The sequence below is a fragment of the Klebsiella sp. D5A genome (genome assembly GCF_001620885.1).
GTDB classification, from domain to species: domain Bacteria; phylum Pseudomonadota; class Gammaproteobacteria; order Enterobacterales; family Enterobacteriaceae; genus Klebsiella; species Klebsiella variicola.
Genome location: NZ_LOAR01000017.1, coordinates 56,463 through 109,472 on the forward strand (window position 1 = coordinate 56,463; position 53,010 = coordinate 109,472).

At 52.9% G+C, this 53,010-nt stretch carries 57 protein-coding genes and 2 pseudogenes (1 of these 59 cut by a window edge); 35 read left to right on the top strand and 24 right to left on the bottom strand.

Features of this window, described 5'->3' with window-relative positions; translation table 11 throughout:
- On the bottom strand, positions 1 to 2,957 hold the 5' portion of the coding sequence (gene mfd, locus AS136_RS21670; protein ID WP_012542229.1) for a transcription-repair coupling factor. 490 nt of this gene lie to the left of the window's left edge; only the first 2,957 of its 3,447 coding nucleotides appear in the window; its start codon is at positions 2,955 to 2,957; the stop codon falls past the left edge of the window.
- Between the two features lie 39 nt (positions 2,958 to 2,996).
- Here mfd and AS136_RS28850 point away from each other — a divergent pair.
- From AS136_RS28850 to AS136_RS21710, 9 genes and pseudogenes are all read left to right on the top strand, one after another.
- A pseudogene (locus AS136_RS28850) lies at positions 2,997 to 3,119 on the top strand (hypothetical protein); the annotation flags it as partial.
- Positions 3,120 to 3,261: 142 nt separating this feature from the next.
- Positions 3,262 to 4,461 (top strand): lipoprotein-releasing ABC transporter permease subunit LolC, encoded by a 1,200-nt coding sequence (lolC, locus tag AS136_RS21675; protein WP_074158372.1) that lies wholly within the window; start codon positions 3,262 to 3,264, stop codon positions 4,459 to 4,461.
- On the top strand, positions 4,454 to 5,155 hold the full coding sequence (gene lolD, locus AS136_RS21680) for a lipoprotein-releasing ABC transporter ATP-binding protein LolD (protein ID WP_002900798.1): 702 nt from the start codon (positions 4,454 to 4,456) through the stop codon (positions 5,153 to 5,155). Before lolC ends, lolD begins: the two co-directional genes overlap by 8 nt.
- On the top strand, positions 5,155 to 6,399 hold the full coding sequence (gene lolE, locus AS136_RS21685) for a lipoprotein-releasing ABC transporter permease subunit LolE (RefSeq protein ID WP_012542227.1): 1,245 nt from the start codon (positions 5,155 to 5,157) through the stop codon (positions 6,397 to 6,399). The genes lolD and lolE overlap by 1 nt, the downstream gene beginning before the upstream one ends.
- Before the next feature lie 48 nt (positions 6,400 to 6,447).
- Entirely contained in the window at positions 6,448 to 7,359 is a 912-nt protein-coding gene (gene nagK, locus AS136_RS21690) for an N-acetylglucosamine kinase (protein WP_008806006.1), read from the top strand.
- A gap of 14 nt (positions 7,360 to 7,373) precedes the next feature.
- A complete protein-coding gene (cobB, locus tag AS136_RS21695) occupies positions 7,374 to 8,204 on the top strand; it encodes a Sir2 family NAD+-dependent deacetylase (RefSeq protein ID WP_008806007.1) in 831 nt (276 codons plus the stop codon).
- A gap of 90 nt (positions 8,205 to 8,294) precedes the next feature.
- On the top strand, positions 8,295 to 8,639 hold the full coding sequence (locus AS136_RS21700) for a hypothetical protein (protein WP_008806008.1): 345 nt from the start codon (positions 8,295 to 8,297) through the stop codon (positions 8,637 to 8,639).
- A gap of 251 nt (positions 8,640 to 8,890) precedes the next feature.
- A complete protein-coding gene (locus AS136_RS21705; protein WP_023322319.1) occupies positions 8,891 to 10,519 on the top strand; it encodes a long-chain fatty acid--CoA ligase in 1,629 nt (542 codons plus the stop codon).
- Positions 10,516 to 12,230, top strand: a pseudogene (locus AS136_RS21710) (aldehyde dehydrogenase family protein). The gene AS136_RS21705 and the pseudogene AS136_RS21710 overlap by 4 nt, the downstream one beginning before the upstream one ends.
- Before the next feature lie 11 nt (positions 12,231 to 12,241).
- Here the strand turns inward: AS136_RS21710 and AS136_RS21715 are convergent.
- From AS136_RS21715 to potA, 6 genes are all read right to left on the bottom strand, one after another.
- Positions 12,242 to 13,024, bottom strand: coding sequence for a TPM domain-containing protein (locus AS136_RS21715; RefSeq protein WP_023322321.1), 783 nt, complete (start codon positions 13,022 to 13,024; stop codon positions 12,242 to 12,244).
- Positions 13,021 to 13,482 carry a DUF3592 domain-containing protein gene (locus tag AS136_RS21720; RefSeq protein WP_023322322.1) on the bottom strand — a complete coding sequence of 154 codons (462 nt, stop codon included), beginning with the start codon at positions 13,480 to 13,482 and terminating at the stop codon, positions 13,021 to 13,023. The genes AS136_RS21715 and AS136_RS21720 overlap by 4 nt, the downstream gene beginning before the upstream one ends.
- Positions 13,483 to 13,631: 149 nt before the next feature.
- Complete coding sequence (gene potD, locus AS136_RS21725; protein WP_023297371.1) at positions 13,632 to 14,678, bottom strand: spermidine/putrescine ABC transporter substrate-binding protein PotD; 1,047 nt, start codon at positions 14,676 to 14,678, stop codon at positions 13,632 to 13,634.
- Positions 14,675 to 15,460: a spermidine/putrescine ABC transporter permease PotC gene (gene potC / locus AS136_RS21730; RefSeq protein ID WP_012542218.1), complete on the bottom strand. Its 786-nt coding sequence runs from the start codon at positions 15,458 to 15,460 to the stop codon at positions 14,675 to 14,677. Before potC ends, potD begins: the two co-directional genes overlap by 4 nt.
- Complete coding sequence (gene potB / locus AS136_RS21735) at positions 15,457 to 16,314, bottom strand: spermidine/putrescine ABC transporter permease PotB (protein ID WP_063266972.1); 858 nt, start codon at positions 16,312 to 16,314, stop codon at positions 15,457 to 15,459. The genes potC and potB overlap by 4 nt, the downstream gene beginning before the upstream one ends.
- Positions 16,298 to 17,434 carry a spermidine/putrescine ABC transporter ATP-binding protein PotA gene (gene potA, locus AS136_RS21740; RefSeq protein ID WP_063266973.1) on the bottom strand — a complete coding sequence of 379 codons (1,137 nt, stop codon included), beginning with the start codon at positions 17,432 to 17,434 and terminating at the stop codon, positions 16,298 to 16,300. Before potA ends, potB begins: the two co-directional genes overlap by 17 nt.
- Before the next feature lie 257 nt (positions 17,435 to 17,691).
- Between potA and pepT the strand changes: the two genes are divergently transcribed.
- Positions 17,692 to 18,924, top strand: a complete 1,233-nt coding sequence (gene pepT / locus AS136_RS21745; protein ID WP_016160629.1) for a peptidase T — start codon at positions 17,692 to 17,694, stop codon at positions 18,922 to 18,924.
- Positions 18,925 to 19,432: 508 nt separating this feature from the next.
- Here the strand turns inward: pepT and AS136_RS21750 are convergent.
- The 3 genes from AS136_RS21750 to phoP all read right to left on the bottom strand — a co-directional run bounded on the left by AS136_RS21750 (position 19,433) and on the right by phoP (position 22,777).
- Positions 19,433 to 20,554, bottom strand: a complete 1,122-nt coding sequence (locus tag AS136_RS21750) for a ribosomal protein uL16 3-hydroxylase (protein ID WP_012542214.1) — start codon at positions 20,552 to 20,554, stop codon at positions 19,433 to 19,435.
- An 85-nt stretch (positions 20,555 to 20,639) separates the two neighbouring features.
- Positions 20,640 to 22,106, bottom strand: coding sequence for a two-component system sensor histidine kinase PhoQ (phoQ, locus tag AS136_RS21755; RefSeq protein WP_022065903.1), 1,467 nt, complete (start codon positions 22,104 to 22,106; stop codon positions 20,640 to 20,642).
- Positions 22,106 to 22,777, bottom strand: coding sequence for a two-component system response regulator PhoP (phoP, locus tag AS136_RS21760; protein ID WP_004150807.1), 672 nt, complete (start codon positions 22,775 to 22,777; stop codon positions 22,106 to 22,108). Before phoP ends, phoQ begins: the two co-directional genes overlap by 1 nt.
- Before the next feature lie 283 nt (positions 22,778 to 23,060).
- Here phoP and AS136_RS21765 point away from each other — a divergent pair, with 283 nt between their 5' ends.
- On the top strand, positions 23,061 to 23,867 hold the full coding sequence (locus AS136_RS21765) for an AraC family transcriptional regulator (RefSeq protein WP_008806026.1): 807 nt from the start codon (positions 23,061 to 23,063) through the stop codon (positions 23,865 to 23,867).
- A gap of 83 nt (positions 23,868 to 23,950) precedes the next feature.
- A complete protein-coding gene (locus AS136_RS21770; protein ID WP_012542212.1) occupies positions 23,951 to 24,313 on the top strand; it encodes a cupin domain-containing protein in 363 nt (120 codons plus the stop codon).
- Positions 24,314 to 24,367: 54 nt separating this feature from the next.
- Here the strand turns inward: AS136_RS21770 and purB are convergent, their stop codons facing one another.
- Genes purB through rluE form a run of 5 tightly spaced genes read right to left on the bottom strand, consistent with a single transcriptional unit; the run spans position 24,368 to position 28,726 of the window.
- A complete protein-coding gene (gene purB, locus AS136_RS21775) occupies positions 24,368 to 25,738 on the bottom strand; it encodes an adenylosuccinate lyase (protein WP_012968556.1) in 1,371 nt (456 codons plus the stop codon).
- A gap of 3 nt (positions 25,739 to 25,741) precedes the next feature.
- Positions 25,742 to 26,383, bottom strand: a complete 642-nt coding sequence (gene hflD, locus AS136_RS21780; protein WP_004140557.1) for a high frequency lysogenization protein HflD — start codon at positions 26,381 to 26,383, stop codon at positions 25,742 to 25,744.
- A 54-nt stretch (positions 26,384 to 26,437) separates the two neighbouring features.
- A complete protein-coding gene (gene mnmA, locus AS136_RS21785; RefSeq protein WP_012542211.1) occupies positions 26,438 to 27,544 on the bottom strand; it encodes a tRNA 2-thiouridine(34) synthase MnmA in 1,107 nt (368 codons plus the stop codon).
- 56 nt (positions 27,545 to 27,600) lie between these two features.
- On the bottom strand, positions 27,601 to 28,059 hold the full coding sequence (locus tag AS136_RS21790) for an NUDIX hydrolase (protein WP_063266974.1): 459 nt from the start codon (positions 28,057 to 28,059) through the stop codon (positions 27,601 to 27,603).
- Positions 28,060 to 28,075: 16 nt separating this feature from the next.
- Positions 28,076 to 28,726 (bottom strand): 23S rRNA pseudouridine(2457) synthase RluE, encoded by a 651-nt coding sequence (rluE, locus tag AS136_RS21795; protein WP_023297373.1) that lies wholly within the window; start codon positions 28,724 to 28,726, stop codon positions 28,076 to 28,078.
- A 240-nt stretch (positions 28,727 to 28,966) separates the two neighbouring features.
- Between rluE and icd the strand changes: the two genes are divergently transcribed.
- Positions 28,967 to 30,217, top strand: a complete 1,251-nt coding sequence (gene icd / locus AS136_RS21800; protein ID WP_008806032.1) for an NADP-dependent isocitrate dehydrogenase — start codon at positions 28,967 to 28,969, stop codon at positions 30,215 to 30,217.
- Between the two features lie 117 nt (positions 30,218 to 30,334).
- Here the strand turns inward: icd and AS136_RS21805 are convergent, their stop codons facing one another.
- From AS136_RS21805 to AS136_RS21825, 5 genes are all read right to left on the bottom strand, one after another.
- Positions 30,335 to 31,462, bottom strand: coding sequence for a site-specific integrase (locus AS136_RS21805; RefSeq protein ID WP_032418030.1), 1,128 nt, complete (start codon positions 31,460 to 31,462; stop codon positions 30,335 to 30,337).
- Entirely contained in the window at positions 31,443 to 31,688 is a 246-nt protein-coding gene (locus AS136_RS21810) for an excisionase (protein ID WP_012542206.1), read from the bottom strand. Before AS136_RS21810 ends, AS136_RS21805 begins: the two co-directional genes overlap by 20 nt.
- A gap of 52 nt (positions 31,689 to 31,740) precedes the next feature.
- The gene (locus AS136_RS21815; protein WP_063266975.1) at positions 31,741 to 33,879 is read right to left on the bottom strand and encodes a 3'-5' exonuclease; all 2,139 of its coding nucleotides are present in this window, start codon (positions 33,877 to 33,879) and stop codon (positions 31,741 to 31,743) included.
- A 141-nt stretch (positions 33,880 to 34,020) separates the two neighbouring features.
- Complete coding sequence (locus tag AS136_RS21820; RefSeq protein WP_063266976.1) at positions 34,021 to 34,359, bottom strand: hypothetical protein; 339 nt, start codon at positions 34,357 to 34,359, stop codon at positions 34,021 to 34,023.
- 147 nt (positions 34,360 to 34,506) lie between these two features.
- Entirely contained in the window at positions 34,507 to 34,713 is a 207-nt protein-coding gene (locus AS136_RS21825) for a DUF1482 family protein (RefSeq protein WP_063266977.1), read from the bottom strand.
- A 246-nt stretch (positions 34,714 to 34,959) separates the two neighbouring features.
- On the opposite strand from AS136_RS21825, the gene AS136_RS21830 reads away from it, so the two are divergent.
- Positions 34,960 to 35,418, top strand: a complete 459-nt coding sequence (locus tag AS136_RS21830; RefSeq protein WP_227537797.1) for a hypothetical protein — start codon at positions 34,960 to 34,962, stop codon at positions 35,416 to 35,418.
- Positions 35,419 to 35,747: 329 nt separating this feature from the next.
- On the opposite strand, the gene AS136_RS21835 is transcribed toward AS136_RS21830, so the two are convergent.
- On the bottom strand, positions 35,748 to 36,131 hold the full coding sequence (locus AS136_RS21835; protein WP_014228883.1) for a helix-turn-helix domain-containing protein: 384 nt from the start codon (positions 36,129 to 36,131) through the stop codon (positions 35,748 to 35,750).
- A 101-nt stretch (positions 36,132 to 36,232) separates the two neighbouring features.
- On the opposite strand from AS136_RS21835, the gene AS136_RS27305 reads away from it, so the two are divergent.
- The 7 genes from AS136_RS27305 (at position 36,233) to AS136_RS21860 (ending at position 39,988) form a co-directional block, all read left to right on the top strand.
- Positions 36,233 to 36,457 carry a helix-turn-helix transcriptional regulator gene (locus AS136_RS27305; protein ID WP_023328112.1) on the top strand — a complete coding sequence of 75 codons (225 nt, stop codon included), beginning with the start codon at positions 36,233 to 36,235 and terminating at the stop codon, positions 36,455 to 36,457.
- Between the two features lie 2 nt (positions 36,458 to 36,459).
- Positions 36,460 to 37,014, top strand: a complete 555-nt coding sequence (locus AS136_RS21840) for a toxin YdaT family protein (protein WP_063266978.1) — start codon at positions 36,460 to 36,462, stop codon at positions 37,012 to 37,014.
- 44 nt (positions 37,015 to 37,058) lie between these two features.
- The gene (locus AS136_RS27310) at positions 37,059 to 38,078 is read left to right on the top strand and encodes a DnaT-like ssDNA-binding domain-containing protein (protein ID WP_074158370.1); all 1,020 of its coding nucleotides are present in this window, start codon (positions 37,059 to 37,061) and stop codon (positions 38,076 to 38,078) included.
- Positions 37,990 to 38,535 (top strand): replication protein P, encoded by a 546-nt coding sequence (locus AS136_RS21845; RefSeq protein ID WP_228140425.1) that lies wholly within the window; start codon positions 37,990 to 37,992, stop codon positions 38,533 to 38,535. The genes AS136_RS27310 and AS136_RS21845 overlap by 89 nt, the downstream gene beginning before the upstream one ends.
- A gap of 13 nt (positions 38,536 to 38,548) precedes the next feature.
- A complete protein-coding gene (locus AS136_RS21850) occupies positions 38,549 to 38,989 on the top strand; it encodes a PerC family transcriptional regulator (RefSeq protein WP_063266979.1) in 441 nt (146 codons plus the stop codon).
- 2 nt (positions 38,990 to 38,991) lie between these two features.
- Positions 38,992 to 39,204, top strand: a complete 213-nt coding sequence (locus AS136_RS21855; protein ID WP_063266980.1) for a hypothetical protein — start codon at positions 38,992 to 38,994, stop codon at positions 39,202 to 39,204.
- Positions 39,205 to 39,493: 289 nt separating this feature from the next.
- The gene (locus tag AS136_RS21860) at positions 39,494 to 39,988 is read left to right on the top strand and encodes a hypothetical protein (RefSeq protein ID WP_063266981.1); all 495 of its coding nucleotides are present in this window, start codon (positions 39,494 to 39,496) and stop codon (positions 39,986 to 39,988) included.
- Between the two features lie 143 nt (positions 39,989 to 40,131).
- Here AS136_RS21860 and AS136_RS21865 read toward each other — a convergent pair whose 3' ends face one another.
- Complete coding sequence (locus AS136_RS21865) at positions 40,132 to 41,127, bottom strand: DUF6896 domain-containing protein (RefSeq protein WP_063266982.1); 996 nt, start codon at positions 41,125 to 41,127, stop codon at positions 40,132 to 40,134.
- Positions 41,128 to 41,884: 757 nt separating this feature from the next.
- Between AS136_RS21865 and AS136_RS21870 the strand changes: the two genes are divergently transcribed.
- The 6 genes from AS136_RS21870 to AS136_RS21900 all read left to right on the top strand — a co-directional run bounded on the left by AS136_RS21870 (position 41,885) and on the right by AS136_RS21900 (position 47,593).
- Positions 41,885 to 43,627, top strand: coding sequence for an AAA family ATPase (locus AS136_RS21870; protein WP_063266983.1), 1,743 nt, complete (start codon positions 41,885 to 41,887; stop codon positions 43,625 to 43,627).
- An 80-nt stretch (positions 43,628 to 43,707) separates the two neighbouring features.
- Positions 43,708 to 44,568: a DNA adenine methylase gene (locus AS136_RS21875; protein ID WP_063266984.1), complete on the top strand. Its 861-nt coding sequence runs from the start codon at positions 43,708 to 43,710 to the stop codon at positions 44,566 to 44,568.
- Positions 44,569 to 44,790: 222 nt separating this feature from the next.
- On the top strand, positions 44,791 to 45,024 hold the full coding sequence (locus tag AS136_RS21880; RefSeq protein WP_063266985.1) for a DinI-like family protein: 234 nt from the start codon (positions 44,791 to 44,793) through the stop codon (positions 45,022 to 45,024).
- A 326-nt stretch (positions 45,025 to 45,350) separates the two neighbouring features.
- Complete coding sequence (locus AS136_RS21885; RefSeq protein WP_063266986.1) at positions 45,351 to 45,743, top strand: LexA family protein; 393 nt, start codon at positions 45,351 to 45,353, stop codon at positions 45,741 to 45,743.
- 199 nt (positions 45,744 to 45,942) lie between these two features.
- Positions 45,943 to 46,974, top strand: a complete 1,032-nt coding sequence (locus AS136_RS21895) for a DUF968 domain-containing protein (RefSeq protein WP_063266987.1) — start codon at positions 45,943 to 45,945, stop codon at positions 46,972 to 46,974.
- A gap of 16 nt (positions 46,975 to 46,990) precedes the next feature.
- On the top strand, positions 46,991 to 47,593 hold the full coding sequence (locus AS136_RS21900; RefSeq protein ID WP_023342896.1) for a hypothetical protein: 603 nt from the start codon (positions 46,991 to 46,993) through the stop codon (positions 47,591 to 47,593).
- Between the two features lie 243 nt (positions 47,594 to 47,836).
- Here the strand turns inward: AS136_RS21900 and AS136_RS28290 are convergent, their stop codons facing one another.
- Positions 47,837 to 48,040, bottom strand: coding sequence for a hypothetical protein (locus tag AS136_RS28290; protein ID WP_128316005.1), 204 nt, complete (start codon positions 48,038 to 48,040; stop codon positions 47,837 to 47,839).
- Between the two features lie 655 nt (positions 48,041 to 48,695).
- On the opposite strand from AS136_RS28290, the gene AS136_RS21905 reads away from it, so the two are divergent.
- From AS136_RS21905 to AS136_RS21920, 4 genes are all read left to right on the top strand, one after another.
- Positions 48,696 to 48,911, top strand: coding sequence for a class II holin family protein (locus AS136_RS21905; RefSeq protein ID WP_016160648.1), 216 nt, complete (start codon positions 48,696 to 48,698; stop codon positions 48,909 to 48,911).
- Positions 48,911 to 49,408 carry a lysozyme gene (locus tag AS136_RS21910; protein WP_023317653.1) on the top strand — a complete coding sequence of 166 codons (498 nt, stop codon included), beginning with the start codon at positions 48,911 to 48,913 and terminating at the stop codon, positions 49,406 to 49,408. Before AS136_RS21905 ends, AS136_RS21910 begins: the two co-directional genes overlap by 1 nt.
- Positions 49,405 to 49,755: a hypothetical protein gene (locus tag AS136_RS21915; protein WP_016160650.1), complete on the top strand. Its 351-nt coding sequence runs from the start codon at positions 49,405 to 49,407 to the stop codon at positions 49,753 to 49,755. Before AS136_RS21910 ends, AS136_RS21915 begins: the two co-directional genes overlap by 4 nt.
- 949 nt (positions 49,756 to 50,704) lie before the next feature.
- Positions 50,705 to 51,142, top strand: a complete 438-nt coding sequence (locus AS136_RS21920) for a hypothetical protein (RefSeq protein WP_049115059.1) — start codon at positions 50,705 to 50,707, stop codon at positions 51,140 to 51,142.
- 38 nt (positions 51,143 to 51,180) lie between these two features.
- Here the strand turns inward: AS136_RS21920 and AS136_RS21925 are convergent, their stop codons facing one another.
- Positions 51,181 to 51,405 carry a hypothetical protein gene (locus AS136_RS21925; protein WP_023289182.1) on the bottom strand — a complete coding sequence of 75 codons (225 nt, stop codon included), beginning with the start codon at positions 51,403 to 51,405 and terminating at the stop codon, positions 51,181 to 51,183.
- Positions 51,406 to 51,583: 178 nt separating this feature from the next.
- Here AS136_RS21925 and AS136_RS28855 point away from each other — a divergent pair, with 178 nt between their 5' ends.
- Genes AS136_RS28855 through AS136_RS21935 form a run of 4 tightly spaced genes read left to right on the top strand, consistent with a single transcriptional unit; the run spans position 51,584 to position 52,797 of the window.
- Positions 51,584 to 51,748, top strand: a complete 165-nt coding sequence (locus tag AS136_RS28855) for a hypothetical protein (protein WP_162924227.1) — start codon at positions 51,584 to 51,586, stop codon at positions 51,746 to 51,748.
- On the top strand, positions 51,732 to 52,094 hold the full coding sequence (locus tag AS136_RS27320) for an HNH endonuclease (RefSeq protein WP_032428746.1): 363 nt from the start codon (positions 51,732 to 51,734) through the stop codon (positions 52,092 to 52,094). Before AS136_RS28855 ends, AS136_RS27320 begins: the two co-directional genes overlap by 17 nt.
- Positions 52,046 to 52,369, top strand: coding sequence for a hypothetical protein (locus AS136_RS21930; RefSeq protein WP_063266988.1), 324 nt, complete (start codon positions 52,046 to 52,048; stop codon positions 52,367 to 52,369). Before AS136_RS27320 ends, AS136_RS21930 begins: the two co-directional genes overlap by 49 nt.
- A complete protein-coding gene (locus AS136_RS21935; protein ID WP_023289184.1) occupies positions 52,366 to 52,797 on the top strand; it encodes a hypothetical protein in 432 nt (143 codons plus the stop codon). The genes AS136_RS21930 and AS136_RS21935 overlap by 4 nt, the downstream gene beginning before the upstream one ends.
- The last annotated feature ends 213 nt before the right edge of the window (positions 52,798 to 53,010 follow it).

Below are 53,010 nucleotides of genomic sequence, written 5' to 3' on the forward strand. Positions count from 1 at the left end.
AGCGCATCGACTGCGTTCTCCAGCAGCTCCATATACAGAGAGAAGCCGATGGTTTCCATCTGACCGCTCTGATCTTCGCCGAGCAGTTCCCCGGCCCCGCGAATCTCCAGATCGTGGGTCGCCAGCGCAAAGCCGGCGCCGAGATCTTCCAGCGACGCAATGGCTTCAAGGCGCTTTTGCGCATCGGTGGTCATCGCTTTCGGATGCGGCGTCAGCAGCCAGGCATAGGCCTGATGATGCGAACGGCCAACGCGGCCGCGCAGCTGGTGCAGCTGGGCGAGGCCAAAATGGTCGGCGCGTTCGATGATGATGGTGTTGGCGGTGGGAATGTCGATCCCGGTTTCGATGATGGTGGTGCACACCAGCACATTGAAGCGCTGGTGATGGAAGTCATTCATCACCCGCTCCAGTTCGCGCTCCCGCATCTGGCCGTGGCCGATGGCTATCCGCGCCTCCGGCACCAGCTCCGCCAGCTTGTCGGCGGCTTTCTGGATGTTTTCGACGTCATTAAATAGATAGTAGACCTGGCCTCCGCGCAGCGTTTCGCGCAGGATCGCCTCGCGCACCACCAGGGCGTCGTATTCGCGAACGAAGGTCTTCACCGCCAGACGGCGCGCCGGCGGCGTGGCGATGATCGACAGGTCCCGCATCCCGCTCATCGCCATGTTCAGCGTCCGCGGGATCGGCGTGGCGGTGAGGGTCAGGATATCGACATCGGCGCGCATCGCTTTGATGCGCTCTTTATGCCGCACGCCAAACCGGTGCTCTTCGTCGACGATCAGCAGCCCGAGATCGCGCAGCTTCACCTCGCTCTGCAGCAGCTTGTGGGTGCCGATTAAGATATCGATTTTGCCTTCCGCGGCCTGCTCGAGGATCTGCGCCTGCTCTTTAGCGCTGCGGAAGCGGGAGAGCATTTCGATGCGTACCGGCCAGTTGGCGAAACGATCGCGGAAATTGTCATAGTGTTGCTGAGCCAGCAGGGTGGTCGGCACCAGCACCGCCACCTGCTTGTGGTTCTCCACGGCGAGGAAGGCGGCGCGCATAGCCACTTCGGTCTTACCGAAGCCCACATCGCCGCACACCAGGCGGTCCATGGCCAGCGGCTGGCACATATCGCTGAGGACGGCGTTAATCGCCTGCGCCTGATCCGGCGTGGTTTCAAACGGGAAGCCGTCGCAGAACAGCTGATACTGTTCGCGGTCGTGTTTAAAGGCAAAGCCCGCCTTCGCCGCGCGCTGGGCGTAGATATCCAGCAGCTCTGCCGCCACGTCGCGTACTTTCTCAGCCGCTTTTTGTCGCGCCCGGGTCCAGGCATCGCCGCCCAGCTTGTGCAGGGGCGCGTTCTCTTCCGCCCCGCCGGCGTAACGGCTGATAAGATGCAGGGAGGATACCGGAACGTATAGCTTGGCATCGTTGGCGTAGGTCAGCATCAGGTATTCGCCGGTGATGCCGCCGGCTTCCAGGGTGGTCATTCCCGCATAGCGGCCCACGCCGTGCTCCAGGTGGACAACCGGCTGGCCGATATGCAGTTCGGCAAGGTTGCGGATGAGGATGTCAGGGTTGATTGTGCGACGTGAATCCTGCCGACGGCGCGCCACGCGCTCGCCGAGCAGGTCGCTTTCGCAAATCAGCGCCAGGCCGCGCTGACTGTCAATAAACCCGTGTTCGGCGGCGCCAATCATCAGATAGCGGCCATTGCCGGTGGCTTCTTCCAGACGCAGCACGTGTTTTGGCGCAATTTTAATCCGCGCCAGCATTTCGCTCAGCGCTTCACGGCGACCCTCGCTTTCCACGGAGAAGATCACCGGGCCGGTAAAGGACTCGAGGAAGCGGCGCAGATTATCCAGCGGCGCTTTGTTTTGCGCCTGCACCGCGAGATCAGGCAGCGTCTGGTAGCCCAGATTGGTATTCGCCGCTTTGTCCGCCAGGCGCTCGGTTTTCAGCTGTACGCGCGGCCATTTTTTCAGTTCGCCGAACAGCTCATCGCTGCGCAGCCACAGCAGTTCCGGCGGCAGGAGCGGGCGCATCGGATCGACGCCGCGGTTTTCGAAGCGGGCGCGGGCTTCATTCTGGAAACGTTCCGCGCTGGCCTCGAGATCGCCGGTGTTGACGATCAGGGTGCTGGCCGGGAAATAGCTAAATAACGGCGGCAGCGGCTCGCTGAAGAACAGCGGCTGCCAGTATTCGATACCGGCAGGCAGTGTCCCTTTACTGACCTGCTGATAGATATGCTCGGCATCGCGCTTCACCTCAAAACGGTCGCGCCACTGACTGCGGAACAGCTCGATGGCGGTCTGGTCGGTGGGAAACTCGTGCGCCGGCAGCAGGTTAATGGCCGCCACTTCCTCCAGCGTGCGCTGGCTGTCGACGTCGAACAGACGCAGGCTGTCGATTTCATCGTCAAAGAAATCGAGGCGGTAGGGCTGGTCGCTGCCCATCGGGAACAGGTCGAGCAGCGCGCCGCGGGTGGCATATTCGCCGTGCTCCATCACCTGATCGACATGGCGATAGCCGGCGCCCTCCAGCTGATCGCGCAGCGCATCGCGCGACAGGCGCTGGCCCTTTTTCATCACCAGCGCGTGCCCGTGAAGGAAGCTGTGCGGACAGACGCGCTGCATCAGGGTGCTGACCGGGACGATCAGTACGCCGCGCTGCATGGTGGGTAACTGGTAAAGGGTGGCAAGACGGGAGGAGATGATATCCTGGTGCGGCGAGAAGCTGTCGTAGGGGAGCGTTTCCCAGTCAGCCAGCCCCATCACCATGCTGTCGGTGAACTGCCTGATCTCGTCATTCAGACGCAGCGCGTTTTGCATGTCAGGTGCCACCAGCACCACCGGGCCTTTGTGGCGTTCGGCCATCTCTGCCACCAGGGTAGCGCAGGCCGCGCCGGTCAACTCGCCAAGCTGGCGCAGATCACCGGCTTTGGCCGGCAATGAGTATCGATATTGTTCAGGCATAGACGGTTTCATGGTCTCTTGGGGATTCGCTCTGCCGATATGGAGGGCAACTCGCTGATATTCAATAGTGAGATTATCCGCGATTGGTCTGGATTCGCCAACCCGAATTGCCATCAGGTGTTGGTTCAACAAACATCCGGGTTGCGGATAAGCGTAAAGATATATCAGCAAGGTCTTATCTATCCGATTGTATTTGCTTGGTTTTTAGGATTATTGCTAATAAAGTCGTCAGGTATCAGTCATTTACGCTGCTCGTATTCGCTTATATACTCGGGCATCGGCTATCAGCAACCAGATGGATGACATGTACCAACCTGCCGCACTCTTTATCGGCCTGCGCTATATGCGCGGGCGCGCAGCCGACCGCTTCGGTCGATTCGTCTCCTGGCTCTCAACCATCGGCATTACGCTTGGCGTAATGGCGCTGGTGACGGTCCTGTCGGTGATGAACGGCTTTGAACGCGAGCTGCAAAACAATATCCTGGGGCTGATGCCGCAGGCCATTCTTAGCGCCAAACAGGGCTCGGTGAACCCTCAGCAACTGCCGGAGCGCGAGGCGAAACTCCAGGGGGTGACCCGCGTGGCGCCGATCACCACCGGTGACGTCGTCCTGCAGAGCGCGCGCAGCGTGGCGGTCGGGGTTATGCTGGGCATTGATCCGGCGCAGAACGATCCCCTGACTCCGTACCTGGTGAACGTCAAACAGAGCGATCTGCAGGCGGGCAAATATAACGTTATTCTCGGCGAACAGCTGGCGGGCCAACTGGGGGTTAATCGTGGCGATCAAATTCGTGTGATGGTTCCTTCCGCCAGTCAGTTTACGCCAATGGGCCGCGTGCCGAGCCAGCGTCTGTTCACGGTTATCGGCACCTTCGCCGCCAACAGCGAAGTCGATGGTTATCAGATGCTGACCAACATCGACGACGCCTCTCGTTTAATGCGTTATCCGCTGGGGAATACCACCGGCTGGCGCCTGTGGCTGGATAAACCGCTGCAAGTGGATACCCTGAGTCAGCAGACGCTGCCGCCAGGTACCCAGTGGCAGGACTGGCGCGAGCGCAAGGGCGAACTGTTCCAGGCGGTGCGCATGGAGAAAAACATGATGGGCCTGCTGCTGAGCCTGATCGTCGCCGTCGCGGCCTTCAACATTATTACCTCGCTGGGGATGATGGTGATGGAGAAGCAGGGCGAAGTGGCTATCCTGCAAACTCAAGGGCTGACGCCGCGGCAGATCATGGCCGTCTTTATGGTGCAGGGCGCCAGCGCCGGGATCGTCGGCGCGCTGTTGGGAGCCGTGCTTGGCGCGCTGCTCGCCAGCCAGTTGAATAATTTAATGCCAATCATCGGCGCCTTCCTTGACGGCGCGGCGTTGCCGGTGGCGATTGAGCCGCTGCAGGTTATTGTTATCGCCCTGGTGGCGATGGTGCTGGCCTTGTTGTCTACGTTGTACCCTTCCTGGCGCGCTGCCGCCACTCAACCCGCTGAGGCTTTACGTTATGAATAAGATCCTGCTGCAATGCGACAACCTGTGCAAACGCTATCAGGAAGGCAATGTGCAAACCGATGTCCTGCACAATGTCAGCTTCAGCATTGGTGAAGGCGAGATGATGGCCATTGTCGGCACCTCCGGCTCTGGCAAAAGTACGTTGCTGCATCTGCTCGGCGGCCTGGATACGCCCACCTCTGGCGACGTGATTTTCTCCGGCCAGCCGATGAGTAAACTCTCCACCGCCGCGCGCGCCGACCTGCGTAACCGCGAGCTGGGCTTTATCTATCAGTTCCACCATCTGCTGCCGGACTTTAGCGCGCTGGAAAACGTGGCGATGCCGCTGCTGATTGGCAAAAAGAAGCCAGCGGATATTGAACGCCAGGCGAAAGCGATGCTGCAGGCAGTCGGGCTTGAACACCGCAGCCATCACCGTCCGTCGGAGCTCTCCGGCGGTGAACGCCAGCGGGTGGCGATTGCCCGCGCGCTGGTGAATAAACCGCGGCTGGTGCTGGCGGATGAACCGACCGGTAACCTTGATGCTCGCAACGCCGACAGCATCTTCCAGCTGCTGGGCGAACTGAACGTCGCGCAGCGCACCGCGTTTCTGGTGGTGACCCACGACCTTCAGCTGGCGAAACGCATGAGCCGCCAGCTGGAGATGCGTGATGGCCGTCTGACCGCCGACCTGACCCTGATGGGGGCCGAGTAATGGCGTCTCCGTTATCGTTACTGATTGCATTACGTTTCAGCCGTGGACGGCGGCGCGGCGGCATGGTGTCGCTGATCTCGGTGATCTCCACCATCGGCATTGCGCTGGGGGTGGCGGTGCTGATCGTCGGCCTCAGCGCAATGAACGGTTTTGAACGCGAGCTGAACAACCGCGTGCTGGCGGTGGTGCCGCACGGCGAAATCGAACCCGTGAACCAGCCGTGGAATAACTGGCAGGAGGCGCTGGCGAAGGTGCAGAAGGTGAAGGGGATTGTCGCGGCAGCGCCCTATATTAACTTCACCGGCCTGGTGGAGAGCGGCAGCAATATGCGCGCCATCCAGGTGAAAGGGGTCGACCCGCAGCAGGAAACCCGGCTCAGCGCGCTGCCCACCTTTGTGCAGAATAACGCGTGGGCCGGATTCAAGGCCGGCGAACAGCAGGTGATTCTGGGGAAAGGGGTCGCCGATGCGCTGCACGTGAAGCAGGGGGACTGGGTGTCGATCATGATCCCTAACGCCGACGCCGACCATCAACTGCTGCAGCCAAAACGCGTCAGGCTGCATGTGACCGGAATTTTACAGCTGAGCGGCCAGCTCGATCATAGTTTTGCCATGATCCCGATGCAGGATGCGCAGCAGTACCTGGAGATGGGCAGCAGCGTGACCGGCATCGCCATCAAGGTCACCGACGTTTTCCACGCGAACAAGCTGGTGCGCGACGCCGGCGAGGTGACCAACAGCTACGTCTACATCAAGAGCTGGATCGGCACCTATGGCTATATGTATCGCGATATCCAGATGATCCGCGCCATCATGTACCTGGCGATGGTGCTGGTGATCGGCGTGGCCTGCTTTAACATCGTCTCGACGCTGGTGATGGCGGTCAAAGACAAAAGCGGCGATATTGCGGTGCTGCGCACGCTTGGCGCAAAAGACGGCTTAATTCGCGCGATTTTCGTGTGGTATGGTTTATTAGCCGGATCGGTAGGCAGCCTGTTTGGGGTAGTGATCGGCGTGATCTGCGCGTTGAACCTGACGTCAATCATCAACGGCATCGAATACCTGATTGGGCATAAATTCCTCTCCGGCGACATCTATTTTATTGACTTCCTGCCGTCAGAACTGCACTGGCTGGACGTCTTTTATGTGCTGGTGACAGCACTGTTGCTGAGTTTGCTGGCCAGCTGGTATCCCGCCCGCCGCGCCAGCCGCATCGACCCGGCGAGGGTGCTGAGTGGCCAGTAATTTATCGTCATCGTCGGCTTTGCTGACGACACAAGAGGAATTGCTGAAATGTATTATGGATTTGACATTGGCGGCAGCAAGATAGCGCTGGGCGTATTTAATCAGGAGCGGCGACTGCAGTGGGAAAAACGCGTCGCCACGCCGAAAAGCAGTTATGAGGATTTTCTCCAGGCGGTGGAGGCGCTGGTCCGCGAGGCCGATGAGCGCTTCGACCAGCAGGGGTCGGTCGGGATCGGTATTCCGGGGATGCCGGAAACGGCAGACGGCACGCTGTATGCCGCTAACGTGCCAGCCGCCAGCGGCCGGCCGCTGCGCACCGACCTCAGCGCGCGGCTGGGGCGCGATGTGCGCCTCGATAATGACGCCAACTGTTTCGCGCTGTCTGAAGCGTGGGACGATGAGTTTACGCAATACCCGCTGGTGATGGGGCTGATCCTCGGCACCGGCGTGGGCGGCGGCCTGGTGTTGAACGGTAAATCGATTACCGGACATAGCTATATCACCGGCGAGTTCGGCCATATTCGCCTGCCGGTGGATGCCCTGGAGGTGGTCGGGCGCGATTTTCCGCTGCTGCGCTGCGGCTGCGGCCAGCTGGGCTGCATTGAAAATTATCTCTCCGGCCGTGGTTTCGCCTGGCTGTACGAACATTTTTACCAGCAACCGCTCTCCTCGCCGGAGATAGTGGCGCAGTGGCAGCAGCACGATCCGCGCGCCCAGGCGCACGTTGAGCGCTATCTCGATCTGCTGGCGGTGTGTCTGGGGAATATACTGACCATTGTCGACCCGGATTTACTGGTGCTCGGCGGTGGATTATCTAACTTTACGGCCATTAGCGAAGGGCTGGCGCAACGATTGCCGCGCCATCTTCTGCCGGTCGCCAGGGTTCCGCGCATTGAGCGCGCACGCCACGGCGATGCCGGGGGAATGCGCGGTGCGGCCTTCCTTCACCTGACCCATTAATCACAGAGGTAGCTATGCAGTCGCGCCGTTTACATCGATTGAGCCGTTTTCGTCGCAATAAACGTCGGTTGCGTGACCGTCTGCGTCAGCGGATTTTCTTTAGGGAGGACAGGATGAAACCTGAAGCGATGGCAAAACCGAGAGTGGTGGTGTTAACCGGCGCGGGCATCTCGGCAGAGTCGGGGATCAAAACCTTCCGCGCGGCGGATGGCCTGTGGGAAGAGCATCGGGTGGAAGATGTGGCGACGCCGGAAGGCTTCGCCCGCGATCCGGCGCTGGTGCAGGCGTTCTACAACGCCCGTCGTCGCCAGCTGCAGAGCCCGGAGATCGCGCCGAACGCGGCGCATCTGGCGCTGGCGCGTCTGGAAGATCTACTGGGCGACCATTTCCTGCTGGTCACCCAGAATATTGATAATCTGCACGAGCGCGCCGGCAACCGCCGGGTGATCCATATGCATGGCGAGCTGTTGAAGGTGCGCTGTTCGTGGAGCGGCCAGGTGCTGGAGTGGACCGGCGACGTCACCGCTGAGGACAAATGCCACTGTTGCCAGTTCCCGGCGGCGCTGCGTCCGCACGTAGTCTGGTTTGGCGAGATGCCGCTGGGGATGGATGAGATCTACAGCGCGCTGGCCGACGCGGATATTTTTATCGCCATCGGTACCTCCGGCCATGTCTATCCGGCGGCTGGCTTTGTGCACGAGGCGAGGCTGCACGGCGCCCATACCGTTGAACTGAACCTGGAACCCAGCCAGGTGGGCAGCGAGTTTGCCGAGAAGCACTACGGGCTGGCAAGCGAAGTGGTGCCTGCCTTTATCGATAAGCTGCTGCAGGAAAACCCGCTATAAACTGAAGCCGCCTGCCGGTAGCCAGGGCCCTGGCCACTGCTTCCGGCAGCGCTGCTGACAAGGATGAAACGTCATGACAGGAGTCAGACCATGCATAATCCGCTGGTTATCGAAGCGATCATGTTGATCGCGGCCATTATCGTTGGCGTCTGGAGCCAGCGCGCTTTACCACTACACGCCGATAGCCGACCGATCCTCTTCCTGCTGTGTCTGTTCGTCGGCACTGGCAGCGCATTGTGCCTGCTGCTGGATGGCTTAGCCCTGCTGTTCACCGGTCAGGTCGCGACGGGCGGTGTGCGAATATACGGCCCGTTGCTGCTGCTGGTAGTGCTGTGGAAACCTCTCAACGGGATCTCCGGCATCATTGAAGATTTTGTGCAGCGGCGAGCCGAAAAAGGGAAGGGCAAAGGCCAGCGCGACGGTGGACGACGCTGATCGTTTTCCGCTGCGCCACACACGCTATCGCCCGGCCCGCTGCCGGGCGATAGCCGCCCTGAGCAATGACCTGCCTGTTATGATTTCGTCTTTTTCCTCCTGAATCATTTCTTACTCTATTTTGTGCGTGACCGCTGATTTCTGTACGTTTTTTTGTGCAGACCGGCAAATGTAGACCAGATTCAATAGGCGCCCGCACGATCGCGCCGCGCCCCTGTTCCCTGCCGGAAGTCTGTAAAGGAGACCCCGTAATGCCGTCACCGATGATTTATCAGGATCTCACCACTGCCGCGCTGCTCGGCCATGCGGCGCAATATCACAGCGAGACCGAGATTGTCTCGGTGAGTACTGGCGGTGAGCAGGAGCGCAGCAGTTGGGGGGAGGTGGCCAGCCGCGCTCAGCGGCTGGCGTCGGCGCTGGCGTCGCTGGGGCTGCCGCCAGGCGCCCGCTGCGCTACCCTGGCATGGAACAATCGCCGCCACCTGGAGATCTATTTTGCCGTCGCCTCCGGCGGCTGGGTGACACACACTGTCAACCCGCGGCTGTCGGTTGACCATCTGCGGTATATCCTCAACGACGCTGCCGACGAAGTGCTGTTTTTTGACCAGACCTTTCTGCCACTGGTGGCGCAGCTGCTGCCGCAGCTGCCGACGGTGAAACACATCGTGCTGATGGAACCCCGCAGCGAAGCGGCGCTCAGCCAGTTGCCCTCATTGCTGTTTTTTGACGATCTGTTGCAGCAGGGGACAGTAGACTATCGCTGGCCGCAGCTCAATGAACTGACCCCAGCTTCGCTCTGCTACACCTCGGGAACTACCGGCCGGCCGAAAGGGGTGTTGAATACCCATCGTTCGCTGGTCCTGCACGCCCTGAGCGGCAACCAGCCGGACGCCGCCGGCATATCGGCGAAGGACAGCCTGTTGCCGGTGGTGCCGATGTTCCATGTCAACGCGTGGGGGACGCCGTTTATCGCCGCTATGGTCGGCGCGCGGCTGGTGCTGCCGGGGCCGCACCTCGATGGCGACAGCCTGCTGCAGCTGCTGGCCGCCGAGAAGGTAACGGTGGGGTTTGGCGTGCCGGTGATCTGGGCCGGCTTGCTGGCGGCGATGCGCCGGACAGAGGTCCGGCTGCCTGAATTTAAACGTGCACTGGTTGGCGGCTCCGCGCTGCCGCCGTCGATGGCCGAGGCCTTTCAGCGTGATTACGGCATTGAACTGACCCACGCCTGGGGAATGACCGAAACATCGCCTATCGGCACCATCAACACGCCGTTGAGCAAACATGACGCGCTCCCGGCACAGGAGCAGCAAAAGCAGCGCGCCGGTCAGGGGCGGCCCATATTCGGCATCGAACTGCAGGTAGTGGACGTGGATGGCGAACCGTTGCCCCGGGATGGTCAAAGTCAGGGGTATCTGCAGGTCAGAGGGCACTGGGTGGTGGAGCAGTACTATGGTCAGGACGCAAGCGCCCTGACCGCGGGAGGCTGGTTTGATACCGGCGATATCGGTACGCTCGACGCCAATGGTTATCTGGTGATCTGCGATCGGGCAAAGGATATTATCAAGTCCGGTGGCGAGTGGATCTCCACCGTTGAGCTGGAGAATATCGCCATCGCGCATCCGGCGGTGCGCAGCGCGGCGGCCATCGCCGCCCGTCATCCGCGCTGGGACGAGCGGCCGGTGCTGCTGTGCGTTCGCGCGGAAGGGGGCGAAGTGGAAGAGACCGATCTGCTGACCTGGTTTGAGACGCGGGTGCCAAAGTGGCAGATCCCGGACCGGGTGATATTTGTCGACGCGCTACCGGTCAGCGCCACGGGTAAGGTGCTCAAAAATCAACTGCGCCAGGCCTATGGAGAGATTTTAATGAGTGAGGGAAAATGAGCCATGCGCGACCCGGTCTGACGACCTGCTCTCAGTATGATGCTGCACTGCACGCCTTGTCGGCGGCGCGCCAGCGTTGGGCGGAAACCTCGGTGAACCGTCGTCTGGCGCTGTTGCGTCAGATCAAGGATGCCCTGGCCGGCGTTGCCCCGGCGTGGGTGGCCGCGGCGGCGGTGGCCAAAGGGCTGCCGGCGGGCGATCCGCTGGCGGGGGAGGAGTGGCTGGCGGGCCCCTGCGCGCTAATGGTCGGCTGCAACGGGCTCATCGCCACCCTGGAGCAGCTGGAAGAGAAGACCTTTCTGCGGCGGATCCCGCTGCGGACGCTGGCGGACGGCCGCCTGGCGCTGCGGGTGGTGCCCGGCACGCTCTGGGATCGTCTGGTGTTCGCGCTGAGATATGGATGCAGCCAGGCGTCACCCGGGCCCATCTCGACCGCTATGCGGCGCGGGCATACGACATCCCGCCGGCCGCGCGGCAGGGCAAGCTGGCGCTGGTGCTTGGCGCCGGCAATGTGGCCTCGATTGCGCCACTGGATGTGCTACACAAGCTGTTTATTGAAAATCAGGTCTGCCTGCTGAAGCTCAACCCGGTGAATGATTATCTGCACGATCTGCTGGCCCAGGCCCTGGCACCGCTGATTGCCATGGATGCGCTCCGCATCGTCACCGGCGACGCCCAGGCGGGAGCATGGCTGACCAGCCATCCCGCTGTCGATGAGATCCATATCACCGGCTCTCGCGAGACCCATGACGTCATCGTCTGGGGCGACGGTGAAGCGGCTCGCCAGCGTCGGGCCGCCGGGACGCCGCTGAACCCGCGTCGGGTGACTTCGGAGCTGGGCGGCGTCAGCCCTACCATTATCGTACCCGGGCCGTGGAGCGAGGCGGATATTGCGTTTCAGGCGCAGCAGCTGGCGACGCAGAAGATGAACAACGGCGGGTTTAACTGCGTGGCCAGCCAGGTGCTGATCCTGCAGCAGGGCTGGGAGCCAGCGACGGGCTTGCTGAATCAGCTGTACCGACTGATCGCCGCGAATACCCGCCCGGACTACTACCCCGGCGCTGAAAAACGGCTGACCGACTTTCGCCTGCGCGCCCGCCAGCCGCTGGAGATAGCGCGCGGCGACGCGCTGCCGTTGATTGTGGCGAACACCGACGATGACCCGGCGCTCTGTCAGCAGGAGGTCTTTGGCCCGGGGCTGTCGGTCACTCGTCTTGAGGCCGACAGTGCGGAAAGTTTTCTGCGCCAGGCGATCGGCTATGCGAATCAGCGGCTGCAGGGCACGCTGGGGGCCAATATTGTGATCCATCCGCGCACCCGCAAAGCGATTGGACGTAAGCGTTTTAACGCGTTAATCGCTGAGCTGCGCTACGGCACGGTGGCGATCAACTGCTGGAGCGGGGTGGCCTTCCTGTTGGCCCCTTGCCCATGGGGCGCGTTTCCCGGCCACACGCTCGACGATATTCAGAGCGGGCGGGGCAAGGTGCATAACAGCTTTATGCTGGAGAAAACCGAGCGCACGGTGATTGAGGCGCCGTTTCGGCCGTTTCCGCGCAGTCTGTGGCATGGCGAACTGACGCTGATGCCCCTGCCGCCCTGGTTTATTACCCACCGGGGTCAGGAAGCGGTGGCGCAGAAGCTGGTGGATTTTTATCATCGGCCGCGCTGGTGCAAGCTGCCGGCGATCCTCTGGCGCGCGCTGAGGGGCTAAGTGTCGAATTCTTATCTTCGCTTTCGCGTCCAGAGTAAGGTGGCCAGAAATGTGCAAACTCCGATGATTGTGGCCCACAGCGGAGCGACTCGGTTTAAAGTGTGGCCGCCTGAGCCAAAGTACAGGCACAATGCCTGATAACATAAGTTGCCGCAGGCCATGGCGAACGCAAATTTCAGGGCATAACGCAGGCGGGTGGTGTAACGAAATATCCAGGTGCAGCACATAAACGCCAATACCCAGAGGAGAAAGCCCAGAGGATGGCCCGGGAAACCGTCCTGATAGGGATTATCCGATGATGCATACCAGGTTAGCGGTGGCGTAGGCTGTTGTAGTAATGCCGCTTGTAATACGTCCAGCGCAGTGTTGATTCCCTGGAACCACAGGCCATGCTGTAGATAAGCGCTGGTATGGTTTACGATAACGGTCAAAGCGCGGCTGGCTTTGAGGTGAGGCTGGAGCGCAGAGGAGCTGAGCAGAGATATCTGCTGGCTATCAGAAGTGACGATCAGCAGTATACTGTTGCGATTCATACCGGTGAGGGTATGAGTGACTGTCTGAAGTTCAGCATTATTTGCCGGGATAATATTTTCCTGGCGGGTGAACAAAATGTAAATTGTGATCCCCGTTTTCTGTTGAAAGCGTTCAGCGCGATCGATGATATCTTTTTTTCCCGTTAGTAGCCCTGTGGTATCAGTGACAGATCCCGTGAGAGAGGGGAAGGGAGCTGCATAAGTTGGATGAATAAATATAAAAGTACATAGGTAAATTAGCAGGGAAAAGGTATTTTTCATTGCATAATCCTCTGTCCTTTTGCGGAGGATGGACGGATAAGCAAACTGGCCCCTGAAAAGGCGAGTCCAATAATACCGATAATGCCCCACTTAAAAAAATTAATCCATATATTGTATATTTTGGCTTCGTATGGTTTTCCTGGTGGATAAATAACGTCAACCGTAGTGCCTTCACTTTTTTCATACAACGAACTGCTGGTTTTTGATGTGAAAATGAGTGTAACCTCGTTGGAAGGGCGGAAAGCAACGACGGGAAACCATGACTTTGCATTACGGGATACACTATTGCGTCGATATGGGTTGGGTTTACGCTGCTGGGCATCGACGATAATGCCAGTGGTATGTATTACGTTGCCCATTGAATGGCGTTGGTAATAATAAATAACGGCAGAAATAAATATCATGACCAAGCCAAGGCTGAGAAAGATATTATAAAGCGTGCGATCATTTTTTTTCATGCGTATCAGTCCTTGTTACACATATGAATTTTGATTATTGAAAGCGCGTGATACCAGCAATTGGCTTCTGTTTAGAAATTTTAAAGAAAGGATAGATTAGCAAAAATAGGTTAGCCGGGTAAACAACGTTTACCCGGCTAATAAGAAACTTAGCGGCCCGCTTTCAGCTTCTGGTAATACTCTTCATAAATGGCGCTGGCGCTGCCAACGTCATTCTGCCATTCGCCTTTCTCAATGGTCGCAGCGTCCGGATAGAGCGATTTATCGTTGGCCACTGCCGGGCTGAGCATTTTGCGCGCCGCTAGGTTTGGCGTGGGGTAGCCGATGGTTTCCGCGACCTGTTTGGCGACATCCGGGCGCAGCAGGAAGTTAATCAGCTTCAGCGCGCCGTCGACGTTTTTGGCATTCGCCGGGATCGACAGGCTGTCCATCCAGAAGATGCCGCCTTCTTTCGGCCAGATCACCTCCAGCGGGGTACCGGCCTGGCGTGCGACGTAAGCCGAGCCGTTCCATACCATCCCGAGGTTCACTTCGCCTTCCATATACGGGTTCGCCGGGTTATCGGAGTTAAACGCCGCGACGTTAGGCATTAACTTTTTCAGCTCGTTATAGGCGGCTTCAATCTCTTTCGGGTCGGTGGTGTTGCCGGAATAGCCCAGCTTACGCAGCGCCATCTGGAACACTTCGCGCGCGTCGTCGGTCAGCAGCAGGCTGCTTTTGTATTCCGACTTCCACAGGTCGGCCCAGCTGGTGATGGTTTTCGGATCAATCGCATCGCTGTTGACGCCGATAGCCGTCGCCCCCCAGATATAGGGAATGGAGTAGTCGTTATTCGGATCGAACGGTTTGTTCAGCATCTGCGGATCGAGGTTGCTGAAGTTAGTCAGCTTGCTCTTATCGATCTTCTGCAGCATGCCTTCTTTGCGCATCTTGTCGACGAAGTAGGTCGACGGGACGACCAGGTCGTACGCGCCGTCTTTATAGGTCTTGAGCTTGGCGTACATAGTTTCGTTCGACTCGTAGGTCGAATAGATGACCTTGATGCCGGTCTCTTTGGTGAACTGCTCCAGCAGGCCCGGCGGTACGTATTCGGTCCAGTTATAAAAATAGAGCGTTTTGCTATCGTCCGCGTGTGCGGCGCTCATGCCGATTGCCAGAGCGCCGGCTGCGAGCAGGTGGCGTGACCATTTTTTCATTTTAACGTCCCCTGAGTTTTATCACGTGCAATTAACTGACTGGCGATGACCATCACCAGCGACAGAACCAACAGAATCGTGGCCAGGGCGTTCACCTCAGGCGAAACGCCAACCTTGACCATCGAATAGATCTTCAGCGGCAGAATTTCATATCCCGGACCGGTCACGAACGAAGAGACCACCACGTCATCCATCGACAACGTGAAGCTCAGCAACCACCCGGCGGCGACCGCCGGCAGGGCCAGCGGCAGGATGATTTTGCGCAGGATGGTCATCTCGCTGGCACCCAGATCTTTCGCCGCCTCCAGCATCCGCACATCAAAGCCTTTCAGCCGGGAGTAAACGGTGACCACCACAAACGGCAGGCAGAAGGTGATATGCGAAAACAGCAGCGACCAGAAACCAAGCTGAATACCGATCAGCATAAACAGCACCAGCAGGGAGATGGCCATGACAATATCGGGCGACATCATCACCACAAACAGCATGCCGCTAACGAACGGCTTGCCGCGAAAGCGGTAGCGGTACAGCGCCACGGCGGTCAGCGAGCCGATAAGGGTGGCGAAGGTTGCCGACAGCACCGCCATGGTCAGGGAATGCTGGGCGGCCTGCAGCAGGCTATCGTTGTTCATCAGCAGGCTATACCAGTCGGTGGTGAACCCCTGCCAGTTGATACCAAAGCGCGACCGGTTAAACGAGTTAACGATCAGAATAATAATAGGGATGTAGAGATACGCGTAGATGGCGGTCATAAAGCCGCCGCGCAGCAGTCGACCGATCATTCCAGCTCCACCTTTTTATTCAGCAGGCGCGCCGCGCGCCAGTAAATCAACAGCATCAGGCCCATCACCAGGGTTAAGGTAATGCTGGTTGCCGCGCCGAACGGCCAGTCGCGAATATTCAGGAACTGACTCTTGATCACGTTGCCGATCAGCAGGTTCTTGGCGCCGCCCATCAGGTCGGAAACGTAGAACAGCCCCATCGCCGGCAACATCACCAGCAGACAGCCGGCGATGATCCCCGGCATGGTCAGCGGGATGATAATGCGGATAAAGGTCTGCAGCTTGCTGGCGCCGAGATCTTTCGCCGCTTCCAGCAGCGGGCGATCCAGTTTCTCAATGCTGGGGTAGAGCGGCATCACCATAAACGGCAGCAGGATATATACCAGGCCGATAATCACCGCCGAGGGGGTGAACATAATGCGTATCGGCGTGTCGATCACCCCTAACCACAGCAGGAATTCGTTCAGATAGCCTTTGGTACTGAGGAAAATCTTCAGCCCGTAAATACGGATCAACGAGTTGGTCCAGAAGGGAACGATCAGCAGGAACAGCAGCAGGGGGCGTACCTTCTGCGGCAGCCGGGCGAGGAACCACGCAAACGGGTAGCCCAGCGCCAGGCAGGCGAGGGTCGCCAGCAGCGCCATGTTCAGCGAATGCAGCAGCACGTCGTAGTAGAGCGGATCCAGCAGCCGCGAGTAGTTGTCCAGCGTGAAGACCAGCTTGACGAAGTTGGCGTCGTCGCGGGTCAGAAAGCTGGTGGCGATGATCATCAGGTTGGGCAGGAAGACAAACAGCACCAGCCAACCGACGATGGTGGCGATCACCACATTCTGGAATTTACTGGAGTTCTTCATCGGCCAGCACCACCTCCCAGCTCTCCACCCAATTGATAGACATTTTCTGGTCAAGAGAGTGGTCGAAATCCGGGTCGTCTTCGTTAAAGAACTCGCTGACCATCACCATTTTGCCGTTTTCCAGCTCGACCACCGACTCAAGGGTCATCCCCTTATAGTTACGCTCTCGCACATAGCCGATCAGGCCGTCGGCGTCGCTGTTGTGGTGGATCTCATCGACGCGCAGATCTTCCGGGCGCAGCAGGACGTGCAGACGCTGGCCGGCCTCCACGGCAAAATTGACGGTGATGTTGCACTCCCGTCCTTCGACGTTGGCACGCACGCGCTGCTCGTCGAGGCGCTCGATCACGGTGGCGTCGAAGATATTGATCTCGCCGATAAAGCTGGCGACGAACAGGTTTTTCGGCTCTTCGTAGATCTCTCGCGGGGTGCCGTCCTGTTCGATTTCGCCATCGCGCATGACCACGATGCGATCGGACATGGTCAGGGCCTCTTCCTGATCGTGGGTCACGAAGACGAAGGTGATCCCGAGCTTACGCTGCAGCGCTTTCAGTTCGTTCTGCATCTGCTTGCGCAACTTGTAATCCAGCGCCGAAAGGGATTCATCGAGCAGCAGCAGGCGCGGTTTGTTAACCACCGCGCGGGCGATGGCCACGCGCTGCTGCTGGCCGCCGGAGAGCTGGTGCGGTTTGCGCTGGGCAAAGTCTTCCAGCTGTACCATCTTTAAGGCATCCAGAACCCGCGGGGTGATTTCCGCCGCCGGAGTTTTCTGCATCCGCAGGCCAAAGGCGACGTTCTCGAATACCGTCATATGCGGAAACAGGGCGTAGCTTTGAAAGACGGTATTGACGTGGCGGTTTTCCGCCGGGACATGGGTGATATCGTGATCTTCGAGATGGATCCGTCCGCTGTCGACGTTTTCCAGGCCGGCGATAAGGCGCAGAACGGTGGTTTTACCGCAGCCAGAGGGGCCAAGCAGGGTGAGAAACTCACCATTGTTGATGGTCAGGTTAAGGTTATCGATGACCGTTTTACCATCAAAGCTCTTGCGAATTCCCGCCAGTTGCACCAGCGGCGAACGCGAACGCGGTTGTATATTCAATTTTTGACTCTGTCCCATGTAGACGCAACGGAAACTTCCGACCGCTGCGGGGTTTGTGATTAACCACCTTTGGGGTTGCACGTTTTTAATAAGGGCCAGCATTCTACGGCAAACGAGGGTAATCGCCAATCCTTGATACGCCTGCATAGTCTACCTTTACACCATAACGTCGGTTCCGTTATTAAATTTCGCTTTACGGGCTAAGAATGACCTGACGCAATATTTGTCTTTTCTGGCTTATGAATAATGTTGTCACAAAAGAAGAGGGTGGCTACATGGATAAATTGCTTGAGCGTTTTTTGCAGTACGTTTCTTTGGACACGCAGTCGAAGCCTGGCGTTCGTCAGGTCCCCAGCACGGAAGGGCAGTGGAAGCTGTTACGCCTGTTGCAGGCGCAGCTGGAAGAAATGGGACTGATCAAGGTAACGCTGAGTGAAAAAGGGACGGTAATGGGAACCCTGCCCGCCAACGTGGAGGGCGATATCCCGGCCATCGGCTTTATCTCTCACGTCGATACTTCCCCGGATTTCAGCGGTAAAAACGTTAATCCGCAGATTGTCGAAAACTATCGCGGCGGCGATATCGCGCTGGGCATCGGCGATGAGGTGCTCTCCCCGGTGATGTTCCCGGTTCTGCATCAGCTTTTGGGGCAGACGCTGATCACCACCGACGGGAAAACGCTGCTGGGGGCGGACGACAAGGCCGGCATCGCCGAGATCATGACCGCGCTGGCGACCCTGCAGGCGAAAAACATCCCTCATGGCGATATCCGCGTGGCCTTCACCCCCGATGAAGAGGTCGGAAAAGGGGCGAAGCATTTCGATGTCGAGGCCTTTGATGCCCGCTGGGCCTATACCGTCGACGGTGGTGGCGTGGGGGAACTGGAGTTTGAAAACTTCAACGCCGCCTCGGTGACCATTAAGATTGTCGGCAATAACGTGCATCCCGGCACCGCAAAAGGGGTGATGGTCAACGCGCTGTCGCTGGCCGCGCGCATTCATGCTGAAGTGCCAGCCGACGAGGCGCCGGAGACCACCGAAGGTTATGAAGGCTTTTATCACCTCACCAGCATCAAAGGCAGCGTGGATCGGGCCGAGATGCACTACATCATCCGCGATTTTGACCGCAAGCACTTTGAGGCGCGTAAACGCAAGATGATGGAGATCGCCAAAAAGGTCGGCAAGGGGCTGCACCCGGACTGCTATATCGAGCTGGTGATCGAGGATAGTTATTACAACATGCATGAGCAGGTGATCGCCCATCCGCACGTGGTCGATATTGCCCGCCAGGCGATGGTGGACTGCGATATTGAACCGCAGATGAAGCCGATCCGCGGCGGCACCGACGGCGCGCAGCTCTCGTTTATGGGACTGCCGTGCCCGAACCTGTTTACCGGCGGCTACAACTATCACGGCAAACATGAGTTTGTCACCCTGGAAGGGATGGAGAAGGCGGTGCAGGTGATCGTGCGTATCGCCGAGCTGACGGCAACACGAAAAGGGAAATAGCCTTCGCAACCAGGCCGGTCATTCTGCTTGTCGCACAAGATGCCGGATGGCGGCTTCGCCTTATCCGGCCTACGACTCGTGCGATCTGATGCTAATTTACCCACTTGCGCGACTGAAACTGCCGGTGTTGGCGGCCTCAAAATCGCTGAGACGTTCCCGGAAGGCAGGGGCAGCCCGCATGGATGCGGGCTGAGGGCCGTGTTTTGCACGGACGCTGCCTCGGCCCGACCCGAAGCCTGCAGGGATAAGTCGAAGGCACCACGAAGTGGCGATTTTGCTGGCCGGAGCCCGGGGGTACAGGGGGCGGCGGCGACTGGCCGCCCCCTGTGCGCTCCCTACTTCATGAGTAACATAACGCAGAATACATATTGGGAGCGCAATCTGCTCGGAAATAACACAGAACAAACGTTTTTCCCGGGTCGAAACCGTTGCAAACCGATACAGGAGCTACGGAAATCGTGCTGTTTGTAGGCCCGGCAAGCGCAGCGCCGCCGGGCAGGATGATGGCTCAGTCGCCAAAGAACCAGTAGCCGCTGTTGACCAACGCTGCCAGCATGGCGAGGAAAGAAGGATCTTCCAGCGCATCGCCAAAATGGTCGGCGCGCAGCGTCAGATGGGTGGCTAAGGCGTCCAGCGCCGGGCGGTGCGGGGAGTTGATCTTCTCGCCATTGACGAACACCTCGCCGTCAATGCGCAGCACCCGCAGGCCGCCCAGGCGTTCCAGCGTGTCGCCCTGCTGCAGAGCATCGTAAATTTCATCTGGCTGATACGGCGGCTCCGGCGGTGCGACGTCGAGCTCATGACGTGACTGGGTGATAAACTCGCCGAACCACTGCTTAAAGTGCTCCGGTTGGTTAATCAGACCCAGCATCATCTCGCGCAGGCGGTCGAGTTCGACGGGTAAAATATCCGCCGGATGGTCGCGCGACGGCACGTCCGGATCGGCGTAGCGCTGGCTGCCCAGTTCGCGCTGGAGAACGTAGTCGGCAAAGCCGCTGAACAGCTCGCGGGCATTCGGCGCGCGATAGCCGACCGAATAGTTGAGCGAATTTTCCAGTGAGTACCCCTCATGCGGGAATCCTGGCGGAATATAGAGAATATCGCCCGGCTCCATCTCTTCATCGATGATCGCCTCGAAGGGGTCAACCTGCAGCAGGTCCGGATGCGGGCAGTGCTGTTTCATCGGCACCTTTTCCCCGACGCGCCAGCGCCGACGGCCGGTGCCCTGAATGATAAACACATCATACTGATCCAGATGCGGACCGACGCCGCCCCCGGGTACCGAGAAGGAGATCATCAGATCGTCGATACGCCAGTCCGGCAGAGCGCGGAACGGATGCATCAGCGCCGCTGAGGGTTCATGCCAGTGGTTAACCGCCTGCACCAGCAGGGACCAGTTGTTTTCACTCAGGTGATCGTAGCTTTCGAAGGGACCGTGACTGACCTGCCATTTTCCATCCTGATGGCTGACAAGGCGGCTATCGACCTCGCTCTCCATGGCCAGTCCAGCCAGTTCGTCCGGGCTTAGGGGGTCGATAAAATTGGCGAAGCCGCGCTTCAGTACCACCGGCCGTTTTTGCCAGTAGCGTTCGATAAAGTCGGGCCAGTTAAGCGTTAATTGATAATCCATATTGATATTCCACTGCAGGTGTCTGACAGGGATTATAACGGATGCGGCGCCCCGGCGATGCAGGCGCCGTTAAAAAACTCAATGATTAACCCTGTTTATCTTCCATCAGCTGGCGGCCAAACACCACCTCCATGCAGGCGCCGCCGAGCAGGCTTTCGCTGGCGATAATCTCCCCGTCATATTGCTCGACGATTTCGCGGGCGACGGAGAGCCCCACGCCCTGGCCGGGACGCAGCGTATCTGCCCGCTGGCCGCGGTCGAAGACGGCGCGGCGCTGGCTCTGCGGGATCCCCGGGCCATCGTCTTCCACCAGAATATGCAGATGGCTGTCGGTGGTTTGGCGCACGGAAACCTCCACGAACTCCAGACAGTACTTACAGGCGTTATCGAGAACGTTACCCATCACTTCCATAAAATCGTTCTGCTCGCCGACAAAAGTGATCTCCGGCGAGATGTCGAGCGAGATATTGACCCCTTTGCGCTGATAGACCTTGTTGAGAGCGGAGGTCAGGCTGTCAAGCAGGGGGGCGATCGGATGCAGCTCCCGGCTCAACAGGGTGCCGCCGCTGCGCATGCTGGCGCGATGCAGATAGTAACCAATCTGCTGCGAGATGCGGCTTATCTGCTCCAGCATCACCGGCTCCGCCTCGTCGACGCTGATCTTCTCGCCGCGTAGCGAGCGCAGGGTGCTCTGCATCACCGCCAGCGGCGTTTTCAGGCTGTGGGTGAGATCGGTGAGGGTGGTGCGGTATTTGTCATAGCGTTCACGCTCGCTGCGAACCAGGCGGTTAAGGTTGCTGACCAGCCGGGTCAGCTCACGGGTGGTGTTGGGATTGAGCTTTTCGCGGTGGTGCTCCTCCAGCTCACGTACCTCTTTCGCCAGCGACTCGATAGGCCGCAGGCTCCACCATGCGGCGACCCACAGCAGGGGGATCACCAGCAGCAGGTTGGCGGCCAGCACGTAGATAAACCAGCTCCACACCATATAGCTGCGCTTGAGCTCCACCGGAATGGTATCGACCACCACAATGCTGAGCTGGGGCATTTTGCTGGTGGCCGGATAGAGGTTGATCGCCACCGAGTGGGTCATCTCCGAATCGTCGCCCTGCTCGCGGATGGCGTCCAGCTGTTCCTGAATCTCGTGGTTGTTGCGCAGCAGCATGCTGCTGCTGTCGACATCGGCTTCGATCTCATGGAAACCATTGCGCTTCAGCCATTCCGGTTGAATGCGTTTCGCCAGCCAGGGGACATCGCGCTGTGCCCACAGCAGTTTACCCTTCTCATCGTAGATAAGGGTCACCGTCGGGCTTTCCATATTCAGGTTTTCCGGGATATCGACGTCAATAGCGCCGTTCTCCCATTTCGCCAGCATATAAAAGAGATTGCTCTCGCCGCGCAGCAGGCGGAAGGTGGTTTTATCAAAGCTGACGCTGTAGCCCACCAGCGCCACCATGCCATAGGCCAGGGAGAGCACCAGTACGACCCCGGCGGTCGCCAGCAGGAAGCGAACCCGTAATGACAGGGGGAAGATATGCCGCAACAGTCCCTTCATCAGCGCAGTTCGAACAGATACCCCTGGCCGCGCACCGTGGTGATGACGTCCTGTGGGTATTCAGCCTGAATTTTCTTGCGCAGCCGGCCCATCAGTACGTCAATGGTATGGCTTTCGCGCAGTTCGGCATCCGGGTAAAGCTGGAGCATCAGGGAATCTTTGCTGACCACTTTGCCGCGGTTACGGATCAAGGTTTCCATTATGGTGTATTCAAAGGCCGTCAGCTTGATCGGCTGGTCATTCACCGACAGCTCGCGCCGGGAGAGGTCGACCTGGAACGGCGGCAGGGAGATCACCTGCGAGGCCAGGCCGCTGTTGCGGCGCAGCAGCGCCTGCATGCGGGCGGCAACCTCTTCAATATGGAATGGCTTGGTGACGTAATCATCCGCCCCGGCGCTCAGCACTTCCACTTTATCCTGCCATCCTTCGCGGGCGGTCAGCACCAGCACCGGCAGCGACACATCGTGGCTGCGCCAGCGGCGGATCAGCGATAGTCCGTCTTCATCCGGCAGGCCGAGGTCGACGATGGCGATATCCGGGAGATGTTCGCCCAGATAGTAGTCCGCTTCCCTGGCATCTTCCGCCGCATCGACCTGATGGCCCAGCTCCTGCAGCTGAACTTTGAGGTGGTGACGCAGCAAGGCGTTATCCTCAACCACGAGTACGCGCATGACTGTTCTCCCTTCCTGTGTTGATAGTAATCTGACGCTCATTATATACGCAAAATATAAACAGCTGTTAAATAAAGCTTTTTATACCAACGGCGCATAACACCGCCAGGCAGGCCAGCCTTCGGCGATGCCCTTTGCGCATAGTGCATGGAACTCCTTCATTCTATGCGTAATTTCAGCAAACGCCCAGCGGCAGAGCGCGGGCAGTGCGCGGGTTGGTGATGTTAATTTTTTGTGTAATAGTGCTGGGATCACCTCTCAATGACGCCGCAGGTTATCCATTATGTCTCAGCAGAAAAGTGCGGACTGGGTCAGGCTGGCGCAGTCGCCCAGTCAGACGGAACGCATCGAAGCCTTCTTCGGCGGCCACGGCTACGAGCCGCACCGGCATGATACCTATGCTATCGGCCAGACGATCGCCGGCGTGCAGAGCTTTCACTATCGCGGCGGACTCCAGCACAGCCTGCCCGGCGGGACGATGGTGCTTCACCCGGACGAAATACACGACGGCGAGGCGGGCACCGAGGCGGGGTTTCACTACCGCATGGTCTATATCGAACCGGCGCTGATCCAGAAGATACTCGGCGGCAGGCCATTGCCGTTTATCCCCGGCGGCCTGTCGGCGGATCCGCGCCTGCGTTGCGCCGCGCAGCCGTTGTTAAAAGCGGTCACGGACACCTTCGAGCCGCTGGAGGAAGAGGATGCTCTGTACGACCTGGCGCAGACCCTGGCTGTGGTCGGCGGGCAGCGTTCCCGTCGCCAGGCATTTGACTATCAGGCGGCGGAGAGGGCCCGGGAGTATATCCATGCCTGTTTTATGCAGGATATGACCCTCGACACCTTATCGCAGGTCAGCGGCCGGGACCGCTGGAGCCTGAGCCGGGATTTCAGAACGCTGTACGGCACCAGCCCGTGGCGTTACGTCATGATGCGCCGGCTTGATTTTTGCCGCCAGCGGATGCGCGCCGGGGAACGTCTGGTGGATATTGCCGCCGACGCGGGGTTTGCCGATCAGAGCCACATGACGCGCCAGTTTATCAGCCGCTTTGGTCTCTCTCCGGGCCGCTGGCTGCGGGCGATCCGCGGCTAGCGCGGTTCAGGTTGCACAATCGTTCAAGCGTGACCGCGGCGAGGCGAACTATGCTGACTGCCTTTATCACAAGGAGACAGCCCATGTATCAACTCGTTAATCTTGCTCAGAAATTTTCCCTGTTCAGCGAACAATGGCAGCCCAAAGTGGTGGCTGAGATGAACGACTATCAGTTCAAGATCGTGCGCATCGCCGGCGATTTTATCTGGCACAGCCACCCGGAAACCGATGAGACACTGATGGTGGTGGAGGGGGTATTACGCGTGGACTTCCGTGATGGGCACGTGCTGGTGAAGGCCGGGGAGATGATCGTCGTGCCGCGCGGGGTGGAACATAAGACCTCGGCGGAGACGGAAGCGAAGCTCATGCTGATTGAGCCGCGTGGCGTGCTGAATACCGGCCATGAGGGCGGCGAGCGGACGGCGGTGAACGACGTCTGGATCTGATTGCTTTCCGGCGACAAAACGCCCCTCTTTCCGGCGGAAAGAGGGGCAGGGCGATTATTTCAGCTCGTCAACCATGGTGGTTGCCCGACCAATATAGTTGGCCGGAGTCATCGCTTTGAGGCGCACTTTTTCGTCTTCCGGCAGGGCGAGGCTGTCAATAAACTGCTTCATCCCTTCCGCGTCAACGCGTTTGCCGCGGGTCAGCTCTTTCAGCTTCTCGTACGGTTTTTCGATACCGTAACGGCGCATCACGGTCTGGATCGGCTCAGCCAGTACTTCCCAGTTGTGATCCAGTTCGTCCAGCAGGCGATCCTGGTTCAGCTCCAGCTTGCTGATCCCTTTGAGGGTGGACTGATAGGCGATCAGCGCATAGCCGATTCCCACGCCGAGGTTACGCAGGACGGTGGAGTCGGTCAGGTCGCGCTGCCAGCGGGAAACCGGCAGTTTGCTGGCCAGGTGCTGCATGACCGCATTGGCCAGGCCGAGGTTGCCTTCGGAGTTTTCGAAGTCAATCGGGTTCACCTTGTGCGGCATGGTGGAGGAGCCGATCTCTCCGGCGATGGTCTTCTGTTTGAAGTGGTTGAGCGCGATGTAGCCCCACACATCGCGATCGAAATCGATCAGAATGGTGTTGAAGCGCGCGATGCAGTCAAACAGCTCAGCGATGTAGTCATGCGGCTCGATCTGGGTGGTGTACGGGTTCCACTGAATCCCCAGCGAGGTGACGAACTCTTCGCTGAACTGATGCCAGTCGACTTCCGGGTAGGCCGCGATGTGGGCGTTGTAGTTACCCACCGCGCCGTTGATTTTACCGAGGATTTCCACCTGGTTCAGCTGACGGTACTGGCGCTCCATACGGTAGGCGACGTTCGCCATCTCTTTACCCATGGTGGACGGCGTTGCCGGCTGACCGTGGGTACGGGAGAGCAGCGGCACATCGCGGTACTGGGTTGCCAGATCTTTTACCGCGTCAATCAGCTTGCGCCAGTAAGGCAGAACCACTTCGTCGCGGGCGGTTTTCAGCATCAGCGCGTGGGAGAGGTTATTGATGTCTTCAGACGTACAGGCGAAGTGAATAAACTCCGACACGGCGTGCAGCTCGGCGACGTCAGCGACTTTCTCTTTCAGAAAATACTCTACCGCTTTCACGTCGTGGTTAGTGGTGCGCTCGATGGTTTTGATGCGCTCCGCGTCTTCGACGCTGAAATCGGCGACGATTTTGTCAAGGAAACCGTTTGCGTCGGCAGCAAAAGCAGGAACTTCCTTGATCGCTGCGTGGGCGGCCAGTTTTTGCAGCCAACGTACTTCCACCTGAACGCGGAATTTCAGCAAACCGAATTCGCTGAAGATACCGCGCAGCGCGCTGACTTTATCGCCGTAGCGGCCGTCTACAGGGGAAACGGCGGTCAGTGAGGATAATTCCATAGATCACAACTCCGGGGTTAAATGAGCAAGAATTTGCTTTGCCTGGTTAACCAGACGATTACGGGAAAACATAAGCTGCAGACGTCCGCCGCCCACCTGATGCCAGAGCACCGCGGCGCGAATACCCGCCAGCAGCGCTGAGCGAACTTTCGCCTGCACCTGCGGGCTTTGCAGCACGGCAGGGGAGCCGGTCACCTGAATACGCGGCCCCAGCGGGCTTATCACGTCAACATAGATGCCTGCCATGGCGCTGAGCAGCGTTTCGGACTGCAGGTCAAAGTGTTCCAGTTGACGGTGCAGGCCGGCGATGCGGTTGCCGAGCGTGTCCATCGCCCCTTTACTGGCGGCGAGCTTGCGCTCCAGCACCATCAGGCTCAGGGTATAGCGCGTCAGTTCAGCATTGAGGCCCTGACGGCTGCTGGTATTGAGCACCCCGAGCAGCGTTTCAAGGCCGAGGCGAAGATTGGCTTCACTGCCACCGAACACCGCCAGCGTCGACTCGGGATCGAGGTCGATGATGCTGTTCAGCGACACATGCAGGGCATCGCTGTCGCAATGTCCCTGATGCGCCAGTTGCTGAACCAGTCGTGCCGCCTGGCAAACGCCAGCCAGCGCCAGCGTGATGTCATAGTAATTCTTCGCCACACATACTCCTTGTCAGCCGTCGGGGCGGTTCGTCCCGACGGAAATAACGCGCGTTCAGGACTGCAGAGGCAGTCGTTGTTCAATAATTCCGCCGCCGAGGCACACTTCACCCAGATAGAACACTGCGGACTGGCCCGGGGTGACCGCCGCGACCGGCTCATCAAAGCGAACTTCGATACGGTCTTCATCCAGCGCGGTGACGGTGCAGGGGATATCGGTCTGGCGATAGCGGGTTTTCACCGTGCAGCGCAGGGTGCCCTGCAGCGGTTCACGGTCAACCCAGTGCAGCTGTTGGGCAATCAGGCCGACGGACATCAGGCGCGGGTGGTCATGGCCCTGGGCGACGATAAGAATATTATTCTCAACGTCTTTATCGACCACGTACCACGGATCTTCGCTACCCTCTTTGGTGCCGCCGATGCCCAGCCCTTTACGCTGGCCCAGCGTATGGTACATCAGCCCCTGATGGGTACCGATCTCCTCGCCGTCGACGGTGAGAATTTTGCCCGGCTGCGCCGGCAGATAGCGGCCAAGGAAATCGCGGAATTTACGTTCGCCGATAAAGCAGATGCCGGTGGAATCTTTTTTCTTCGCGGTGATCAGATCCAGCTCTTCGGCGATCTTACGCACCTGCGGTTTTTCCAGCTCACCCACCGGGAATAGGCTCTGGGCAATCTGCTCGTGGCTAAGGGTATAGAGGAAGTAGCTCTGATCTTTGTTACCGTCGAGGCCGCGCAGCAGCTGGCTTTTGCCGTCGACATCGGCGCGGCGCACATAGTGCCCGGTGGCGATGTAGTCGGCGCCGAGGTCTTCGGCGGCAAACTCGAGGAAGGCTTTAAACTTGATCTCTTTATTGCACAGAATATCCGGGTTCGGCGTGCGGCCGGCTTTGTACTCTTCCAGGAAGAGCTCAAAGACGTTGTCCCAATATTCGGCGGCAAAGTTAACGGTGTGCAGTTCAATGCCCAGCTTATCGCAGACCGCTTGCGCATCGGCAAGGTCGGCGGCGGCGGTGCAGTATTCCTCGCCGTCGTCTTCCTCCCAGTTCTTCATGAACAGGCCTTCCACCTTATACCCTTGCTGCAGCAGCAGGTACGCGGAGACCGAGGAGTCGACGCCGCCGGACATGCCGACGATCACTTTTTTCTGGCTTTCTGACATGGAAATACTCGCTACATTGAACTTCGAGGCGGCGTATTCTAGCACGCGCTCACCGTTCATTCACCCCCTGTGAACGGCCAGTTAAATGCGCCAATCAGCGACAGCGGCTGGCGCGGGTCCTGCAGGTAGCAGCGAATGCTTTCGGCAACCAGCGGCGAGCGCAGGTTCGGCGCGTTAAGAATTTCCTCAGCACTGAGCCACAGGCAGCGATCGATATCGCTGTCATGCGGTTCGGTGGCGCACAGATCGCTAAGTTCGATGGCGAACAGGAAGCGCAGAAACGGGGTGTTATCGGGAGCGACCCACTGGTGCATGCGAATGAAGTGCTGCGGCGTGGCGCGAATGCCGGTCTCTTCCCACAGTTCGCGTTCGGCGGCCTGCAGCAGCGTCTCATTGGCCTCCAGGTGGCCCGCCGGCTGGTTCCACAGCGCTTTGCCGTTAATGGTCTCTTCGACGATGAGGAATTTATTCTCGGCGTGAACCACGCAGGCAACGGTGACATGAGGTTTAAACATCGCTTTTCCTTTTTAGTTATTCGGCTTTACGCCATTCGCCGTTGGCCAGCCCGTCAAGCGTATAGCCGCCCATGGCGTAGCGGATCAGACGCAGGGTGGGGAAGCCGACGTGGGCGGTCATCCGGCGCACCTGGCGGTTACGTCCCTCGTAAAGGGTGATTTTCAGCCAGCGGGTGGGGATCGATTTGCGCTCGCGAATAGGCGGGTTGCGCGGCCACAGCCATGCGGGCTCCTCCACCACTTCCACGCCAGCAGGCAGGGTGGGGCCATCGTTGAGCGTGACGCCGTTGCGTAGCGCGGCCAGCGCCTCGGCGGTGGGTTCGCCTTCCACCTGGACGTAGTAAATCTTGCCGGTGCGTTTACCCGGCTGGGTTAGCTTCGCCTGCAGCGCGCCATCGTTGGTCAGCACCAGCAGGCCTTCGCTGTCGCGGTCAAGACGACCGGCGGCGTAGACGCCCGCCACGGGGATAAAATCTTTCAGCGTGCTGCGCCCGGCTTCGTCGGTAAATTGCGGCAACACATCATAGGGTTTATTGAACAAAATCACAGTTTTTGGCTGGCGTTCTTTACGTTGTCTGGTGACTTGTTGTGTGCTGAATCGCTCAACGCGATGTTTTCTAAATGAAGTTTTCTGCATGGTATTTTCAGGCTCTATCAATTGCCGCATTATAGCCTAATTACGAATGCCTTTCATGGACGCAAACATTCAGGTAGTATTGACATGCTCATTACAAATTATTAACAAAAAATTGCTCAAACCGATTCGCACTACAGGCAGGAAGGCGACACGGACGCGATAGCTCCGCTTAGCGGGAAAACCCGGTACGCTGGAGCTGGCCGACTCAGCCAACACCAGGCTCGCGTGAAGAGGGAAGAGCAGAACCAGAAGCGCTCGAAGGAGAGGTTAATGGAAAGCAAAGTAGTAGTTCCGGCGGAAGGTCAAAAAATCACCCTGCAAAACGGCAAACTGAACGTCCCTCACAATCCGATTATCCCGTTCATTGAAGGCGACGGTATCGGCGTTGACGTTACCCCAGCGATGCTGAAAGTGGTTGATGCCGCCGTTGAGAAAGCCTATAAGGGCGAGCGTAAAATTTCCTGGATGGAAGTTTACACCGGTGAAAAATCGACCCAAGTCTATGGCCAGGATGTCTGGCTGCCAGCTGAAACCCTCGATCTGATTCGTGACTACCGCGTTGCTATCAAAGGTCCTCTGACCACCCCAGTCGGCGGCGGCATCCGTTCTCTGAACGTGGCGCTGCGCCAGGAGCTGGACCTCTACGTCTGCCTGCGTCCGGTACGTTACTACCAGGGCACCCCGAGCCCGGTTAAGCACCCTGAACTGACCGATATGGTTATCTTCCGTGAAAACTCAGAAGATATCTATGCCGGTATCGAGTGGAAAGCCGACTCTGCTGAAGCAGACAAAGTCATCAAATTCCTGCGCGATGAGATGGGCGTGAAGAAAATTCGCTTCCCGGAACATTGCGGCATCGGCATCAAGCCGTGCTCTGAAGAAGGCACCAAACGCCTGGTTCGCGCCGCGATTGAATACGCGATCACCAACGATCGTGATTCCCTCACCCTGGTGCACAAAGGCAACATCATGAAGTTCACCGAAGGCGCGTTCAAAGACTGGGGCTACCAGCTGGCTCGCGAAGAGTTCGGCGGCGAGCTGATCGACGGCGGCCCGTGGGTGAAAATCAAGAACCCGAACACCGGCAAAGAGATCGTGGTGAAAGACGTGATCGCCGATGCGTTCCTGCAGCAGATCCTGCTGCGTCCGGCGGAATACGACGTTATCGCCTGTATGAACCTGAACGGCGACTACATCTCTGACGCGCTGGCGGCACAGGTTGGCGGTATCGGTATCGCCCCGGGCGCCAACATCGGTGACGAGTGCGCGCTGTTCGAAGCGACTCACGGTACTGCGCCGAAGTATGCTGGCCAGGACAAAGTGAACCCGGGCTCCATCATCCTGTCCGCAGAGATGATGCTGCGCCACATGCAGTGGTTCGAAGCCGCAGACCTGATCGTCAAAGGCATGGAAGGCGCTATCGCCGCCAAGACCGTGACCTATGACTTCGAACGTCTGATGGAAGGCGCTAAACTGCTGAAATGTAGCGAGTTTGGCGACGCGATTATCGCGAACATGTAATCTGGCCCTCAGATTATGTCAGAACGGGAACCTGGTGGTTCCCGTTTTTATTATTAGCTTTCGAACGGTTATCAAAATTTTATCAAAACAAGTTATCAAAACCCCTCCCGAAAAACCTCATAAGGCCACCGTTGTCCACCCCTTACCTCGATCATCATGGTACCTATCCGTTTGTTGTTGAGTTTTATGTCCAAGTAAATCTTTCGTGTTTATACCCTGGGCTTTATATAACCGCTCGGAAAGCGATCTTTGTTCATGGAAAGTTGCCGGTGTACCTTGTCCCCAGTCAATATCTGCACTGTCTCTTGCCTTGCTGAAATTCATGGTCAGTGTTCTGGGTTTCACCTGCGCTCCTCGCTCAGCCTGTGAGGTGGTTCTAAAGAAATGAACCAAATAAGGGCTTACTGCATAATCCCGGCAACGACTGATTACATCTCGGAGGCTCCAATTGATTGCGTTGCAACGCAGAGCTAATGGTATAGCGATTTTGCTTCCGGTTTTCTCTTGCTCAACGTGTAGATGATCGTCCCAGATGTCCGAGAATTTCATACGGGATATATCACCTAGTCGCTGTCCTGTTACTATGGCTAAAAGCATGGCGTTCCCCATGTATTTGTGATTTTCATCGGCTATATCAAAAATCTTTTGCCATTCCTCCAGAGTGAGGCGCTGGCGAGTGATCTTTCTACGAGGTTGTTTAGTTGCTAGTGCAGGGTTATAACCAGGAGGTACTTCTCCCGCATGCTGAGCTTCTTTAAAAACATCTATTAGGACAGAGCGAATGACCTGAGCCATTCTGGGTTGTCCCTCCGCTAAATATTCATCAAGAATTTGCGCAACATCTCGAACATTGACAGCGGATATTAATTTCATTCCTACACGTTCCTTAAGCAGAGATACTGGTTTTGCTTTTTGTTTGATAGTGTTTTCTTTAATATCTCCGGACTTTAATCTTTCCTGCTGAATCTTCCAGTAACGTTCAAGCCAGGTGTTAGTTGATATTGATTTTCCTGAGTTGGTGGATATTCTGTCAGTGATTGCCATTATCTGGCGGGTTTGCTGTTCCGCCAGTCTTTTATTTGCTTCAATAGCTATTGCCGTGGCCTCTGCTTCATCTGTACCTAGACTATGAAACTTACCAGTTATCGGGTGCTTATAACGCCAGTATACTTTATTAACCTTTCTACTGTAGAGCGGGTATAAATTTGGAATAGATATATTATTTTTACGTGGTCTGGCAGCCATCGTTCAAAATCCTCTGCAAAAGAACAGGGTCGCTTTTCTTTACTACAGGAGTGGTCAATGTACCGACCAACTCAGCATCCTCCCTGACGCGCCAGAATCGACCTTCTTTTTTGGCTGGGGGAGAAAACATATTCTGTTTAGCATAATTCCTGAGAGTGGAAACACTTGGAGGATTGCTTCTGTATTTCTCGTTTGCCCACTCTTCAAGGGTTAACATCTGGAGCATATGTTTTACCTCATTATGGCCCATTGCTGGGCCAGTATCTGAAAATAAAAAATCAGTTTTGCATCAATTTTTGCAGCACCTGATTGCCGGAAATTATTCGCTGCCAGATTGCTGATACATAGCGGGCCTGATGAATAGCATCAGCGAGGGCATTGTGACGATCACCTTCAAACGGGATCGTTGTTTTGGGGTCGAAGCCAATGGCCTGGCCGAGCTCTACCATTGTTCGTACGTCCCGATCGTTCCAGTATTCCCACGGATAATCTTCAGCAATGCAATCGTAAGAAGAACGCAGAATGGAGTTATCGAATGACGCACCGTTACCCCATACCTGTGCCTTTTTGCTCCCGCCAGCAACATTATCAGAGACAAATTCTCTGAACTGGAGTAATGCATCCAGCAACGGGATAGCATCATCATTTACGATCGCAGAGCGTGCTTCGGAGGACTGCTTAAGCCACCAGATAACAGTAGATGGATCGATTACGGCGCCCCAGTTCACAGAGGATTCAAGGCATACGACTTTATAGAAACTTTCTCCAATAGAGCCGGTTGCCGGGTCAAAAACAACCGCACCAATAGCGACGATAGGGGCGTTATGTTTTTTACCCATGGTTTCCAGATCAACCATAACGTGAACATAATCAATAGGCTGATCTTCCTCCTTATTATGAGGACCGGATTCAATATCTACAGCATCCGTTTGATGAACAACTTCATCTGTTTTTTCTTTTTGGTTAACCTTGCCCGTAACGTCAACAAGACTGTCAATGGAAAATACTCCGTCCCCAATTTTTGAAACTTCAAGCTGCCTGGTCTTAGAAAGGTCTTCGGTTACCCACTTCGGATCCGTAGGGTCGCTAATCCCTTCAACATATTCGCCGCGCTCGGAGGCCAGAACCTGATTAGCGTCTGGACGTTGCTTTTGAGCCTCTTTTACCAGTTCGGTACCAACTGCTTTAAAGTCGGAGGAGAGTGTTTCCAGGTTTGCGCTGCTATCCTCTCCGGTGATTGCTTGGTTTATTGCATCCAGAGTGACTGCAGCAGATGGAATATGCCCCGCCTTGGCAAGCGTTTCAGCGCTCGGGGTATCATGCTTATGTTCAGTCAGATTCGCGTTGATGTAGCCACGCAACCGATCTGGAAAAGGAGTTATTCCACCGGATGCTTCCCTGATCAGTGCAAAAATCGCTGCACGGGAATAATCAAGGATGCCTGGTGTGCTCCGTAATGCTGCAGACCATTCTTTAAATGGACTTTCTTTCTTCTGTACTATTTCCTTTGCGCGGCGGTGGACTGATGCCGGAAAATTATAGATATCAAAATCCATAGGCATCGTTGCAAGAGCGATCTCTATATCCAGAGTATCCAGCGAATGCTGATAATCCGGATTGCGGTCAGTTTTGTTACCGCCCCCAGCATTGGCGCCGGCATCGGTTTTGTTTATTGAGGTGATATAGTTTCCAGCAGCCCATTCCTTTGTAAGGATCCCGCGGTCAATGTGCGACGTTTCACGCCACAATTTGGCGAACTGAATTTGCTTGCCGAGCTCATGGCGTTTCCCCACAGGAAATACGCTCTTAAATGCACTGGTAAATTTCCACAGGCCAGGCATATCATATTTTTTAAGCTCCGGAATATTTTCTGCCGTCAGCAGCAGATTCTGCACACCGTGATTATCCGTATCCATTTCCATCGCTGAAAGGCGGTTACGATGAGGAATGCTAATGTGATACACGTGACGCTCGTCGGCCATATACTGGGCAAGCAGCTGCGTGCGGAATGACATTTCCGCCAGGTTGAAGAGTGCTTCTTCATTGTTCGAATAGTCCTCTTCATCGCTATTTGCAGGAGAGATATCGTTTTCTGGTTTACTGGAGGGCTGTGGTTCAGCAGCCGCCGGCGCAACGATTTTTTGCCATGTCAGCCCGTCTTCACCACCAAGCTCGTAGCGATCGCACCAGGTGTCATCCAGTACACCTTCTTCCGGTAAGTCATCAACGATGAGCCAGTTGGTGCGGATCGGCAGCTGATGGCTGGCGCCGCGGCCAACGTTAATTTCAGCGTCTTCCAGGATGTCCAGGATTTTGCGCTCGGCGCGAGAATCGGATTTAGCAGAGAACCAGCAGAAGAGACTTTTCGCTTCGTTTGCTTTTGCCTTAGCTTTAATGAGATACGGGTAGTTGTTCATTGCGTTTGGGCTCCTTTGGATTGTAAGATACCCGGCAGCTGATGGCAGCCGCCCTGGTGGTGGTCATTGGTCAAAACTCGATTCCGGAAAGCTTTGGTCGGCTGACCGGGTACTTAACCCGCCTTGCGCGGGTTTTGTGCTTTATGAGGCTTCTGCAGGCTCTTTGCCGTAACCAGGGTATTCCTCTAGCACTTTTATTAAGGTTGCTTGCGCTTCCTGATGCTGCTGCGTAAGAGCCAGTTTTATTGCTGTTCCAAAGGATTCGGCAATCAGCTCAAACTTCCTTGCAAGCCTGGCCGTTTCATCGACTTGTTCGCCCATGGCTTCCATTTCGAAGTTATGTTCAGTCCATACTTCGTCTAAAACATCCTCTTCAACTTCATCACGCAGTGCCTCTTTCACCTCGAGGACCGGCAGGATACCAATGAGTTGCTCAACTGGTGTGTTACTGAATTTCAATGCCAGATCATTAGCTGACATAAAGCCTCCGGAAAAAGGCCCGCCTTGGGCGGGCAAAGATAATTTTTCCAATTTAACCAGAACAGGCCTCGCCTCCTGTTTGGTTACGATGGTGGTATTACCATCACAATGCCCTGTGCACCGGGCATTAGGCTGGTAAGCCATTGGTCAAAATTCGATTAAAAAACCCACAGCAGGCTGTTGGTCGTCAGCCATTTTTTGTGCCTTTCGGTAGGGGAGGCACTGGCCCTGTACTTTTTGTTCATCGGCGTTGCTGTTGCAACTGGCCTCTGATGGATAAACACCGATCAGAACATCAGAGCATTCACCAGTGAGAGCACATACGCTGATGACAAGGGCAAACAGGGTATTCATGCCTCAGCCTCAGGGTTTCCTTTCTGCGCCAGCAAGTAACACAGCTGGCGTAGTCTCACCTCGAACCAGTTCAGGCGGGTCGCCTGGTTCCCGGTAGGTACTCGGGCAAAATCCTTCATAGTTATCTCCAGTTAACTCAGTATTAGGATGTGGTTTTGCAATGCGGCGCCGGGTGCCTCCCGGTGACGGCAGCCAGTTAACAACTACCGCCGACAACTTTTTCCCCACAACGTGTGAATAACCGCCATGTTTACTTTTTTAACTGTGTCGCGTGCGCATAGCCGCATTCACCGCATTGCAAACCCTACTAGTCGTCATGCCTGTCTTTTCACCACTTCAGGCTCGGTGGTATTCTTGGCGTTCTCACACAGCCAAATAAAAGAGAGCAAAATGTCTCGTAGCCCTATACCTGTCTTCTGGTACGAAAATCCCGCTCACTACGAAGAATTCCAAAAAATCCTTTCAGATGCTTACGTCCTTCCCTTTGACTACCACGACTGGCGTATCCGCACCGATAGCATGGTGGAGCGCTACGAAAACAGCGGTATCCAGGCTGTGAAGGTGGTAGCCAGCACTTACGATTTCATCACCTGGTGCCAGGCCCATGGACGTGATATCAGTACCAAAAGCTGCAATGATTACGCGGTCTCCGAATCGGGCCTCCAAATCCTGCGCGACAGAGAGTTTGATTGGGGAGACGAGTAAAAAGTAAATTTTCCCTATCTTGGATATATCTATTCTCATAGTGATGTCCTATCTCATGCCTGTAACGCCGGCCGGCGGAACGTTTAAACCTGCTGCGAATTCTTCTTGTCGTCATCTCATCCGGTGTTTCGTATGCCGCCGGCAGCTACTTCGTGGGCTTCCTGCCTCAATGACCCATACTGCTTTGTGTGTTTTGAAGTTTCACATGTCGTGAAATTGTTGTCAATACAAAATGTGAAATCAAAATTACTCATTTTGTGTAATTTATTGGTAAGGGTACAAAAAAACCGGCTCAAGGCCGGTTATGCAATGCTTATTTTTTGATTGAGTTAGGTGGGGTTGTATCTTCCGCGTAGGTATTTTTCTACATACTCATCAATTTCTTTAAGTCTAAGCTCAAAGGTATCGATCATGCGTTCCTGTTCAGCTTCAGGCAATTGATTGAATAGGGAAAGAACCCTTTTTTGTTTGTCTGTTAACCAGTTCGATGGATCACTTTGTTCGCCAAATAAAATCATAACGGGCGTGGTGCCTAATGCTTTCGCTAAGGACAATGCATCATCTACACCAACGTTTCGATTGCCATATTCATAATTGGCGACACGCGACGCCCCAGACCAGCCACATAATTTCGCAAGCTGCCCTTGGCTCATTCCTTTCTCAGTTCTTAGCGCCTTGATGCGCTCACCGATTTCTTCAGCAAGTGTCTTCATACCCTCACTTTATCACGAAGAGTGAATATTGGTGATTCACGTTTTGTATTGACAGTTATTTCACGATATGTGAACATCGTTTTACACAACAGGAGAACTGTATGAACTACATTTCGCATTTACGGAAAAAAGCCAACATTTCGCAGCAAGCCTTGGCTAAGGCGGCTGGTTGGAACCAACCTCGGTTAGCCAACTATGAAAAATCCTTACGCGTTCCAAGCCTAGCTGATTCTCGTCATATCGTGGCCGCACTTAATACGTTAGGGGTTAGTTGTTCGCTTGATGATGTATTCCCTCCAGAACCCTCAAATCCTAGGGAGAAATAAAAATGCAAACCATCTCTTTTGAAAATTATACCCAAGACATGGCGGTGCAACTGAAAACCAAAAATCACTATTCGCTGACGCGCCGCGATCGCCAGAAGTGTAGGGCTATTTTTGCCGCTGTTCAGGAATGGGAATCTTCATTACCTGGTCGCGCGCAGGAACTCGTCGCACAGCTGGTGGCCGAACAGTGGGAGAAACAAAACGGTCGCGGCATCAGCGTTAATAAACAAAATCTGTACCGCTACCTGAAAAACGAATCTGGATCAGAGAAGTACACCAGTTACGTCATACAGCTTTCAGGAGCGATCGCTGATGCAATGCCTATTGAGATTGCGCGCAAACACGGATTGAAACGTGGATTGACTGAAAGCGAGCTGGTGGCTCAAGCAATCAAAGAGTGTAGCGAAGCGCACCAGGCAAAATTGCTTGGCGCTCCGTTGCAAAAGTTAGAGCGTGAAATTCGGGAGGCAGCAATTGCACTTTTTAACATGCTTCCTGCAGATGCGGCGGGACCACTACTGGCGAGCATAAGCGCCGTAGCGCCACAGTTTTTTTAATCGAGTTTTGACAATGAGTACCGTACAGAAAATAGGGGGGCTTCATGAGCATTGACGCAATGCGATGGGCCAAAAAAGTCAAGACAGGGAAGTCCTCTGCAAAAGCTGTTCTGACCTGGATGGCTGACATGTGCGGAGCTGATCTCTGTGCTTTTCCATCCATTCCTGCGCTGGCTGAAGCAACTGAGCTGGATAAGAAAACGGTCCAGTCGAGCCTGCAGTATTTGGTTTCGATCGGGCTTATTGAAGATACAGGTGAACGGCGTGGAAAGACTAAACAAATCCCGGTTTACCGACTTCTTGGTGTGGAAGAAAGCGTTGCTGAAATTGAACACACCCAAAAACGGGAACATTACCAAAAACGGGATCGTTTAAACATACCCGAAAACGGGGTTGTTACAGCTGAAAAGGCACCCGAAAACGGGACTGTTTCCTGTACGCAAAACAACCAAACGATCCCGTTTTTTCCGTCAAACGATCCCAAAAACGGGATCCGGAATCTACCAGAGGAACCAAAAGATATAACCCCCACACATAGGGTTCTGGTCGAACCAGTTGTGCCTGACTATCCGAATCAACCGGGAATAGTTCCTGGTGAAACACAAGCATTCGGAAAATTTGCGATGTATTTCGGGTGGAAACCTTCCGAGGATTTTCCCCGACTGGCAACCATTTGGGGAATGCCATTAAGACCGGGGATAAATCTTGCTGCCGAGTTAAGCAGCTTCATCGCGTACTGGCAGGCTGAAGGCAGGGCGTTTCACCAGGTCCAGTGGGAGCAAAAACTAGCAAGACATCTTAACCGTGCGGAAGTCCGCCAGAAAAAACCAGTGAATGGGGGTAACGATCATGTGGGAGTACGAGCAGAGCCAGCAGCATCCAGAGCTGTTCAACAGATTCGAGCCGCCCGTGAGCAACGGTTGCGAGCTGCGGGAACAGACGGCCGTAGAAACGGCGTGGCGCCTATGGGAAGTGATGGGCGAAATCTTTTCGAACCGATGGATCCTGAAGAACGGAGAGGAACCATCAGAACTCTGGATCGCTCAGATTGGGTCGATGAGTGAAGCCCAGATTACGCTGGTTTGCCGGCAGTGCATGGAGCGTTGCGCCGCGGGCAGCACATGGCCGCCGGATCTCGCTGAGTTCGTCGCGCTGGTATCTGCTAGCGGTGCTAACCCGTTCAATCTGACATCCGATGCAGTGATGGCGGAGTACAAACGCTGGAGAAACGAGTCTTACCGATATTCGGGAAGCGACAAATACCCATGGAAACAGGATGTTCTGTATCACATTTGCATTGAGATGCGCAGAACCGGAGCTGAGAGGAACCTGACGGAGGGAGAGCTGAAAAAACTGGCAGATAACTTACTCACGAAATGGACCAAACACCTGGCTAACGGGTTTTCGATTCCGCCAATTCGTCAGCAGTTGGCAGCACCGAGACATCCAGTGGGACCGACGCCAGCACAGATTCTGATGGAAGAGTACAAACGCCGCAAGGCGGCAGGTTTAACCAAGTAAACGAGTTTTGACCATGGACAAACAATCAAAAACCAAAGTAACCAAAGCACAGATGGTGCTTGCCATCGTTAGCCGGACGCCAGAATGCGTCCTGCAGGATGTCTGCGATGCGCTCGACTTGCAAGCCAGTACAGCAGGTAACTTGCTGCGGCAGCTCCATGCCGCGGGAAAACTCTATCGTACCCATAACGGCTACCAGTACGTCTATCGAGTGGTTGCAGGTGTTGAGGTTCCCAATGTTGCCCTGCCGCAGACTGCAACACCATTATCTGAAGAGAATGTGAAAAAAGTCCAAAACGCACTGTCCCTGGCGAAGACGCTGGAAGACAAAAAGCTGTGGCGCCGGGCTGCGACTGTTTATACATCGATGCTTGGAATGACAACAACAGCAAACGAGCTCTGGTTGCTTGCCAGAATGCGCAACCGCTGCCTGCGCAACGCGGCGAGGTGCTGACTATGGCTAAAAGAACCCTACTGCAGAAGGTGTGGGATGTTCGGAGGATTATTGATTTTGTAAAAAAGCATGGGCGCATCACAACCGAACAGGTAGCTAGAATGACCGGACTTCCCGTAAAACATATCAGGTTACAGAGAGAACCAAGGGGAGCATTTGCCATGGACGCCTGGCAGCAATCCACCATCGTCGTGCAGCTATCGAGTTTGACTTGATGGAGTCTGTTTAACAAATGCAAGGATTTATAACAATTGAAAAATAAATATCGGCAACAAGATATAGGTGGTAGTACAAATTCAGACAGCAATGCTTGTAGATTTACTGGACATTATAGTCGCGCATATGTTAATAAAATGTTCTAGTTGCAGTTGTGGGGCCTGAGTTGTGGCGGTTCTTTGGAACCGCCATTCATGCTAAGTAATTTGGACCTATGGCATGTTCACAAATGTCAATTTAAGAATGTATTTTTTTAATCAAAAGTGAAGGAGAATGTGAGGGATATTTATGGATGTTGAATACATGCGTGATTTTTTGGGGCTTTCTCAGGACATCCCTGCGTCGGTGTTGCATGAATTTCAAAAGCTCAGTCTTGCGTATTCGTATACTGAAGCACGCTTTCTAGGTGGAAATGCAACTTTTAGAAAGGCCGGCATTTATGCCGAAGTTTTTGTTCGTGATACAAATATCGATGTTGAGCAATACTTTTCTTTCTTTAAAGATCGTTATCTGATGGCAGTGGGTGCTGAAAGAAGACTAGAGGTTCTATCTAATTTCAATAGAGGCATAATAAAAAAAATACGTAACAAGTTAGAATTGGAAAACCCAACTAAGAAAGATAAAGTAGAGGCTATATTCATGGTGGTTATGAGGTTAAGGAATAATGCATTACATGGTAATAAAGCTAAATATCTTTTTGATAAAGAACAGGCTTTACTTTTCGCGCAAGCAAATAATTTCTTGTCGGAGTATTTACGTTATTCCCCAATGAAACAAGACTAGCTTTTCATAACGAACATTTTCAGAAGTGCGGGGTGGATAAAAGGGTTAGGAAATAACACACCTTATTTATTTTCTGCGCCTCGACCTTTTTCTGCGTTAAACAAGAGACGGCTTTATTAAAGATAAGTTAACGATGCTGGATGCTAGCGTATATTTTTATTTTTTACGCGAGGTTGATTTAGTGCGAACAGCTCGCTTTCTCCTTTGCGCCCATTTCTTATATAGTGTACTTCACATAAAACTCTATACTTCGAAAAAAAAATCGATAATGCTGTATGCAATTCGCGAGCCCATGACAGACGCTCAACATCTTTATCGAAAAAATGGGATAGAAAATCACTATTCTCTCTCATATGGAAAACATTATTTCTAAATTTTCTTAGTGAATCTGAATGCGCTTTCATCAACGTCCCTATTTCATTAGAAATAGGTAATAATTCTTGAAAAGTATTAGGGCGTTCATTATTCAGTAAAAGCCGGATGTTTAGCCCTCGAAAACCTTCGCATACAACACCTAAAAAACCTAACCATGTTACAAGGTAAGTTCTCCACTCAAATTTATCTTGACGGTTCAAAAGCCCTTTCTTTTTCATTCTTTCATTAAGCTTGTCGTACTTTTTAAACATGAGGTCAGCTGTTTCAAAATAATGAATCTGGAGTGTTAATACGCGGTCTCGATCGCGACAAGGTAGCATATCATCAGGATTCCGGGCGTCTGTATCTGATGCATAAATAAAAGGAATACCTGTAAAATAGTAAAGGTTATTGTTCAGGGGTGCTATCAGTCCATTATCTAACGCACTCTTCAGCTGTTCATTAACTTCCTCATAATTTCTGAAGCCATAAGATGACAAATTACTTCCAGCAAATTCAGTTAACCACCACGAATTAAAGCCACCTACTTCACCCTGTTCCCCGAAGTCAAAGTCCACCCCCTTTGAATTTAGATACACCCGGCATCCATAGCCATGTTTATAATATTTTCGCCCGTCTTCTAACTCACCTAAAATAGGTATATGATACTCGAGCCATTCATAACAACTGGACGGCATCTGAATACCTGAACGATACATGCTTTTTAAGGCACTCTGAACATTACTTTGAAAGTCAATAATCAAGCGATAAAGATTTTCATTCATTCTGCCAGCTCGCTTTGTATTTTTGCAATAGGAGTTGAAAATTCCCATCGAAACATAAAAGATATTGCTATTGATTATATCGTCATTTCTTAGGGATTGGAACCTTCTACCATGATTTGAGCATTTTTGAGTTGTAAGTTGGTAATATTTAGAATTTCCTTCCTTAATGTAGGTCTCTCATTTAGACTATCAACTCCTGAGCTTTCTGTTTATGAGAAAAATCATCCAGTTGCTAAAAATGCTACTTTTAATAAAGTACAAGCGGTTGTGGATAAGGTAATGATAAATAGCAGATAATATATAGGCATGCTGTTCATGTCTACGCTGCAAGAGCACTAAGTGAAGGAAAATATGCTATCTCATAATTGAGAGACTTTTTAAAGAAGCAATGATAAGTACAATGGTAAACTCATTAACTCATTATGTTGAATATCATACTGCTGAAAAATATTCCTGCCTCACAGCAAGAAGTTTCATTAAATGTTTAACTTGTACTAGCAAGCTAATAGGGGGCAAGTTGATATCGTTGGACATAATTATTAAGCTATCCATCTTTGACGACTCCGTAGCACATGGGAATTAAAAGTAAATAAAAGATTATATTTTGTACTTTCTCTGTTAATTCAAGCCGGCTAAGCAGACTTTTGATTTGGATATGCAAGGCTCTCTGTATCAATAAGAGGTATTTCTTGAATTGAAGTGAAAAAAAGTATATATAGTATTTATAAAAATCACTTACGCAAGAAAGGAATTTATCGTGGCTAAACCTTTAACTAAACTCCGTAGTATGCATGTGGAAGCCTTTCGCGGATTAAAAAATGTAAATATCGCCTTCGGAGAGCGTATTACTGTTATTTGCGGCAAAAATGGCACGTCAAAATCTACAATACTTGGTATTATTGCACAAATTTTTAGTTTCTCTCATGATTATTCAAAGGAACCAGCGGAGTCATTAGGTTCCTTTCGGACCCTTACAGGGAATCGCTTCAAGTCACAATTTAGTGAACATTTTAGATTTTCAAGTAAATTTGATGCACCCGGCGGGATGGAAGTGCAAATAACTCTATATGATGGTGCTTTTCAAAAAGAATTAAATAATTTAAGACTTGGTCTTGTTGATTCAAAATATCATCAGAAAGCAAGACCAGTCCTCAGAAATAATGATGTTTTAGGGAATAAAAATACCAGCCGTAATGTTACTCATCCTGTAATATATCTTAGCCTTCAGAGGCTTCTACCTATAACATTGAGGCCTGAGTATAGCGAGAGGGATGAGCAATATATCATTGATAATAAAAATGAAATATTAGCAATGAACAGAAGGCTACTCATTAAGGAAAATGGAACCTCCATTACTGCGACTACAGGAACTATTGACTCAATGGTTGTACATGGAGACTACTATGACCACGAATCTGTTTCTGTCGGCGAGGATAACGTAGGACAAATTATACAAGCCATATTTTCTTTTAAAAGATTGAAAGAAGAGCTTAAAGATTATCATGGCGGTATTCTACTGATTGATGAGGCGGATGCAGGACTTTTCCCTGCTGCTCAAATTGAACTAATTAACGTTCTTAAGAGAATGGCTAGTAAGCTTGACTTACAAATCGTAATGACTTCTCACTCGCCAATACTTATAGAGGAAGTATTTAAACTTAGCCAACTTGCTGATAAAGATTATAGAACGGTGTATCTCACAGATACATATGGTCCTATTTCGGCTAAGACAAATCTATCATGGCCAGAGATTAATGCTGATTTACTGGTTGATACTATAAAAGTTGATGCTGAAGAGGCATTTCCTAAAATAAATGTATATTTTGAGGATTTTGAGGGGTATTTGTTTTTTAAACAACTAATAACAGAACGACATATAAATAAAATTCTCACGCCACTGAAGGATGTAAATATTAGCTGCAATACTTTGCTTGATTTGATGGCACGTAAAATTCCTGAGTTTATCAATAAAAGTATCATAGTTTTAGATGGTGACGTAGTAAATGATAACGGTCCGAATGCTAAAAAAGCAAAAGCTGAAAAAAGCCTATGCTTGTTGCCGACAATTCTTCCACCTGACCAGCTTTTATTTGAGTTCATGTATAATTTGGATAAGGAAGACTCATATTGGCAAAAAAATAATGGCTTCACAAAGGTAGTGTTTCTTAAAATTAGCGCTGATATAATAGAAAGGCTGAATATAGTCGAGGAAAAAATATCTCTATCAGATGTTATCAAGAATTACAGAAAAGGTAAAAGTGCGGAAAGTGTTAAAGGAGAGTTAAGAACTTTATTCAAGTCTTTTGCTCAAAATGATAAAGTTCGAGAGCTTTTAACTGGTCCGGTAAATAAAAACCCCTTTAGATATTGGCTAAAACATAACCCAGAATATAAAGTTGAATTTAAGAATAAATTTGAATCTAGCTTGATTAATGCGCTCATCAATGGCTTTGGCATTGAGTCTGGCAAAGTGTATGGCTATCTTCAAATTGATAAGTGATTGTTTTTACGTTGAATTATTGTATGGCCATAACCTTTTCAAATTTGGTACAATATTGGCTGATACATACGAGGTGCTTTATGCGGTTTAATACGCCATTACGTTATCCAGGCGGTAAGGGTAAATTGTTCAATTTTATGGATAAAATCATAGGAATGAATAAGTTACAGGATCTGCATTACGCAGAGCCATACGCGGGTGGTGCAGGTTTGGCGTTGAAGTTACTTTTTAAAGAAAGTGCTTCACAAATATATCTTAATGATTTGAATCTTGCTGTATATTCTTTTTGGGATAGTGTGCTCAATCGAACTGATGAATTATGCCACATGATTCTGAGAACTGATGTTACAATGGATGAGTGGCATTTTCAGAAATCAATAATTACGAACCCTGAAAATCAGGATCTTCTTCAACTTGCATTTGCTACATTCTTTCTTAATAGAACAAATCGCTCTGGTATACTTAAGGGGGGAGTGATCGGAGGCAAGAATCAATCAGGAAAATGGAAATTGGATGCCAGATACAATAAGGAGGATTTGATACGGCGGATTAAACTAATAGCCGAAAAAAAGAATCAAATTCATGTTTTTAATCTCGATGCTAATGATTTTATTACAAAAGTAATAATGGCATTGCCACAGAATTCTTTGACATATTTTGACCCTCCATATTATGTTAAGGGGAAAGGGTTATATGAAAATCATTATTTACATGAGGACCACGTTCTAATTTCTACTAGAATACAGTCTGAGATTAAAACACCTTGGATAGTTTCATATGATAATGTTTTGCCAATTCGTACGATGTACAGTTCTGCTAAAACTTTATCTTATGGAATCAATTATAGTGCTCAAGAGCGTTATACCGGAGATGAAGTAATGTATTTTAGCAATGGTCTAAAGTACCCGGAATGTGCTGACCCAGCAAAATTTAAAGTGTAATTAATTTCACATTTTAATTGTAACCCCTCATTTTGAACATCATCTGCTCAGGTGGTGTTCTACAGACCATGCCCCTTGCCTTGATGGTAATTCCACTTATTTTATATGTACCTACAGGGAGGATATACCTCCATTACTTAACAATTCGTGCTGTTAAACCATTGATCAATCACAAGTATAGGTGTACTGTATATACATACAGCTTAAGCGATGGAGGCGTCTATGAAAGTTAAGTTAAGCATTGATTATACTAAAAAAATCTCTAAAGTCTCAGTTCAGGTGATGGAACAACAATTACTGAGTGGGTTCCAGAATCAATTCGGCGAGTACAGTCTGGTTATACGCCGTACAGGCACTGAAGGGTTTACTGTTTACGGTGGTAAAAAAGAGGTTAAGAACACGATTGAGGAAATCCTCTTGCAGACTTGGGAAAGTGCAGACGACTGGTTTATTTGATACAGCTTGCAAGGACTTTCCAGTGTGAAGGGGAGGATTGGTGAAACATAAACAGGAATTACCAAGTAAGGGCTACGCGGTTATTCGGTGTCACGATGGGGCTATTGTTGCAAGACTGCACTCATTTCCGGAATCTGGGCGCGCGCTCATGTACAGACGCGGTGATGAGGTGTCATTCATGCCGTTACAGGATGATGATATTATAGGAACACCGACACTCTTTACGCAGATGCTTGAGCGTGCTGGTTATCGCGTTTGCAAGAATTCTGTTACACTCCTTTCATAGGCCTGAACAACCTATACCTGCTGCGTCGCGGAGATAAACCATGACGCAAACCCCCGAAATATCAAAATTCCATCAGACTGGTGCTCCTTCATCGAGCGCCGGTTTGCTTTCGTCTTCAAAACTAACTTTTCGACAGCAGGAAGTTTTCGATCTGCTGGTGGCCTACATCAATCAGCATGGCTACCCACCTACGCTATCTGAGCTGGCCGATATGCTCGGCGTTAGCTCGTCTAATGCTGTCCTGTTGCATCTGCGTGCGTTAGAGAGAAAAAATTTTATAAAACTCTCTCGCCGTGTCTCCAGAGGAATTTCCATCGTCGGGCGAAAGGAGCCTGTGCTCGCCGTGCAGCTGCTGCAGGAAATGATCGCTGAAGAACCCGGTGCGCGTGAAAGAGCGATTGAGTTTTTGCGACTGTTCGGTGATCAGCCATGAAGAAAAGTTGGTTTTTACACGAGCAACTTTCAGAGGCTGAGGCTACAGAGCTGGTGGAGCGATACCGTAAAAATAACTGTGTGGTTGAGAAAAGCTTGTCCAGAGACTTTGCATCGTGGGAGATCCGCGTGCTGTTGCCGGAATCGAAGAAGCCGCCACGGATTGACAGGACCTACATACAGAAGATGTGGAGGGACTGATGCGAGCTTTGCTTAACGTGGATATTGCACGCCATCTTGGAATTGTGCTGCTTAAGCCGGGTAGTGAATTAATGCCGTTATTCGGTGCCGGCCGAGTTCTTGTTGAAATGCCGCCGGCAAGCATGAAAAAGATACCCAGTGGACGTCTTCCTGATGCCCGGCAGCCGTTGCGGGATGATATGGGGATCAGACCTTTTTTCATGAAGAAGGCAGTTATCACTGCAGCTGGTGGGGTTAGTGCCCTCGAGTCATGGTTGCGTAGGCAGGTTAAAAACTGTCAGTGGACACATTCCGATTACCATCACCATGAGTTCGTCCCGTTTCGCCATGCGACGGGTGTAATAATCGCATGCTGGCACTGTGATAATGAGCTGAAAAACCAAACGGAACAAACCCTCGATCAACTGGTAGGTGTTAACAACGCTGACTGGGTAATCGACACTGCCCGCATCGCGCTTGGTCTGGACGCTCAGCGCTCATTGTCACTGGCGGAGCTATGCTGGTGGGCGGTAGGCGCCGGTATTGGCGATGAAATTACAGAAGAAATGGCGCGCCGATCCCTGCGTATTAAAGACGATGGCATTAAATCGGTTTACAGGGAGAGTGAGATTATTCCGTCGGTACCGGCCACCAGTATTCTTTCTCCCCGTCTCGAAAAAACAATCAAGCCAACGGCAATAACAACGCCGGGCAAGCCTCTGGTTCCTGTGAACGTCGATCCTGTTGCTCCGGCGACACTATTCGCGAGACCTAAGCGGAGCCGATGGTTATCAGCTGACTTTATCTCATGGGTTAAAAAACAGCCGTGTATGTGCTGTGGGCAGCCTGCAGATGATGCACATCATCTTATTGGCTGGGGGCAGGGCGGCGTAGGCACCAAGGCACACGATATTTTTACGATCCCATTATGCCGCAAGCACCACCGCGCTTTGCACCATGACCCTGCCGCTTTTGAGCGTGAATACGGCACCCAGCCGGTATTAATTATTAAATTGCTGGACCGGGCATACGCGCTCGGCGTTCTGGCGTAGTAAGGAGAAGAACAGAATGACACCACGTCAACGCCGTCTACACCGTGCAGGATTAGAAACAGTGGCCGCCGCCCCGCGCAAAAGCTGGCTGGGCCGATTCACTCCCCTTAATGGCATTCAGTCCGCCTGGATAAAATCTCTGCTTACTGTATGGGGAGAAGGTATGAGAGGAGGTGCGGCCCCGCGCAAACCATCAGGACATTCATGCTGGCGAGGTATGAAGGGTGATCACTGGTCAGATAGAGCATTAGAGCGCTTTACGGCAGCAATCGAGCAGGCAAGGAGTGAAGGCTATCGCGGGCGGCAGGCACTAAGCAGGGCGCATGCCATTTTGTGGCCGAAACCTGCAACTGTCGCCATTGACGCTGCGATCACTGAGGATGATGTTGAATTTGTTGAACGATGTGTACTGGCGATATTTGAAACGGGTGATCCTGTTTATCTCGTTGGCGTTAACTATTACACCACCCGCAAAAAAATCTCAGACATAACACGGGAAATACAGTTGGTGGCGCCATGGTTAACAGACAGTGAGGCCCGGAAAAGAGTGCGCTGGTGTCTTGAAATATTCAGAGCAAAAGCTTTCCTTTCTGTTCATAAGGCGATTCATGCGGATTAGCAAAAAGTGCTATGTTGCCTTTTTGGTATTGAAAATGGGCCAGAAAGTTAGATAATTCCTTCATGCTTGGCAGAGCTGCGCCACTCGGCAGCGACAAAAAGCGACAATCTGAATATAACGAAGACCCCGCCCGTGCGGGGTTTTTGCTTTCCGGCGATATGACAGGGGTATTCGCGAGATGCGCTGCATCAATACCCCTGTCATATCGTCGTATTGCATACGCAATCTCACATGCTTCAGCATTCACCGAGGATTTTTAGTGATTTTTTTGAAGATCTCTAGGGCTTCGGTTGTTAACTGATCATGTTCGCTAAAGTAACTGTCACATGCTGCCTGCTTTTGAGCAGGGGATAGATTAGGATTGCTTGTTAATTCAGCAGTTTTAGCTGCTATTTCTGCCAAACGTTCAAAAATCTCTGAAATTCTTTGGTTATCAGTAGATAGCATTTTACTTACCTCGTATTTACCTGATATCAGTGAGTGCTACATTGAGTCAGGGCTTCGCAATAGCTTTAAGTATTAGAATGCATACAATTTAAGTGGGCGTTGTTGGCTTATATTATGGCAGAGGCGCTGGCAGTATGGTCAGATATTGACACTTTGAATGTTTGCATCATAAATTATTGAGGTGGTGAATCCCCCTATGCGGAGGGGCGACCAGTCAGTTACAGACACCTGTAAATGCAGCGCGGGCCATGCCGACTGGGGCATGCTCACCGGGAGGCACCCGGCACCACACTGCCACTAAACTTATTTAAGATTTATGGCAGGTTTACTTTTGCGGTTGCCCTTCTATGTTTATAGAACGTAACGGCAAAAGTGAATGCTTCCTGGTAAATCGGTAGCTCGGACTATTAGGAGTGCCTTCGTTTCGTTACTACCTAGAATGCCTACTTTCTGCCCGCCTTCTGGCGGGCTTTTTTACGCCATCAATAGGGCGCTTCAGAAAGAAAAGGTAAACATCATTTGAAGGCTGCGCTTTGCGTGGCCTTTCTTATTTCAGGCTCACGGGAATCATCATCGATACGGCTCGTTGTTAAATCAGCCCGATGGGCCTGACCCCCTACACGCACAAAGCACCCCGTTAATCCGGAGGTGGAGTATGTATCGAATGGACAAGCTAACAACAGGTATTGCCTACGGAACGTCCGCAGGTAACGCGGGGTTCTGGATGTTGCAATTGCTCGACAAAGTATCCCCATCCCAGTGGGCCGCTATTGGTGTTCTGGGAAGTCTGGTATTTGGCTTGCTGACATACCTGACGAATCTGTACTTCAAAATTAAAGAAGACCGGCGAAAAGCTGCTCGAGGTGAATAATGTCTCCGACACTACGTAAAACTGTTCTTGCGGCGGTGGGCGGCGGGGCCCTGGCGATTGCCTCTGCACTCATCACTGGCCCGATGGGTAATGATGGGCTTGAGGGAGTGCGATACTCCCCTTATCAGGATGTGGTAGGTGTCTGGACGGTTTGCTACGGCCACGCAGGTAAAGACATCATGCTCGGCAAAACCTATACCGAGGCAGAGTGTCGGGCGCTACTAAATAAAGACCTGAATACCGTCGCCTGGCAGATCAACCCTTACATCAAAAAACCGATCCCAGAAACAATGCGTGGGGCTCTGTACTCATTCGCCTATAACGTCGGAGCCGGGAACTTCCAGACCTCTACTCTGCTTCGCAAAATCAACCAGGGTGACCAGAAAGGTGCGTGTGATCAGCTGCGCCGCTGGACCTATGCCAAAGGTAAGCAGTGGAAAGGACTTATTACCCGGAGGGAAATTGAGCGTGAAGTGTGTTTATGGGAGCAAAGATGAGTCGCTTAACCGCCGTTATCATCGCAATAGCAATCCTGCTAATGTCCTGTGCCATTTCATGGCGTATGGGATGGAGTTCCCACGCTGATCACATCAATGCTCAGGCTGCGAAGAAGAGAGAGAAGGCCGAGAATGCCATTAAGCCTGTAGAGGAAAAGGCCGCGACTGCTAACGAAGCGGGTAAGGTCATCTACAAAACAATAACCCGCGACGTGGTGAAATATGTTCAGTCTCCGAATCGTACTGTGTGTAGGTTTGATGATGCTGCTGTGCAGTTGCGTCAGCGCGCCATCGATGCTGCCAACTCCATCCCCGGATTTGATGAGTCCGCCGTGCAAAGCAAGTGACGCAGGGAATGACAGCGATGAAGATTTACAGTCTGATGTAGAAACCGCTCAATGCCTGCGCCAGCTCCGTTTGGATAAGTATCGCTGGCAGGCGTACTATCGGGCGATGAGTAAGTAACAAGCATAGCACATGAAATAAGTGGCCTTAAGTGAACAAAAAATCTGAAAACAAGACATTCAAGCTTTCAGCATCGAAATGTTTGTATCTAATTCAGGGGATGTCATGCACTATAGGATCTCAAACCACTCTAAACTAAGTAGCCACTCATGACAGTAAACTTACTACCACAACTACCATGCGGTTATCGTTACGGCATTGAGCGCTCGATCCGGCCCCAGACTGGTGCGGAATTTTTTCCGCCACAAGGGTGTGTTATCAAATCTGTTAACTTTGGGGATGGTGTGGTTATTTGTGTGCCCATCCAATGGTACATTAAACAATTAGATTTATGGGTCACTGTCTAAGGAGCCATCGAATAATATGTTAGTTACCAGCCTCGTTAGGGCGAACTGATAATTGCTCTCAAAAGACCAGCATAGAAGCCTGTTGCTCTGGTTGAATGTTCCGGCAAGTTGAAAATGATTGGTTCAATGAGCTCTTTCGATATTTAAATGCTATCGATAACTTAAATGAAGCTATCATCACGTTATCACTGCCAGCCAACACCGAAACGGCAGTGGTCAGTTAAAAAGCAGAAAAGCCTCTCTTGGGTGGCTCCTGAGAGATTTTAGTTTTCTAACTGGTACTAACCAAAGGTCGCATATCTATGCGGCCTTTTTTTTAGCCGGTTTCATGGCTTGAGGACATCCTGGACGAGAATATGTGACAAAACCAATCAGGGGAAACAGGAATGCCCTGTGAGCGGATTTACGAATCGGTGCGAACGTCTATCCCCTCTAAGGGATAAAAAAACGATATCCCTTTTAAGAGATAATGAGGAGAAGCAACTTGAAAACGTTGAAAGTCACTATTACAAACCTTCAACAGATTAATGATGGCATTGTCTGTGGGGTCAAAGTCAGATTTAAAGTCATTCAGTCTGGTTGCGTGCTGGTCGAGAAGGTTATATCAGGCAAGGCTACCGCTCCGTTTACCTTATCTTATGATGTCAATGCGAATGATGAATCTCTGGTGGTGGAACATGATCGCCCAGACCTGCAGGAGCTTGTAGTCTCAGCGGCAATTTCCTCTGCAGAGTGTTATAAACCGGATAATACCCTGACCTCTGTCAGTGCTTGGAGCATTCAAACGCAGGGTAAGATATACGCTTCAGGTATGCAGCCAAACATTGATGAGGTATTCAAACGGTTAGATGCTGCTGAGGCACTACTACACTTTATGGGCTGTAAGATTGCGGAACTACAATTAAGATATCGAAATAAATAATAGATCGGCAGACAGCCTGTAACCGTCTGCCATAGCTATTAAGGTCGGTTATGGATATGTTGGATTTGCTTTAGCATCTCCAAGTTTTTCTGGTTGTATTCATCATCAATCTGCGAAAGTTGATGTATTACGACACTCTTCATATCCTGATCAAGGCAAACAAACATAGTTGCCAGAAGACCTTTGAGAGCTCTTATTTCTTTTGCTGCAGACTCCAGAGTTGAGCAATCCACCTCGATGTTATATTTAATTTCTTCTTCCATTTTAAAGTTCCTTAAGCAGAGCTAATCAGCCATTCCTCTGCAAGTACAATATTTAACTGTGTCCCACCACAGATAGGCTGAGCCGCAACCTTACACTCTGAGCTTTCACAGTAACACCCTGATATTTAACCAGTAGCCTCGCATCTGCGGGGCTTTTTTATTCGCAAAAGGTAACGCGATGAAGAACTTAAAAATTGCATACGTAGACGAGAAGCTGGTGGCGATTGAGTGTGACGGATTGTCATGCTCATCGCTGCCCGTTTCAGAGTTTCTCATCGACAGTGCCGCTTTAACTCTTCTCCCTCAACTCATGCTCGAGGATGTTTATGCCGCCACGAGCTAAACGACCTTGCCGGCACAGAGGATGCACGGCTGTGACCAATGATGTCGGAGGATACTGTGAGATGCATAGGCAGCAACACGCTGGTGATGGCTGGCGTAACTATCAGCCCGGAAAAACTCGGCAGGAACGTGGTTATGGTCGACCGTGGGAAATTAAACGGGCCCGTATCATGAAGAGGGATAAATACCTTTGTCAGAACTGCAGGCGAGACGGTATTGCCACGAAAGCCTCAAGTGTCGACCACATCATTCCTAAAGCTCATGGCGGTACCGATGATGACTTTAATCTGGAGTCATTGTGCTGGACCTGCCACAGCAAGAAAACAGCAACAGAGAGAACCCGATGAAGAGTTTCAAAATTGAATACGTTGATGGTGTTTTGACCGTTCTGGAGACGGATGGTCAGTCACGAATGAATGAAGCCGTACATGGCATCCATTTTGAGCATGTCCAGGGCGTCCGCCCAATGCTGAAACTGACGATTGCACATGATATTGCTCCGGCCCCTGTTTCATCACCTGTACTGGATCAGGAGCCTTTAGAGGGGGAGTTGGTGCAGGAACAACAGACAATGGTTCCCGGTGGTCGCCGTTCACGTCATCGTCGTGGAGGTAAGCAATGATGTATCAACGCACGGATCTGACGCTTTCCATGTTCTATGCATCCAGCGCTGATGCAGACGGGAACAAAGTGGCTACGTTGACGATGCAGGTCATCGCTGCAGAGGCTGGGGCCGTCCAGACCAGCCAGCTGCGATGTATCACCGATAGCGCGAAGAAAAAAACGTATAGCGTAGGTGAACAATCTGTCAGTAATGGTTCCGATCCGTTGCTGGTCGCGATTGAGAATTACTGGCGTCAGAGTACGGATGTCGTCGTTAAAGGATTGATCGCCGAGGTGACCGACTTCATCGCAGGGAACATCAACTCAGTCAGCACCTGGATCGGTCAGTTTGGCATGAAGGTGTTCGAGAACCAGCCATTAGATGAACGGCTACCAGAAAGCGTACTGCAGGCCGATGGAGGATCTGCTACAGCGACAGGATCCTGATCGCCGGTATAACAACTGGTGTTCTTTGAACGTCTGAGATACGCCGGCCCACCAATGCGAACCGTATTCGCCGCCGGCGCAGCCGGAATGACGACCTCCACCTCGACAGAGGCAGCTGCAGCCAGGGGTAGGGGGGAGCAAATCCCTGACCCCTTTCGCGCTTCGGGACTGCCCGTTGAAGTCTATTTTTACACGCCAGAAATAAGAAACTTT

Coding starts and splice junctions, on each gene's coding strand:
- phoQ (WP_022065903.1), bottom strand. CDS start 22,106: ATGAAGGGACTGTTGCGGCATATCTTCCCCCTGTCATTACGGGTTCGC.
- AS136_RS21915 (WP_016160650.1), top strand. CDS start 49,405: ATGAGTCGCTTAACCGCCGTTATCATCGCAATAGCAATCCTGCTAATG.
- AS136_RS21830 (WP_227537797.1), top strand. CDS start 34,960: ATGTTTACTTTTTTAACTGTGTCGCGTGCGCATAGCCGCATTCACCGC.
- AS136_RS21855 (WP_063266980.1), top strand. CDS start 38,992: ATGGCTAAAAGAACCCTACTGCAGAAGGTGTGGGATGTTCGGAGGATT.
- AS136_RS21900 (WP_023342896.1), top strand. CDS start 46,991: ATGACACCACGTCAACGCCGTCTACACCGTGCAGGATTAGAAACAGTG.
- AS136_RS21840 (WP_063266978.1), top strand. CDS start 36,460: ATGCAAACCATCTCTTTTGAAAATTATACCCAAGACATGGCGGTGCAA.
- AS136_RS21820 (WP_063266976.1), bottom strand. CDS start 34,359: ATGTCAGCTAATGATCTGGCATTGAAATTCAGTAACACACCAGTTGAG.
- AS136_RS21845 (WP_228140425.1), top strand. CDS start 37,990: ATGGGCGAAATCTTTTCGAACCGATGGATCCTGAAGAACGGAGAGGAA.
- AS136_RS21935 (WP_023289184.1), top strand. CDS start 52,366: ATGATGTATCAACGCACGGATCTGACGCTTTCCATGTTCTATGCATCC.
- AS136_RS21790 (WP_063266974.1), bottom strand. CDS start 28,059: ATGTTTAAACCTCATGTCACCGTTGCCTGCGTGGTTCACGCCGAGAAT.
- AS136_RS21895 (WP_063266987.1), top strand. CDS start 45,943: ATGCGAGCTTTGCTTAACGTGGATATTGCACGCCATCTTGGAATTGTG.
- lolE (WP_012542227.1), top strand. CDS start 5,155: ATGGCGTCTCCGTTATCGTTACTGATTGCATTACGTTTCAGCCGTGGA.
- AS136_RS21770 (WP_012542212.1), top strand. CDS start 23,951: ATGTATCAACTCGTTAATCTTGCTCAGAAATTTTCCCTGTTCAGCGAA.
- AS136_RS21860 (WP_063266981.1), top strand. CDS start 39,494: ATGGATGTTGAATACATGCGTGATTTTTTGGGGCTTTCTCAGGACATC.
- AS136_RS21850 (WP_063266979.1), top strand. CDS start 38,549: ATGGACAAACAATCAAAAACCAAAGTAACCAAAGCACAGATGGTGCTT.
- AS136_RS21720 (WP_023322322.1), bottom strand. CDS start 13,482: ATGAAAAAAAATGATCGCACGCTTTATAATATCTTTCTCAGCCTTGGC.
- AS136_RS21825 (WP_063266977.1), bottom strand. CDS start 34,713: ATGAATACCCTGTTTGCCCTTGTCATCAGCGTATGTGCTCTCACTGGT.
- AS136_RS21905 (WP_016160648.1), top strand. CDS start 48,696: ATGTATCGAATGGACAAGCTAACAACAGGTATTGCCTACGGAACGTCC.
- AS136_RS21875 (WP_063266984.1), top strand. CDS start 43,708: ATGCGGTTTAATACGCCATTACGTTATCCAGGCGGTAAGGGTAAATTG.
- lolD (WP_002900798.1), top strand. CDS start 4,454: ATGAATAAGATCCTGCTGCAATGCGACAACCTGTGCAAACGCTATCAG.
- pepT (WP_016160629.1), top strand. CDS start 17,692: ATGGATAAATTGCTTGAGCGTTTTTTGCAGTACGTTTCTTTGGACACG.
- AS136_RS21700 (WP_008806008.1), top strand. CDS start 8,295: ATGCATAATCCGCTGGTTATCGAAGCGATCATGTTGATCGCGGCCATT.
- AS136_RS21810 (WP_012542206.1), bottom strand. CDS start 31,688: ATGCTCCAGATGTTAACCCTTGAAGAGTGGGCAAACGAGAAATACAGA.
- potB (WP_063266972.1), bottom strand. CDS start 16,314: ATGAAGAACTCCAGTAAATTCCAGAATGTGGTGATCGCCACCATCGTC.
- AS136_RS21835 (WP_014228883.1), bottom strand. CDS start 36,131: ATGAAGACACTTGCTGAAGAAATCGGTGAGCGCATCAAGGCGCTAAGA.
- rluE (WP_023297373.1), bottom strand. CDS start 28,726: ATGCGGCAATTGATAGAGCCTGAAAATACCATGCAGAAAACTTCATTT.
- icd (WP_008806032.1), top strand. CDS start 28,967: ATGGAAAGCAAAGTAGTAGTTCCGGCGGAAGGTCAAAAAATCACCCTG.
- potA (WP_063266973.1), bottom strand. CDS start 17,434: ATGGGACAGAGTCAAAAATTGAATATACAACCGCGTTCGCGTTCGCCG.
- AS136_RS21765 (WP_008806026.1), top strand. CDS start 23,061: ATGTCTCAGCAGAAAAGTGCGGACTGGGTCAGGCTGGCGCAGTCGCCC.
- AS136_RS27310 (WP_074158370.1), top strand. CDS start 37,059: ATGAGCATTGACGCAATGCGATGGGCCAAAAAAGTCAAGACAGGGAAG.
- AS136_RS21705 (WP_023322319.1), top strand. CDS start 8,891: ATGCCGTCACCGATGATTTATCAGGATCTCACCACTGCCGCGCTGCTC.
- AS136_RS28855 (WP_162924227.1), top strand. CDS start 51,584: ATGAAGAACTTAAAAATTGCATACGTAGACGAGAAGCTGGTGGCGATT.
- purB (WP_012968556.1), bottom strand. CDS start 25,738: ATGGAATTATCCTCACTGACCGCCGTTTCCCCTGTAGACGGCCGCTAC.
- AS136_RS21885 (WP_063266986.1), top strand. CDS start 45,351: ATGACGCAAACCCCCGAAATATCAAAATTCCATCAGACTGGTGCTCCT.
- AS136_RS21925 (WP_023289182.1), bottom strand. CDS start 51,405: ATGGAAGAAGAAATTAAATATAACATCGAGGTGGATTGCTCAACTCTG.
- AS136_RS21910 (WP_023317653.1), top strand. CDS start 48,911: ATGTCTCCGACACTACGTAAAACTGTTCTTGCGGCGGTGGGCGGCGGG.
- potC (WP_012542218.1), bottom strand. CDS start 15,460: ATGATCGGTCGACTGCTGCGCGGCGGCTTTATGACCGCCATCTACGCG.
- potD (WP_023297371.1), bottom strand. CDS start 14,678: ATGAAAAAATGGTCACGCCACCTGCTCGCAGCCGGCGCTCTGGCAATC.
- AS136_RS27305 (WP_023328112.1), top strand. CDS start 36,233: ATGAACTACATTTCGCATTTACGGAAAAAAGCCAACATTTCGCAGCAA.
- mnmA (WP_012542211.1), bottom strand. CDS start 27,544: ATGTCAGAAAGCCAGAAAAAAGTGATCGTCGGCATGTCCGGCGGCGTC.
- AS136_RS27320 (WP_032428746.1), top strand. CDS start 51,732: ATGCCGCCACGAGCTAAACGACCTTGCCGGCACAGAGGATGCACGGCT.
- AS136_RS21815 (WP_063266975.1), bottom strand. CDS start 33,879: ATGAACAACTACCCGTATCTCATTAAAGCTAAGGCAAAAGCAAACGAA.
- AS136_RS28290 (WP_128316005.1), bottom strand. CDS start 48,040: ATGCTATCTACTGATAACCAAAGAATTTCAGAGATTTTTGAACGTTTG.
- AS136_RS21750 (WP_012542214.1), bottom strand. CDS start 20,554: ATGGATTATCAATTAACGCTTAACTGGCCCGACTTTATCGAACGCTAC.
- AS136_RS21715 (WP_023322321.1), bottom strand. CDS start 13,024: ATGAAAAATACCTTTTCCCTGCTAATTTACCTATGTACTTTTATATTT.
- AS136_RS21880 (WP_063266985.1), top strand. CDS start 44,791: ATGAAAGTTAAGTTAAGCATTGATTATACTAAAAAAATCTCTAAAGTC.
- lolC (WP_074158372.1), top strand. CDS start 3,262: ATGTACCAACCTGCCGCACTCTTTATCGGCCTGCGCTATATGCGCGGG.
- phoP (WP_004150807.1), bottom strand. CDS start 22,777: ATGCGCGTACTCGTGGTTGAGGATAACGCCTTGCTGCGTCACCACCTC.
- nagK (WP_008806006.1), top strand. CDS start 6,448: ATGTATTATGGATTTGACATTGGCGGCAGCAAGATAGCGCTGGGCGTA.
- AS136_RS21865 (WP_063266982.1), bottom strand. CDS start 41,127: ATGAATGAAAATCTTTATCGCTTGATTATTGACTTTCAAAGTAATGTT.
- cobB (WP_008806007.1), top strand. CDS start 7,374: ATGCAGTCGCGCCGTTTACATCGATTGAGCCGTTTTCGTCGCAATAAA.
- AS136_RS21805 (WP_032418030.1), bottom strand. CDS start 31,462: ATGGCTGCCAGACCACGTAAAAATAATATATCTATTCCAAATTTATAC.